Raw genomic sequence first — 57671 nt, forward strand, 5'->3', positions numbered from 1 at the left:
GTCTGGCGCCGACGCCAAGACGAAGGCCGTAATCAGTCAATCTGCCTGTTTCTTTTTGAAGATCCGGCTGATTGTTCAGCTCTTGTCTCATCAATTCGTGAAAGGTTGTGCTCGTTTTTTTATAACCGTTTGTATCGATATTCGCTAAGTTATGACCGATTGCATCCAATTGCTGCTGTAACTGATTCATCGTATTAGTCGCTGTAATCATTGAGCGGAGCATTTACAACACCTCTTTGTCAGCCGATGCGGCCGATTTCATTGACTGCTTTGTCCATACTTCTGTCATATGCTTGCAGCACCTTCTGATTTGCTTCAAAAGAACGATAGGCTGTCAGCATATCCGTATAAGCCCTTGCAACATCAACGTTGGAACGTTCAATATATCCTTGGCGCAGCACATATTGCACATTGCCGTTTCCAATTGCACTTGGCAGCTCTGTTCCGTCAGCCGTTCGAAACAAGCCGTTCCCTTCATTGACAAGATTGCGGACATCATCTTCAAACCGAATGTCGATCGTTTGACCTGTGTATTGTCCGTTTTCCAGAACTTCTCCTTCAGGCGTAATAGTAAAATCGTTTCCTTCAATAATAATCGGCGTTCCGGCTACAGACAGGACAGGGTTTCCTGCCATTGTCAGGCGGCCTTGCTCATCAATCGTAAAGTGGCCGTTTCTCGTATATTTCACTTCACCATTTCCCGTTTCAACAGCAAAAAAGAGAGTGCCTTTTAAATTCGTTTCTTCATGAATTGGAACTGCTTCTTCTACTAAAGCTACATCAGTCGGCAAATCAGTTGCACGGATATCCCCTTGGGTAAATAGTGGAATCAATTCTTGCATATAAACGCCTGTATTGACAGATCCAACTTCCGAAATATTTGTCACACCGTTTTTTGTTTCAATTCTTGACAAAAGCATTTCCGGAAAAGCCCGTATTGCAGCCCGGTCAGATTTATATCCCGGCGTGTTAGCGTTGGCTATATTGTTTGAAAGCATTTCCGCATGGCGCTGCTGTGTGAGCATTCCTGCTGCAGCTGTATAGAATCCTCGAAGCATGATTTTTCACCCCATCCAACAAATCCGACATGTTCTCCTAATTTTATATTATAAAGGACTTTTCGATGATTCTCATTACAATTTTTTTATTATCTTATAGGTAAAAGATCACAATTTTCTGATAGGTCTTTTATCTTCCGTCTCCTTTCCAAACTGTTCATAAAGATAAATATCATTTGGATGTTGGGAGCTGAATGGGTATGTAAAAGCAAGAATTGGTCTTTCAGATTTGAAAGTAAAAAAATCGGCGTAAAAACCGATTTCTAAAAAACTTATTGCTACGATTTTGTTATATAAACTTTCTTTTTGGCAGTTTGTCCATGTTTTCAAGCATGATTCCTGTTCCGACAGCAACGCAGTGCAGCGGATCATCCGCTATGGTAACCGGAACCTTCAGCTCTTCAGACAAGAGCAGATCAAGCCCATGCAGGAGTGCTCCGCCGCCTGTTAAAATAACACCGCGGTCAATGATGTCTGCAGACAGCTCAGGAGGTGTGCGCTCCAACACATTTTTAGCTGCTTGAATAATGGCTTCGACAGGTTCTTTTAATGCTTGCTCGATTTCTTTCGACCTAATAGTGATCGTCCGAGGCAGTCCTGTGACCATATCACGACCCCGAATATCGATTTCTTCGTCGCGTGCACCTGGAAATACTGTTGCCGCTTTCACTTTAATATCTTCTGCAGTTCGTTCACCGATCAGAAGCTTATACTCCCGTTTAATATAATTTAAAATTTCAAGATCAAATTTGTCTCCAGCCACTTTCAAGGACGAGGCGGTAACGATATCACCCATGGATAGTACAGCTATGTCCGTCGTCCCGCCGCCAATATCCACCACCATGTTTCCACTCGGCTGGAAAATCTCCATCCCAGCGCCAATTGCAGCTACTTTTGGTTCTTCCTCTAAAAAGACTTGCTTGCCGCCGCATTTTTCAGCTGCCTCTCGGATCGCTTTCCGCTCCACTGAAGTAATGTTTGTCGGGCAGCAAATTAAAATCCGCGGCTTTGATATAATGCCTTTGACATTTAACTTATTCAAAAAATGTTTGAGCATTGTTTCTGTAATATCAAAATCTGCGATGACACCATCCTTCAGCGGGCGTATGGCAACAATATTGCCAGGTGTACGGCCAACCATACGTCTCGCTTCCTCGCCAACCGCTAACACCTTTCCGTTGTTGCGGTCAAGTGCCACAACAGAAGGCTCATTTAACACAATGCCTCTGCCCTTTACATGAATCAGCACATTTGCTGTTCCTAGGTCGATTCCTACATCTTTTGAAAACATATTACTATGATCCTCCCTTGCCAATCATCATCTCTCCAACTAATATCCTAATTTCTTATTGTATCATATAATTGCATAAAAAGTATGATTTTGTAAAAAAAGACAAGATTTTCGGAGAGTTTTGTCGGTTGGCGTCGAGAATCATCATCGTTTTATCGGTTCTTTTTGCTGTTCTTCTTTTTTATATTTTAATTTTGTTGCTTCTCCGCCACGAAGATGGCGAATCGATTTATGATAATCTAGTATTTTCTTTACTTCGTTTGCTAAATCAGGATTTATCTCCGGCAGCCTTTCCGTTAAATCTTTATGGACGGTACTCTTGGAAACGCCAAACTCTTTCGCGATTACACGAACAGTTTTTTTCGTCTCCACGATATACTTTCCAATCTTGATTGTGCGTTCTTTGATGTAATCGTGCACACCACTCGACCTCCCTAATGTGGATGTGAGAAGTGTGAAATGAGATTCGCATGCACAGTGTATACAGCTATATACATGATGTAGAATCTAAAGTTGCCATTTTTGCTGTATTGATCATCTATCTCCACGATCCCTCACCTCAAACACTCTCTTGTTAGGTTTGTAACATTTTATTAGCTTGGGTGAAGATATATTCTTGAAAAGTCAAGAAGGACAAGGGATTTATGAAAATTTATTTTCCACTTAAAGTCGAGGGCATGTTTCGACACTTTTCATTGATTAGTTTTTCGACGATATGCGCCAATCATTTTCCGGGAAATATGTATAATTCCAGTGAAAAAAAGAAAACATCTGCTCCTTTTTGGAACAGATGTCGAGAAATGGAGAATGGTTTGATTGTTATGACAAAACAGAAAAACATTTTTGATGAGCTCTTCGGCAATGTGGACAAGTTCTCTCTTGCTTTTTTATGTTCCTAAAATATTTGACTTGTTCAGGCTTTTATTAGCGCAGATTACTGAAATTGTTCAGACCTTATAGGGTCGTATTTAATAAAATTTCGTTCAATGATCATACATGTTCACTTTCCAAACTTTCGTTTATTCATCATATATGCCAGCTCCGACTGATATTTGGCGCATGATGCGCATCTGCTCAAAATAAAGCTTTTGAGCCTCTTGAACGGAAACCGGCTGAAAGCGAATCTTTGCCCCTGGCACCGCTTGAGCAACGTACATCAAATCCACTGTAATGACTGTTCCGATTCTCGTATATCCGCCCGTTGTTTGCCGATCAGCCATTAAAATGATCGGCTGTCCGTCAGCAGGTATTTGAATTCCGCCAAGGGGAGCAGCTTCCGACAAAATGTCGGCAGGCTTTCTATGAGAAATTTTCGGCCCTTTCAGCCGATAGCCCATTCTGTCCGATTGCGGTGTGACTTCATATACAGAAGAAAAGAAAGTATCGATTCCTTCTTTTGTAAACGCCTCTTCATGTGGACCCGGGACAATGCGAATGGTCATGTGCTTTTCGTATTTCGGGATAAGGGAAGGGGATAACATTCGGCCAATCGTGCTTGTTTTTACAGCATCTGAACCCATGATTACATCCCCTTTTTGAAGGGCTCTTCCATTTAATCCTCCTATTCCCGCTTTTAAGTACGTTGATTTGCTCCCCATGACCTTAGGGACGTTAATTCCGCCTGCGATTGCGATATAGGCTCTCGCTCCGCTTTTTAAACCGGTAAAAGAAAGTTGATCTCCCTTTTTCAGCAGCACGCTTTTCCATAACGGAGCGTCTTTCCCATTGATTTTTGCCGCTAGATCGCCTCCGCATATCGCAATCACAATATCACGGACGGCCCTTAAGGAAGGACCTGCGATTGTTGCTTCCAGCACCGCTTCATCTTTTCGGTTGCCGACTAAAAGATTTGCGATTTGCATGGAAAACGAATCCATAGCGCCGGCAACAACAACTCCGTATTGCTGATAGCCCGTTCTTCCTAAATCTTGAACAGTCGTTAACAAACCAGGCTTTTCAACTAACAATATTTCTTTCATCTTTTTTCGCTCCCGGATTGACAATACGAATATTTTCTTCTTCCAGTCTGCTTTTTAAAACTTCAGCGAATGCTAATGCCTTCGGACCGTCGCCATGGATGCAGATTGTATCAGCTTGAATGGGGATGTCTTGCCCGTTGATTGCCGCTACTTTTCCCTCCTTCACCATACGGAGAACTCTTTCTACCGCTTCCTCTGGATCGTGTATGATTGCATTTTTTTCTGATCTTGAAGTTAATGTTCCGTCAGGCTGATACGTTCTGTCGGCAAAGACTTCATGCGCGACCGTAAGCCCGATCTTTTCCCCCGCACGGCAAAGGACGCCTCCTGAGAGTCCATATAGTATAAGCGACTCGTCAACATCTTTTACTGCTTGAGCAATCGCCTCCGCTAACGCCTTGTCTTTTTCAGCCATATTGTATAGAGCACCGTGGGGCTTCACATGGTTCAGCTTCATCCCTTTTGATGCCGCCACAGCCTGCAAAGCTCCAATTTGATAAACGACCATATTGTAGACTTCCTCAGGGGATACTTTCAATTCCCTTCGTCCGAATCCGGCTAAATCGTTCAACCCTGGATGAGCGCCTATCGCCACATCAAACTTTTTCGCAAGCTCTACCGTCCGCATCATGACATTATGGTCGCCGGCATGAAATCCACAAGCAATGTTGGCTGAAGAAATACAGCGAAGCAGTTCTTCATCATTGCCAATTTTAAAATGGCCGAAGCTTTCCCCTAAATCGCTGTTTAAGTCAACAGATATCATGTTTCTGCCGCCTCCTTTTTATATTTGACCACTTTATATGAACCCTTTTGCACCTGCTGTTCAATTTTTTCATATTCTCTTTCCGTAATGGGGACAAATCGGATGTAATCGCCGGCTTTTAGCAATGTTGGATCTTGTTTCTGCGGATCATACAATTTGACAGGCGTTCTCCCGATGATTTGCCAGCCTCCCGGTGTTTCCAAAGGATAAATCCCTGTTTGCTCCCCGGCAATTCCGATTGAACCGGCAGGAATTCTAGATCTGGGTGTCTTTTTCCTCGGCGCCGCAATTCTTTTGTCCATTCCGCCTAAATATGGAAAACCTGGAACAAACCCAATCATATAAATCAAATAATCGGAGGATGAATGAATCTTCACTACTTCTTCTTCCGACAATCCATTCGTTTCAGCAACAAACTGAATATCTGGCCCTGCCTCCTTGCCATATAATGTCGGAATTTCAATGACTATTGGATCCGGCACTGGCATGCTTTCTATCTTTTCTCCAATTTTTAAAAGCTTTTGAGAAAGTTCATCGTACGAAATAATATTTGGTCGATAAAAAACAGCAAGGGTGGTGTAAGCAGGAACCCATTCGACTATTCCTTCAATGCGGATTTGTTCCAGCCGATATACATATTGGCGGATTTGTTGATAAATTGCTTCGGAAATCTCCGTGCCGAATTGAATGATGATTCCTGTATCACCAAGCGGTTGAATCAAAAATTCCACCGTTTTCCACCCTCCTTTTGAAAAAGTGCTTTTACGCAGCAAAACACTTATTTTTGCAGCTTCTGTGTAAAGCTTGTCAATCCGGCCAAAACGACTGCTGCGGATGTTTTTTTCAGCACTGGTGGATTGCTGCTGTTAAGCAAGTTTTCCAGTCCACATAAACCGTTAATCGAAGCGTTCGTATCAAAAAGAAATCGACATAAAAAAGCCCCGATCACTCAATGGAAGCAAAAATTTATTTAATACTCTGGTACGCAATTAAAATATACATACTCGCAGATGGCAGATCTGATTGAATTCTTTCGCTGCACAAACTGCCAGAAAAACAGGATCGCCCATAATCATGCAACGAACAATTTTCCGCAGGAAAACTCAACATCAGTCTATAGATTCAAACAAATTTAAACAGTCGAACAATCATGTTGTGAACTACTCGTCATTGAAATGACGAGCTTCCTGTTCTACGCAACGAACTGTTGTCCGTTAAACGTATACACAGTCGGCGTGTCCAACACCACTACTGATTGAGATAAAGCCTTAATCTCTTTCAGATACTTTTTGCTGATATTGATAGCACCATTCACATCCGCATTGATGGTTGTATGACAGTCGTTACATACATATAACCCTCGATGAATCCGATTACTCGGCTTTGCGTTTTCTTCACAAGGGAACATTTGGCATACTGAACATGCTTGAGAGGTGTATTCTTCGGTTAATAAACGAACATCTATTCCTTGCTCCTGCGCTTTATACCGTATCATTTGAATGATTTTCGCATACGGAAAACCATGCAATTTTTGATTCGTTTTCTTGTTGAATTTCGCTTGTTCTCGTATACCTGTAATGTCACCAATCACAATCGTTTCGACTCCTTGTTGCAGAGCAATATCAATCACTTTTCTTGTCATACAATGCAACATGTGATGCACTTGTTTTCTTTTCTTTTGATAAAGTTGTAACACACGTCTGGAAGGTTTCGGGTATTGTATTCCTTTAGCACATTGTTGAGCGAAACCAATCGCTTGAAAATGGGCGATTTGTTTATGAAAGTAGCGTTCAACGGATAGCCATTGCCTTCCTGAAATGATGTGTGCTTTTCCTTGATAATCATAACAAGTCATCGCATTGGCAATCCCTAAGTCAATCGATAAAAATTTCGTGCTATTCTTTTGTTTCAATGGTACATCTTTGTATTCTTGAATCAGATAAATCGTATATTCTTTTCGACTGATGGGTTTCACTTCAATCAGTTTTATCTTTTCGATTTCGATATGTTTCGGAATCGGGATATAAAGATAACTTTCTTCCAATCCATACGTTTCTTTTAAAAAGGCTTTTTGAGCCTTTGGAATGGGTAAACGAATTTTGGTATTGTTCTCCACCAATTTGAAACTGTTATTTAGAAAACGGACATTAAAGTTTTGATGTTTGAATCGTGGTGGTTGTGGATTATCTATTCCATTGCTTTCCTTTAGTTTGAAAAAAGACACCCACGCTTCTTGCAAGACTTTTAAGACCTCTTGTGCTGATTGAGCAGGTAATTGTTTATACCAAAAATGTGTTTTTAATCGTTTTTTCTGTTCATACCAATTCGGGAACGGTACACCTTGTTCTTTCGACCAATTCCGTTTTTCATAGTTCCCCACATTCCATAACTTACGACTGGCATAACACAAGTGATATAAGATGATTTGATTGGTTCGATTCGCTTTATAGGTGAAATACGATACCTTTTTCATTTAGTCACCACCTTTCTTTTGGTTAGCAATATAGCGTTTTATGACATCCTCACTAATAGAGCCAACGGTTTCAATATAATAACTAGAGTTCCATAATACTCCTTTCCATAATTTTTGTTTGATTTCAGGAAATTGCAGAAAAATTTTTCTCCCTGAAATCCCTTTTAACATTTTGACAATATAAGAAGGTGCTATTTTTGGATGAGCTGATACAAATACATGAATATGATCTTGTTCACCCACCTCTACCATCTGCAACAGAAAACCTTTTTCTTCTGCAATCTCTTTAAAAATTTTCTTGAGATATAACTCAACCTCTTGTGTCAAAACCTTCTTTCGATATTTCACAGACCATACAATATGATAATTGACATTATAAACACAAGTTCTTGCGTGAATTAAATTTGTTTTCTTCATACATATAGTATATCAAAAATATACAAAAAAACCAATTATTTCAATCTTTAATAAACCACATATAGTCTTTATAAAATATAAAAAAAGCGATTCATCTCCCCTTTAAAAAAGGGAGGATTCTCGCTTGTCTATCCTAAAAAGACGCTTTTTTCTCAACTGGCGAATGAAAAAGAAACTAAAATACTATATTGCGAGCGGAGACACTGTTAATACGTTCAATCGGCTACACGTTTCCCCACTATCATGCATGCGGATGCTTACTGGTGGCGGATAGACGAGATTCAATCGGCTACACGTTTCCCCACTATCACTAAATCTCGCTCAACACCGTCCAGTACCGCCACACGGGGAAAGTGCCCCCAATCTCGGAATCCATTTTTGTAAAACAGCTTTAAGCTCGGGATGTTGTGCTTGAAAATAAAGCCAAGCAAATTTTTTATTTGGAGGCTTGGAGCCTTTTCTATAGCGGTCTTCAAGGCAAAATCGCCGATTTGTTTTCCCCGGTACTGTTCATCAATGTAAATGCTAATTTCCGCAGTTCCGTTATAAGCAGGCCTTCCATAAAAGGATTGAAAGCTGAGCCAGCCAGCTACGTTTCCATCCTGTTCGATCATCCACAACGGTCTCGTTTTTGGATTGTGCTCATGAAACCACTGTATGCGGTCTTCCACTGAAATAGGTTCAGTATCAGCTGTCACCATCCGGCTTGGGATCGTTGAATTGTAGATCGAGACGATTTTAGGCAAGTCATGTATCGTTGCATCTCGAAAAAGAATATTTTCCACGTGCTTCTTCCTTTCTCTTGCTTAGATTGATTCTATTATATATGGAATAAAGTGAATTTTCGATCGCTTCACATTATGTTTTGAAAAAATGCTTCGGCAAGCCTGCTTTCTCGCTTGCACCTTACCGTACGTTGTTTCTTGTACCGTTTATGAAAAATTTTTTGGTCTGTTCTTTATGAAAAATTCAGCAGCCTATGCTCATTTAATTTTTACCAGATATGATTTAGACAAAAAAAAACCTACTCGTTTGAGTAGGATTGTATTGGTTAAGGTTTAGTTGTAGAATTATCAGATTTTTCTTGTTCTGAATTTTCCTTTGACTGAGATTGTTCTTCATCAGGCTGAGTTTCATCTGATGGGGCTGTTTCGTCTGAAGTAGCTTCCTCTCCATCTTTATTTTCTTCTTTTTGTGCTGCCCCGTCAGAAGGCTCTTCAACAGATTTTTCAGTTAAACTTGTTAACGGCTCGTCCATGTAGTTTAATGGATTGTAGGCTTTACCGTCTTTGCGGATCTCAAAGTGAACATGGACGCCAGCGTCTTTATTGAATTGGTTTTTCCCAGCTTGTCCGATAATTTCTCCTTGTTTAACTTTGTCGCCGACCTGTACTTTCGTATCGGCAAGCGATTGGTAAATGGTTTTTACACCGTTTTCATGTTCAATTTCTACGACATATCCTAAAAGAGAATCTTTTTCAGCTTTTGCAACCGTTCCGCTTAAAGATGCAATGACTTCAAATGCTTTTCCATCATTTGATGCGATATCGATACCTTGGTTTGGATGGTATGTGTTATTATGGAAGACAAGTGCCGTTTCTTGTTCTTTTTCTGAAGCATTAAAGTCATAAAAGTTTGTTACTACCTTCACAGCATCAGGATCGATGGCCGGCATTTTGAAGTTTTCGACGGATTGATTTACTTCCACCGATTGATCTTCATTATAGGAAACGTCTGTACCATCGTCCGTTGATAAATCGTTTGCATCATTGTTGCGGATTGCTTGATACCATAAAACGGCTGTTAAAATAACGGCTGCACTGACTAAATAAATAGCAGGAAAAACCCATTTTTTTCTGAAAAACTGTTGGAACTTCGAGCCTTGAGAAGTACGTTTCTTTTCTTCCTCTCTCATTGTTCATCACCTCAGCAACCATTGTGAACAAGTTTGAGAGAATCTATACATCAAAATAAAATTTTTTCTTTTATTTTTTGCCATTTCTTTTTTTCTATGCATATTGTTGAAAAATATTTGAAGGAGTTTGGATCATGAAGAAGTTTGCGGTATATGTAATCAGTATTTTACCGATTATGTATATGGCGGTCATTTGGATCTTGTCGAGCTATCCAGCTGACACTTTCGTCAAAACGCCGTTTTCGTTCGACCATTTATTGAAAGAGTCGCTTCATCTCATTGAGTTCGGAATTCTTTATTGGCTTTTCATTTTCGCCTTCGCTGTCCATGAAAAGCTTACAGAAAAATTAAGTTTCGCCTCAGCGATGATCGCTGTTTTTTACGGGCTGTGTGATGAAATTCATCAATATTTCGTTCCCTCAAGATCTGCGACATTCATTGATCTTATTAAGGATACAATCGGTGTTTTCGCATCCTACTATATCGTCAAAATCTTTTATTTCCAAAAAGACGAATCGAAGCTAAAAACGTTTTTTTGCAAATTAGCAGCATTAAAAAGATCCCAGCGCTTTTAAGGCTGGGATCTAAAAAAGAATTTATCGAATCGATCAATATTTCATTTAGTTCGAAATGAAGTTGGCAGCTTACTGGCACTATCAGCGGTTCCCCTAAAGAAAATCGAGTAGGAGGGAGCGATTAACTCCCGTCCTCTCACACCACCGTACGTACGGTTCCGTATACGGCGGTTCAATTAAGATGATTGACGCAAGTCTTTATAACTTCCGTGAATAGCTGTTCTCTTTATGCCAGTGGTCACTCCACCCTCCAAGAGGTCTCCCACGGGATTCACCGCTTCCTTCCTCAAGTGAGGTACTACGTTTTCTGTGTTCATCATGACTCACTGAATGCCAAGGGCTATTCTCTCTTAATTGTTCGGTCCTTCTTAGTAGTTCTAAACCAACTAATACTATGACCTCTGCTGACTTCTGACGGTTCAGCTACTTATCACTAAGTAGGTTATGAAGCGCATTTCACCTATCCGCCAGACCTCCCCGGGTAAGTACATGCACTTTCACACCATCTATCCGCCTCATTTACTCGATATGACCTTCGACAGAAAGAGCTTTGTTTTGTTTCGCAAACTCACTCAATCATACCTAGCCTTATATGAGGTTCGTGTTCCTCGGACCGGTGTTTTGCCTCCAGCTTCCTTCAGATTCCGCGTCACCACGGACACCCTTGCTCTTGGCTAACCTCTACTTCTGTCTTCGGGGTTCGGGACTTACACCCTATAGTTCATGTACATGCCGGGCGCACCAAATGTGAGAAAACCGATTACCGATTTTCTTACAAAACGCACCGATTTTTTATTTTTTCGCCATATATTTTGATAAAAACGGGTTGGCTTGCGAAATTTCAATTCCCTGGTAGTAATGTGAGACAATCTCTTTATAATTTTTCCCTTCCTGCGCCATAAAATTGGCACCGTACTGACTCATGCCGACTCCGTGTCCGTATCCTTTTGTCGTAACAATAATTTGGTCGCCTTTCAATGTCCACGAAAAATCCGTTGACCTTAGACCTAGCTTTTCTCTTATTTCCCTTCCAGTAAACTTTTTCCCGTTAATTTCGACTAGAGCGACCCTGTGTCCTGGCGTCCTTTCGATAATTTTTCCAATTGAATTGCCTTTCCCTATTTTAATCCCTAATTTTTGTTCAAACTCTTGAACGGTAAATACCTCCCTAGCGAGAAATTTTTCCGATTTCTCATCCCAAGGGCTTTCCACGCTTTTTAAATAAGGAAGGGCGTTCGGCCAAATGGCCTCCGAATTTTCCGTATATCCATTGCTCGTTGAAAAAAAAGAAGCATCAATCGGCTTGTCGTCATACGTTAAAATTTGGCCTCTTGTTTCGGCAACAGCTTCTTTAATCTTTTTTATTTTCCAATCAAAATCTTTTTTCCAAATTCTCCTTAATTCTTCTTCATTTTTATAAACTTGATGGAGCTCAGTATCCGTGACTACCGCTCCTTCGGGAGAGCCGACATTTTGGCCCGTAAACAGCTCTTTCACGATGTACGTTCTAGCAGCTAAAGCTTGAGCCTTTAACGCTTCTTTTTCAAATTCTGCGGGCATCTCGGCGGCGACAACACCGACCACATATTCTTCAAGCGGAACTTCATCAATTTTTTTTTCTTGGGAACGATAAATTGGTACAGAAACTTTTGATTCCTTTTGTAGCACATCCGTTGTTTTCTTCTCGGCTAGTTCCTCGCCAAGCGTAGCTTTCGTCTTTTCGGCAAACGGGGCTACCAGCAAACTTGGCACCATCAAAATAATGAAAAATATTGCTGCAAAAAAAAGAAAGAACGGTTTCACTCGTTTCATATTACAGCCCCCATTTCTTTTATCGCTGACTTCAGTAAAGTTTATGGGGAAGGACAACCTTTTATGACTGAAATCGGAGATGCTGTTTGCAGGGGGAGTTTTATGTATAAAACGAAAAAATATGAAAAAAATAAGCGGGTAATACGAAAAAGAAGCTAGCATCTCCTAAAAGAGGCTAGCTTCTTTTGTGAAATTATACATTTAAATTCGTTGCAACGGCTTGTTGTTCAATTGCCGGGATGTCTGCTTCATCATTGACGCGTTCAATATCTGCGCCAAGCTCTTTTAACTTCTCATGAAAACGGACGTAGCCGCGATCTAAATGCTTCAGCTCCGTAACCCGTGTATACCCTTCTGCAGCAAGCCCAGCTAAAATTAATGCAGCTGCCGCTCTTAAATCGGTTGCCGTTACTTCTGCACCTTGAAGCTTTACAGGACCATTGATAATACAAGAGCGGCCTTCGATTTTAATATCTCCGTTCATACGACGAAATTCTTCTACATGCATAAAGCGGTTTTCAAATACCGTTTCGGTAATTACGCTAGTTCCGTTTGCCTGAAGCAGCAGGGCCATCATCTGAGACTGCATGTCAGTAGGAAAACCTGGATGAGGCATTGTTTTAATATCCACTGCCTTCAATGTTTCCGGACCAATGACACGAATGCCTTCTTCTTCCTCGATAATGGTTACGCCCATTTCTTCCATTTTCGCAATTAATGATGTCAAATGCTCCGGAACTGCTCCTTTTACAAGGACATTCCCTTTCGTAATGGCAGCAGCAACCATAAATGTTCCTGCTTCAATACGATCTGGAATAATTAAATGCTTTGCACCGTGCAAGGAATCTACACCTTCAATTCTGATAGTACCAGTGCCTGCGCCGCGGACATTTCCGCCCATTTTGTTTATAAAATTCGCAAGGTCGACAATTTCAGGCTCCTTTGCACAGTTTTCGATTACAGTTGTTCCTTCTGCAAGTGCGGCTGCCATCATAATGTTTTCTGTTGCGCCGACACTTGGGAAATCCAAATAAATTTTGGCTCCGCGAAGTCTGCCATTCACTTCTGCGTCAATAAAGCCGTTGCCGACTTTTATCGTTGCACCCATCGCTTCGAAGCCTTTCAAGTGCTGATCAATCGGACGGGATCCGATGGCACATCCTCCCGGCAAAGCAACACGTGCACGGCCTTTGCGGGCAAGAAGAGGTCCCATAACAAGCACAGATGCACGCATTTTTCTAACATATTCAAATGACGCTTCCGTTAAAAGCTCTCCGCATGCATCGACAACTACTTGATTACCATCAAAACGAACCTCTGCTCCGAGATAGCGGAGAACTTCGTTTATCGTGTAAACATCGGAGAGCTTAGGAACATCACAAATTTCACTCTTTCCTTCACTAGCTAATAAAGATGCAGCGATGACAGGTAAAACGGCATTTTTGGCTCCTTCGATCTTTACTGTACCGTTTAACTTTCGACCGCCGCGGACGATGATTTTTTCCAAGGTATTCCCCTCCGCGTCCCATTTTCTCTATATTAATATTCAGTTGTAATAATAGGTGTTCCTACTGTTACAGTAGTTCTTTCGCCCATTCCTGCACTTCTGAGCGAAATTTGAATGTTCATCTTTCCATTTTTCGTTTTAATAGAATGATCCCAATCGTTTGTAAAACCGGATATGGAAACGAAGCGTTGCTCGTTTAAGCTTTCCACCGGTTTTGCATGAAACCTTTTTAAAAGGTTATTTGCCTCAAAAAACAAAACACCTTTCATCTTATCATCTGTATAGCCTTTGACACAAGTGAAAAATGTAGGATTTCCTGGAATTTTGTCGAAAATGTGACGGTTAAAATAGCGCTCCAGCTTCATCCATGCACGGCCATTCCAACGTTTCCCTGTTGCTTCATATATAACTTGAATTTTCGGGCTTGCTTTTGCATGAGGTTTAATAATTTGCAATGTTTCAGTGATCTGCTTATCGCTGTTGTAATAAGTGCCGGTCCACTTTTCAAAATTACCGCTTTCCAAGTAAGACCAATTAAATTGACGAAACTGTGTGTAGATTCGTTTCACTTTTTTGCTTTTTTGAGAAAAAGAAAATTTTGCAAAAATTGACCATTCTGCCACATCTATGTTTTGTTGATGAAATTGCTCCACGATTTCCTCTACGTGAATATCGTGTCTTTCAGCATTCGTTCGTTCTGTGCGCCAAGCTGACAAAAGAAAACCGAATAAAAATATGAAAATAAAGACAAAATATAAATTTTTCACCGCCATCACCCTTTCCTTATTAAAAGTGTTGCCGGAAAGGGTTTTGGCATACGTGGAAAAAGTCGTCAAGATTAGACAACAGCCTTTATGTATTCATTGTCCCTCGACATGTTTAAAAAAGATATTGCAGCTGCTGTGACCAAAAAAAATAGTTCAAGAAAAAATTGCTCACAGATGACGCAATGGCGATGGTCAATAAAATGAGCAAAAGCCTTGTCTCGACAACTCTTCCTTTACGAATAATTTTTTCAATTTGAAGAGCCTGTAAAGCCCGCCAAGTTAGAAAAATAAATACTAAATTTACTATGATGCTAATGAGCGCCTGCTGGCCTAGCCCCGCCACATTACTCCTCCTTCCGAAATCTTCCTTTCTTGTTTCACAAACCCACTTTATTATATAAAAATCTTTCCTATTCATGCACACTTTTTATTTGATTTTGTGAAAAACAATGGTTAGGCAGTTTTTTCATGTTGTTATTTCTTATAAATGAAGCATTCATTGATGTGGAATGTAGATAGGAGGTCAATTCGTTATTTTTGGATTTGCAGTTTTAGAGTTGAATGATGCGATTACATGTTGTCCATTTTTTGCTGTCAATAAAAGTAAGTTGCCGATTTTTTGCATCCAGGCTAGAGCCAACATTGCAAAATAGCCATGATCATGATTTCTTAGTTTTTTCAAAAAAGACGGCCCGAACTTAAGCGCCGGGACGTCTTAAATGAGAAATTAAAAGTTCTTTTTCGCCACGTTAATACGATTGATGGCACGTTGCAGCGCCAGCTCAGCACGTTTAAAATCTATGTCTTCCTGCCCTTGACCTTTGCGCTGCAAGCGTTCCTCAGCACGTTTCTTTGCAGCTTCCGCGCGGGCAACATCGATATCTTCAGCTCTTTCAGCTGCTTGTGCCAAGATCGTGACTTTATCAGGGCGAACTTCCAAAAAACCTCCGCTGACAGCCACGAGTTCTGTATTATTTCCTTTTTTCAGCCGAACTGCGCCAATTGCAAGCGGCGCAACCATTGGAATATGACCAGGCAAAATTCCAAGCTCGCCGCTTTGAGCTTTGGCGCTGACCAATTCTATATCCGCATCATAAACTGGGCCATCGGGAGTGACGACACTGACTTGTACGGTCTTCATATTCAGTTCCTCCTAGGGTCCCAAAATATTATACTTCAACGCCCATTTGCTTCGCTCTTTCAAGGACATCTTCAATTGTGCCCACTAAGCGGAACGCATCTTCAGGAATGTGGTCGTACTTACCTTCAAGAATTTCTTTAAATCCACGTACAGTTTCTTTTACAGGCACATATGAACCAGGCTGTCCTGTAAACTGCTCAGCAACGTGGAAGTTTTGTGATAAGAAGAATTGGATTCTTCTAGCACGATGTACAACAAGCTTATCTTCATCTGAAAGCTCGTCCATACCAAGGATTGCAATAATATCTTGCAACTCTCTATATCTTTGCAATGTTGCCTGAACTTGGCGGGCAACGTTGTAATGCTCTTCACCGACGATTTCCGGAGCCAATGCACGTGACGTTGAAGCAAGTGGATCCACCGCTGGATAAATACCCATCTCTGACAGCTTACGGTCAAGGTTTGTTGTCGCATCTAAGTGTGCGAATGTTGTAGCCGGAGCAGGGTCTGTATAGTCGTCAGCAGGCACGTAAATCGCCTGAATCGATGTAACAGAACCTACGTTTGTTGATGTAATCCGCTCCTGCAATTGTCCCATTTCTGTCGCAAGCGTCGGTTGGTATCCAACAGCAGAAGGCATGCGTCCAAGCAACGCAGATACTTCGGAACCAGCTTGTGTAAAGCGGAAGATGTTGTCGATGAAGAAGAGAACGTCTTGCCCTTGTTCATCACGGAAATATTCAGCCATTGTCAAACCTGTTAATGCAACGCGCATACGCGCTCCAGGCGGCTCGTTCATTTGTCCGAACACCATTGCTGTTTTGCTGATAACGCCGGAGTCTTTCATTTCAAAGTATAGGTCGTTTCCTTCACGAGTACGCTCCCCAACTCCAGCAAATACGGAAATACCGCCGTGCTCTTGTGCAATGTTATTGATCAGCTCTTGGATTAAAACCGTTTTTCCAACTCCTGCACCGCCGAACAAGCCGATTTTTCCACCTTTAATATATGGAGCAAGCAAGTCAACAACTTTGATTCCTGTTTCCAAAATTTCAACTTGTGTTGACAGCTGTTCAAATTTCGGAGCAGGCTTATGAATTGGATCCCGGCGCGCTTCCGCTGGAATCGGGTCTCCAAGGTCAATATGTTCCCCTAACACATTGAATACCCGTCCTAATGTGACATCTCCAACTGGCACGGAGATTGGAGCGCCTAAGTCTTCGACTTCCATTCCGCGCGTTACGCCGTCCGTTGAAGCCATAGCGATTGTCCGAACGGTGTCATCCCCTAAATGAAGCGCTACTTCCAACGTTAAATCAATGTCTACCTCGTTTTCATTGCGCGCTTTATGTGAAATTTTTAGGGCGTTATAAATTTCCGGCAAATGTCCGCTTTCAAACTTTACGTCCACTACCGGACCCATTACTTGAACTACGCGTCCTTTCATGTTCCTGTTTCCCTCCTAACGTACTGTTTCAGTGATCTATTCAAGCGCTGATGCCCCGCCAACAATTTCTGTAATTTCTTGCGTAATCGCTGCCTGACGAGCTCTGTTGTAGGAAAGAGTCAGCGTATTGATCAGTTCTTTTGCGTTGTCTGTTGCATTCTTCATTGCCGTCATTCTCGCAGCATGTTCGCTTGCTTTGCTGTCAAGCAAGGCGCCGTAAATTAAACTTTCAGCATATTGCGGCAAAAGCACTGCCAAAATGTCTTCCTGAGACGGTTCGAATTCATAAGACGTCATTTTTTTATTCGCAGCGATGTCCGAAAGCGGCAGCAGCTTTTTCTCCGTTACTTCCTGCTGGATGGCGCTGACATAATGGTTGTAGAACATATAAATTTCATCTACTTTTCCATCCTCGAACAGCTTGACTGTATTGGAAGCAATTTCTTTAATATCCGAAAAGCTTATATCATCGCCTAATCCGACAATTTCTTCAACGACAGGCATACCGCGTTTTTTGAAAAAATCGCGGCCGACCTTTCCGATGGCAATCACGGCGTATTCATCCGTCGAACGATGTCGTTCTTGAATCGTTTGATAAACGGCGCGCAGCACGTTGCTGTTAAACGCACCGGCAAGCCCGCGATCTGATGTAATGACAACGTATCCTGTCTTTTTGACCGGACGCTTTTCAAGCATCGGGTGGCTTACGTCCGTACTCCCAAGGGCGATGTTTGCCACAACTTCTTGAATTTTCTCCATGTAAGGCACAAATGACTTGGCGCTGGTTTCCGCCCGATTCAGCTTCGAAGCTGAAACCATCTCCATCGCCTTTGTAATTTGGCTTGTCTTCTTCGTCGAATTGATGCGTGTTTTAATATCGCGCAACGATGCCAAAGGTTCTCACCACCTTTTTGAAAAATAGCCGATCATGTTTTGAAAACGGCTGTGAAAAGAATCCCCGTATTTTCACAGCCTTATCGTTCTTTATTCAGAAACTGCAAAAGTTTTTTTGAATCCTTTGATGGCTTTTTCCATTTTCTCGTCTTCAGGCAGATTTCCTGTCGAACGGATTTCTTCAAGAAGCTCTTTTTCATTTTGATCTAAATAAGCATAAAATTCTTCTTCAAAGCGGCGAATATCCTCAACAGGAATATCATCTAAAAATCCTTTTGTTAAGGTGTAAAGGATCATGACTTGTTTTTCAACTGGGATCGGCTTGTTGATGCCTTGCTTCAATACTTCAACTGTACGCATACCGCGGTTTAACTTCGCCTGAGTTGCTTTATCTAGATCTGAACCGAATTGAGCGAATGCTTCAAGCTCTCTGTATGCCGCAAGGTCTAACCGAAGCGTACCCGAAACTTTTTTCATCGCTTTGATTTGCGCTGCACCGCCGACGCGGGAAACGGACAATCCGGCGTTTACCGCAGGGCGCACACCTGAGAAGAATAGGTCAGATTGCAAGAAAATTTGTCCGTCTGTAATGGAAATTACGTTCGTAGGAATGTAAGCTGAGATGTCGCCAGCCTGCGTTTCAACAAATGGTAATGCCGTCAAAGATCCGCCGCCTTTTGCATCGCTAAGTTTTGCTGCGCGTTCCAATAGACGGGAGTGCAAGTAAAAGACATCCCCAGGGAACGCTTCACGTCCAGGTGGACGGCGTAGTAATAGAGAAAGCTCACGGTAAGCGGCAGCTTGCTTTGAAAGATCATCATATACGATAAGGACGTGTTTTCCTTGGTACATAAAATATTCGCCCATAGATACACCGGCATATGGGGCCAAATAAAGCAATGGAGCCGGTTGAGACGCAGATGCCGTTACAACGATCGTATAATCTAATGCACCGTGTTTACGGAGTGTTTCAACAACATTTCGAACTGTTGATTCTTTTTGTCCGATCGCAACATAGATACAAATCATGTTTTCTTCTTTTTGGTTAATGATTGTGTCGATCGCAATTTGTGTTTTACCTGTTTGACGGTCACCGATGATGAGCTCGCGTTGTCCGCGGCCAATTGGGATAAGAGCGTCGATCGCTTTAATACCCGTTTGCAGCGGTTCATGAACAGATTTCCGGTCCATGACGCCTGGGGCAGGGCTTTCAATCGGACGTGTTTTTGTTGTTTCAATCGGGCCTAACCCGTCCACTGGTTGTCCAAGCGGATTTACAACGCGGCCGATCAGCTCTTCTCCAACAGGAACTTCCATAATCCGTCCTGTTCTTCTCACTTCATCGCCTTCACGAATGTCTTTAAAAGGGCCTAAAATAACAATACCGACGTTATTTTCTTCAAGGTTTTGGGCTAATCCCATAACGCCGTTTGAAAATTCGACAAGCTCACCGGCCATGACATTGTCGAGGCCATGAGCACGTGCGATCCCGTCACCTACTTGAATAACTGTGCCGACATCGCTAACTTCTATTTCAGACTGATAGTTTTCAATTTGCTTTTTTATCAGTGCACTAATTTCTTCAGCTTTGATGCTCATGAGTTTCACCCCTATCTACGAACTTTTCGCTAAATTCCGCCCGATGCGTTCGAGCTTACTCTTGATGCTACCGTCAAAAATACGATTGCCGATTTGAAGTTTCAGTCCGCCAATTAAGTTCTGATCAATGACGTTTGTGATTTTAAGCGATTTTTTTCCGACCTTTTGCGCAAATACTTCTGAAAGAGCCTGCTTTTCTTCATCCTTCAACGGACGGACGGAGTAAACCGTTGCTTCTGCTGTTTGCTGTTCTTCATTTGCAAGCTCCACAAAGTTATCTACAAGTTCAGGAACTAAGCGGATGCGATGGCGATCGATAAGCAGAAGAAGAGTATTGATAATTTCAGCACTCAATGAAGAAAACGCTTCATTGACCAATGATTTTTTATTTTCGAGCAACACCTTCGGATGCTCTAAAATTTGCAGCAATTTTTGATTTTCAATAAACACCTGCTTTACAATCCGCAATTCTTCTTCAAACTGCTTCACTTGATTTTTTTCCTTTGCAATTTGAAAAAGAGCTGACGCATAGCGCTTTGCCACTCCGCCAATCATAACTGTTCTCCTACCTCTTTAATATAATCATTGATCAGCTTCTCTTGCTCAGCTTCATTCAATTCTTTTTCAATCACTTTAGAAGCAATAAGAACGGATAATGATGCCACTTGATTACGCAATTCAGCAACGGCTTGCTCTTTTTCGTGTTCGATTTCTTTCTTGGCTGCTTCTTTCAGTCTTTCTGCCTCCGCACGAGCCGCTTGGATGATATCTTCTTTTTGCTGTTCGCCGAGTTTTTTCGCATTTTCAACAAGCTCCTGTGCTTCGATGCGGGCTTGCTTTAATAGCTCACGCTGCTCTTCGGCAAGCTTTTTGGCTTCCGCATGCTTTTCTTCCGCAGCGTTTATTTCATTTGCAATAAATTCTTCCCTCTGTTTCATAATGCCCATAAGCGGACCAAAAGCATATTTTTTGAGCAATGCTAACAAAACTAAAAATACAACGAGCTGAACGAGCATATCTCCTGCTGCGAAGCCTCCAGCTCCGAGGGCAAATTCAACTGTTAACACGGCTTCGTTTCACTCCCTTCAAAACTTCCGTTTTCCAACTACCGGCTATATTGGGACTCTGTTACCATTCACAACATAAAGGAATGGCGAAGATGCTTAAATAACTTCGCCATTTCCTCTTTTTCACTTGCTGTCCTTTCGATTCGGACTTCACGCAAATTGATTGCATGCACTTCTAAAAAGCCTTTTTCAACACCAATCTAGGCAAGGCTCTTTTGAAATTTTCAAATTACGCACCAAAAGCCATAAATGCAATAACAACCGCGATAATCGGAATCGCCTCAACCAACGCAACCCCGATAAACATAGTAGTTTGAAGCATACCGCGCGCCTCAGGTTGACGAGCAATACCTTCTACTGTACGAGATACGATAAGTCCGTTACCAATACCAGCACCAAGTGCCGCTAAACCAATTGCAATTGCAGCTGCTAATAAATTCATGAATAAAGTCCTCCTTTATTTGTTTAAAAATAATTTTTTACACAAAAATTATGATGAAGTCATTTATTTTTAATGGTCATGGCTAACTTTATGCGCCATATAAACCATTGTTAACATTGTAAAGATAAAAGCTTGGATTGCACCTACAAAAATACTGAATGCCTGCCACGCCATCATCGGAATAATTGCCCCGATGAAGCCGAATGCTCCGCTAGTTGCCAAGCTGACAAGCAGACCTAGCAAAATTTCCCCAGCATAGATGTTACCGTAAAGACGAAGACCAAGCGTCAACGTGTTTGCAAACTCTTCAATAATTTTAAGCGGGAACAAAAACGGCAGTGGCTTGAAAAAGTCGCTTCCATAGGCGGAAAAGCCTTTTAATTTAATCCCGTAATAATGCGATAAACCGACGACTAAAATGGCCAGTGTCAGCGTTATGGTAGGATCAGCCGTAGGCGATTTCCACCAAAGCTTATGGTCAACAACGATAGCGAATGGTAGACCAAGCATATTGGAAACAAAAATGTACATGATGAGCGTCATTCCTAAAGTAAGGAATCGGCCGCCTGTCTGCCAGTCCATCGTGCTGTTAATAATGTTTTTCACAAAATCCATGACCCATTCCAAAAAGTTTTGCATACCCGTTGGCTTCATTGCCAAAGAGCGGGTCGACAATACGGCGATGATAAATACAATTGCGCTAGATACAAGAATCATTAAAATATTGGACAAATTAAATTCAAGCCCTAATAATTTTACTATCGGCGCTTCGTGACCCAACAAAATTCACCTCTCTTCCCAAGCTTGTCCGCAAATGTATAGAATAGAATCTATCATAATGACAATATAGATTGTCATTAAACCAATAACCACGCTAATTAAATGGAAATGTTCAGGGAATTTAAGTGCGATTAATACCGCCAATCCTGCGGCTGCCATCCTTGAAACCGTTCCAAGCGAACGTGCTGTACGGCCTTCTTCAATTGCTTGCTGTATTTGCTTTGATTTACGCACTAGTATCCATAAATTATAGAGGCTAAAGCTTGTACCAAGGGCAAGACCGAGGAAAATATCTTGATAAGGAGTAAACCCCCACGCTAACACATAGATGGCAAGCAAAAACAGCAAATATTTTTTGCTGCGCACAAACAATTTTTCTATACGATCCATAGTTACCGTTCATTCTCCTGAAAAAAATGTTGGACTAATCTCAGCATCGCAATTATTCCCGCAGCCAGTCCAATTAGAAGACCAATGATCAAAAAAACGGGTTCTGTATGCAACTGTCGATCAAGCCATCTTCCTGCAAAAATGCCAACGAGCACTGATCCTGCCAAATAGGAAAGAATGGCGGTCATTAAAGCGTATGCTCGGAGCGGATGGTGCTCTTTTTGCCGCATTGGGTATGTCCTCACAATATAAAATTACCTTATTTTTTATTATATCAAAAGGCTGTTGAAAACCTTATCATCCCACCCCGTTTAGCATACAATAGGCACCATTCAATGTCAATCTGTTTCACTTCAAAAGTTGAGCTATTTGTTAAGAATATCACAATTTGTTCACAAATATTTTTGCTGTTTCTATTGACTTTTTAATATTTTTTTATCTAAAATGATTGTCGTTTCATAGCTGCTTTCTTCCCCGTCTTTTTTTGCAAAAATGAGCGCTTTGTAAACGCCGTTTGGAATGTCCTTAAATTGCCCGGAAATATCTCTTTTCAACAAACCTCCCGGGATATTTCTTTGCCAGTCTAAAAACCCTTTGAATGTTAAAGTATCCGGATCATACAAGGCAATCCCGAATTCATCCGCCCCTTGCGGCAAATAAAGTTCATAATGGTACATATTCCCTTGATCGGCAAGACCAAATTCAAATCCCATGATTTTTGGATAACTCTGTTCGCCAACAACGAATAAATATGGAAGGCGGATTGTCTGGCTGCCGCCCGTCACAAGAAGAGTCCCGTCATACAATCCTTCCCTCAATGATTTCGGTGCAACATCAATCGAGACGGATACTTCTCTTTTCCCGTTAGCAGGAACCTTCACGGAAAGAGGGAGCTGCCATTGAACCCCTTTTTGATAATGCGGTTTCGAAAAAACAAACGTTTTTTCTTGATCGGAGAGATTTTCAAGAGTTAACGTGATCTCTTTCTTTTTCCTGCCGATATTTTTGTGAAATTGACCGAATGATAGAGATGCCGGATAAATGAGAGCTCTTGTCTGAACAGCTGATAAAATATCGATTCTTCCCGCCCCCTGCTCAAACACCTTGTACAGCCTTCCATTTTGATTATAAAGCGGTTTAGCAGTATTCATCATAGCTGCTTTTATTTGTTCCGGTAACCAATCTGGATGCTTTTGTTTGATCAGTGCCGCTGCGCCTGCTATATGCGGAGCAGCCATGCTTGTTCCTTGAAGAGCCATATACCCTTTAGGTATTGTGCTGTCAATGCCTACACCAGGCGCGACAAGATCGGGCTTCACTTCCCATGTGACTGTTACCGGTCCTTTTGATGAAAAGGGTGCGAGGCGATCTTGTTCTGTCCGAATGATTGTTTTTATGAACGATTTTTCGTTCAATAGTTTGCGCAGCCATTCGCCATCTTCCTTTGAGATGGACACAACAGGAAGGTCAATTTTTTCTTCTAAATTGCCGGTAAATCTCCCTTTCATATTGTTGTAAATAATCAACGCTTGGGCTCCGGCTGATTTTGCATTTTTCGCTTTTTCGGCAAACGTGATTTCCCCGCGCTTCACCAAGGCTATTTTTCCTTTAACAGAAGGTTTAAAGTCTTTTTTTTCACCTAAACCTGCATATTCTATCCGTCCTCTAATTGTTGTCCAAGGGGCAGAATTGAACAAAGATTCAGCTGGTATTTTCTTTTGAAATCCTGAAAGGGTTAAATACTTTACGTCAAGCGGCGGTGTCGATGCGCCGACGGAAATTGCTTTGCTTGCAGTGCCAGGCGAACCGACGGTCCAAATGTTAGGACCAGAGTTTCCGCTTGATACAACTGCAGTTATCCCCTCTTCAACGGCTCGGTTTAACGCCAGGCTTGTCGGATAATCCGGGCCGTTCACATCATTGCCAAGAGAAAGATTTACGATATCTACCTGATCCTCAATCGATTTTTCAATCGCTGCAATAACTTGGTCTGTCGTCCCGTACCCATGAGGGCCAAGCGCTCTATAGGCAATGATGGAGGCTTCCGGAGCAACCCCTTTCAATTTTCCATTTGCCGCTATAATTCCTGCTACGTGAGTGCCGTGAATTGTCCTCGAATTGTCTTTCGCGACTGTTTCCATTGGGTCTTTGTCTTGATCTACAAAATCAAATCCGCCTTGATAATTTTTTTGTAAATCTCGGTGGTTGTAGTCGATCCCCGTATCTATAACAGCTACTTTCACTCCTTTTCCTGTCAATCTTTCATCCTTCGCGTCAAAATAGCCGCGTGCATCGATGCCGCCTATAAAAGGAACACTTTCTTCAACCGTTGCTTGAAAAGTCGTTACAGGCTCTGCATGTTCAATGTAAGGCTCTTTTACTAGCTGATCTAGATCTCTTTTTTTCCCTTTTACTGAAAATCCGGTAAACGTTTTTTTATATTCCCAGCAAATGTTTATTTCCGGATATTTTTTTTGAATCAACTCTTTTATTTTTGAAAGGTTCTGATCTGACAAAACAATGATCATTGTGACTTGTTCATCAGCATTCTCTTCAGGGATTTGTGGATGTTCGGGGAAGGTCTTTGCAAAAGCAGTTATATCAAAAACGTGGAAAATGAAGAAAAAAAGCAAACAAATTCGCACTGAAGGGTTTCCCATTTCTATCACCTCAGCACTTATTGTTCGCTATGAACATCAGTTTATTGCATGAAAAAAGTCGTTTTAAGGGAAAAGTGAGAAATTGATGGAGCGGGAATATGCTGCTCCTTATATTAATGAATTTTTCATACTATGTTAAAAAGAAAGAGAGGGCACTTCACTTCGCCCTCTCCTGTTATTTTGTACCAAATAAACGGTCTCCTGCATCTCCTAAACCTGGTACGATATAGCCATGGTCGTTTAATTTCTCATCAAGAGCGGCAATGTAAATATCGACATCTGGATGAGCTTCTTCCATTGCTTTTACCCCTTCAGGAGCAGCTACTAGACACATGAAACGGATATTTTTTGCACCGCGTTTTTTTAGACACTCTATTGCTTCAACTGCTGAACCGCCGGTAGCCAGCATTGGGTCAACAACGATGAAATCCCGCTCTTCCACATCAGAAGGAAGTTTTACATAGTATTCTACAGGCTTTAATGTTTTCGGATCCCGATATAACCCGATATGGCCGACTTTTGCGGCAGGAATCAGTTTCAAAATGCCGTCAACCATTCCTAGCCCCGCACGCAAAATGGGAATAACCCCAAGTTTTTTTCCTGACAAGATTTTTGTTTTCGCTACTCCTACCGGGGTTTCTACTTCCACTTCCTCCAGCGGAAGATCTCGTGTTATCTCAAACGCCATTAATGTAGCAATCTCATCCACAAGCTCTCGAAATTCTTTTGTTCCGGTTTTTTTATCGCGAATATAGGATAGCTTATGCTGAATTAACGGGTGATCAAATACAAACACTTTGCCCAAGTTTCACATCTCCTTTTCTTTTGCCTCAATAGATTTTACAGAAAAAATTTTTGAGTTTCAACATTTTCATCAACCTTTTTCGCCAACATTCCAAACGATGAAATCCATTTTAAATAGTTTTAAGAGGCAGAAAATTAAAATAAAAAAAGAGCGTCCGAAGCATGTGGCTTCGAACACTCAATATTTCCTTAATAATTTGGGTAGAGCGGGAATTTTTCTGTTAAAGCTTGCACCCGTTTTCTCGCTTCTTCCAATTTAGCTTCGTCTTGATGGAATTTCAATGCAAATGCAATAATCGATCCGATTTCATCCATTTCTTCCAAACCAAAACCGCGGCTTGTGACAGCTGCCGTTCCAATACGGATTCCGCTTGTAACAAAAGGCGATTCAGGATCGTATGGAATCGCGTTTTTATTCACAGTAATGCCGATTTCGTCCAAAACATGTTCAGCAACTTTTCCGGTTAATTGCAAGTTGCGGACATCAACTAAAATCAAATGGTTATCTGTTCCTCCAGATACTAAAGTCAGTCCTTCTTCTTTTAATTTTTTTGCCAGCCGCTTCGCATTGTTGATAATGTTTTGCGCATATGTTTTAAATTCTTCTTGTAAAACTTCTCCCAATGCTACCGCTTTTGCCGCAATAACATGCATTAACGGACCGCCTTGAATGCCCGGGAAAATGATTTTATCAATTTGTTTTGCAAATTCTTCTTTGCATAAAATCATTCCGCCTCTTGGACCGCGAAGTGTTTTATGCGTCGTAGTTGTTACAAAATGGGAGTACGGCACAGGATTTTGATGAAGACCTGCAGCAACAAGGCCGGCAATATGAGCCATGTCGACCATTAAGTAAGCTCCCACTTCATCAGCGATTTCCCGAAACTTTTTAAAATCAATTTCACGAGGATAAGCGCTGGCACCAGCAACAATGATTTTCGGTTTATGCTCAAGAGCTTTAGCTCGAACATCATCATAATCAATAAGATGAGTGTTAGGATCAACACCGTATTCAACAAAATTAAATTGCATTCCGCTGAAGTTTACCGGACTTCCATGCGTTAAATGGCCGCCGTGAGACAAATTCATTCCGAGAACAGTGTCCCCATGATTTAAGACAGCATAGTAAACAGCCATATTGGCTTGAGAACCGGAATGCGGCTGAACGTTTGCGTGCTCAGCTCCAAAAATTTTTTTCGCCCGTTCGCGAGCTAAATCTTCCGCAACGTCAACATATTCGCATCCTCCATAGTAGCGACGTCCCGGATAACCTTCTGCATATTTATTTGTTAATACAGAACCTTGGGCCTCCATTACCGCTTCACTGACAAAATTTTCTGACGCAATCAGTTCGATTTTCGTACGCTGGCGCTTTAATTCGTTCTGCATCGCTTCATATACTTCAGGATCCTGTTGTTGAATATATTTCATGAAATGTTCCCCCTCTAGTCTTTCATCGATTGAACGGCACAGGCGAGCGACAAAATCGTCATGCCGATCTACTTATTAATCAGAATAACCGTATTGATCATCCTTTGGCAACCCTTTTCTTTTATGTAAGCGCATTCTTCCCAAACTTTTTTTTGGCATGAATAGTTTTTAATTCGGAATTTCTTAAAACCTCGATTCTGCCTGTATTCTTAAACTATCAGTTCGTAAAATGAATCATGTCTTGTACAACTCGACCAACGGAGCTTCTATACCTAGCTCAATGCACAGGGTCGTCAAGCAGGAAATGATCGGCAACCTGTATTTTCACTAACAAAATCGCATCAAAGTTTGATACGACTTTTGCTTACAATTTCTAAAGATGGAGGGGCCCCTATACTTCAAAGAAATGATGTGCATGATTTTTTCGTTCCGCTCCACTTCTTTTATAAAAAAATAGCAGCACAAACCATGACGTAAGTTCGCACTGCTAATCTTCGAATGTTTATTTTGTATAAACTGCCCGCGCACCGCCGATAAGCTTCGGCCGGCTAAAAGCTAAGTTTACATGGGCTTGTCCGACTTGCTTGACCGAGCTTCTAACAGGAACAGCGACATGCTTTAAATGCATGCCAATAAGTGTATCTCCGATATCAATGCCTGCATCTGCCTTAATAAATTCAACAACAACCGGATCCCTCATATGCTCATAAGCAAACGCTGCCATGGAACCGCCTGCTTTCGGGATTGGGATGACAGAAACGATTTCGTAATTGCGCTTTTCTGCTGTTTCCCGTTCAACGACAAGAGCGCGATTCAAATGCTCACAGCATTGAAAAGCGAGCTCTACACCTGTTTCTTTTTGAAATTCCGATAATGCAGAAAATATCATTTCGGCAACATCCGTATTTCCGGCAGTGCCGATTTTTTCTCCGATTACTTCGCTCGTTGAGCACCCTATGACAATCAGCTGCCCTTTTTGAATTGGTGCTTTTTCTTTAAAATCGGCCAACACTGTTAAAAGCTGTTCCCGGTATTTTTGCAATTCCGGCATTCGATCATCACCTTATAAATGGGTTTCTTCATATTTTGAAATTTTTTCTATTCTATTCGCATGCCTGCCTCCCACATATTCTGTTGTCAGCCACGTTTTCACAATTTCGCGGGCAAGTCCCGGCCCGATGACACGTTCACCCATTGCAAGCATGTTGCTGTCGTTATGCTCCCGGGTTGCTTTTGCGCTAAACACATCATGTACAAGGGCGCAGCGAATACCCTTTACTTTATTGGCCGCTATTGACATTCCGATCCCTGTTCCACAAATTAAAATTCCGCGGTCAAATTCGCCTTTCGCAACTCGTTCAGCTGCCGGCAATGCGTAATCAGGATAATCAACTGATGTCTCACAGTCGCAGCCGATATCTTCGTATTCGATATTCATCTCGTCAAGCAATTTTTTGATTTCTTCACGTATGTTGACCCCTCCGTGATCTGAGGCAATTATGACTTTCACTAGATGCTCCTCCTTTTTATTTTTCATAAGTAAATCGATCGATTACTTTCTTTAACTGCTGAGCGCTTGCTTCAAGCTCTCTCGTTAATTGATTAATGTTAGAAATATTATCAGCTTGTTCTTGTACAGATGAGGCCACTTCCTGTGCACCAGCAGATGTTTCTTCGGCAATCGCTGCCACTTCTTCAGATTGCGCTCCTGTTTGTTGAATGCTTTTTTGCTGTTCGTCCATCAGCTCGCTGATCACCTTAACCGCTTCGGCAACATGCAAAATCGATTTCGACATCTCCACAAGAATTTTCTCTGTTTCTTTCCCTCTTTGCGCTTCTTGTCGAGCTGTTTTCACTTGATCTCCAATCTGTTCAACAACATTGCTTACTTCTTTTTGAATGTTAGAGATCAGCTCGGAAATTCCTTGAACAGCTTTGGCGCTTTGGTCAGCAAGCTTTCGAACTTCTTCCGCAACGACAGCAAACCCTCTGCCGTGTTCACCTGCTCTTGCCGCTTCAATTGACGCGTTCAGCGCCAGCAGGTTTGTTTGATCGGCAATATCGCCGACAAGGGATACAATAGTCTCCACCTTTTTGGCATTTTCTTCAAGACGCTGTACCGCCAAAATAGATTGCTCGTTTTTTTCGGCCAACGATTGAATCCCTTTAATTAAAGATTGAAATATCTTTTTGCTTTGGTCAAGTGATTGAACCATTTCATTCGCCATTTTTTCGGATACTTTTGCTTTTTCTTTTACCTGACTAGCAAGCTCTACCGTATCTTCCACCGCTTCTGCTGTTTCCTGAATAGCAGCCGCCGATTGGTCGGCTCCTGTTGAAATTTCCTTAATCGTATATGAAATGCTTTCAGCTTGTCTTGTTGCCTGTTCTGTTGCAGCATGTATTTGTTTCACCTGCTCATTTGTTTGCTCAAAATTTATTTCAATGTTTTTCACCATATGTCTTAAATTGGAAAGCATTTCATTAAAGGCTCTGCTTAAGGACCGAATTTCATCATCTGATTTGATGTCAGGAACATTTACGGAAATATCGCCATCGGCCGCTATAAGAGCAGCCTTTTCAAGCCGCTTTAGCGGAGAAATAAGAAATCCAGCTGCAATAGCTGTTAAAATCCCTGACCATATGATTCCAAGAGTCAGCGTCAAAATGGTAAAAGATGTTCGGTCAATATATTGTTTCACATACTCGTATACAACATAAATGAAAAATCCGCTTGTTGAATATGTAATAAGAGCAACAATCGTAATAAAGATGACGATTTTTAAACGGATGCTGAATTTGTATCGATTCTTGTTTTTCACAGAGTCCACCTGCCTGCTAATTTGTTTCTAATTTTGAAATAAGCTTTTGAAGCAATTGCTCCAGCTCTTCCCTTGTTTTTCTGTACTTTTCCACGGAACTGCCAAACGGATCGGTAATATCACGTATCTCCTCATCTTTTCCAACAACGAACTCGCTTACCGTAAATGTTTTTTCGGCTGCTTTAGGAAAAAATTGGCATAATATGTTTTTATGATCTTTAGTCATCGTAAATACATATGTTGCCCAATCGATATGTTCTTCCGTAAGTTTTGAAGCACTGTGCTCAACATGTATTCCCTTTTCCTCCAGCACTTTTTTTGCATTTTCTGAAATTTTCTGCCCATCCAATGCAAACACGCCTGCTGAACGAACGTTAAATCGGCCGTTTTTTTGCAAATGCTTAAAAATAGCCTCCGCCATCGGGCTTCGACATGTATTTCCGGTGCAAACGAATAAAATGTTTGTCACAAGGTTTTCTCCCTTCTATCTCTCCCTTTTGATGTTACCTTCATTATAATCAAAAAGTTCGAAAGAATGGAAACCATGAGGAATTTTTTTTATTTTTATTATCGACAAAAAGTCACAATTTTTTTGCATAATAGGCATATTTAACCAAAAAAATTAACAAAAAAAAGCACGTCCAATGACTGTGCTCAAATGACTGGTTTAGACAATACAGCTTTCTACATTGAAAATAATAATTTCAAGCCAAATACAAGCAAAATGCTGCCGCCAAAAGCTTCACTATATGTGCCGAACCAATCTTGAACCCGTTTGCCGATCAATAACCCGCTCCAAGTGAGCACCATGCTCATAAAACCAAACATTACGACGGTTAACAAAACCTCCGCTCCGTAGATACCTAGACTTAATCCTACCGAAAAACTGTCTAAACTGACGCTCAGCGCAAAAAGGAACAGGCCGATGCCGACCGGTGCAATGAAAGGCGATTCATCGCGTTTAAAAGACGAATAAATCATTTGAATTCCTAAAAGAGTGAGCAGACATCCTCCAATATACATGGCAACTAAACCAAACTTTTCCGATAGTACTTTCCCCAAGACAATTCCGATAAGCGGCATGATCATATGAAAAATCCCAATGTATATACCGATGTCAAAAATTTGCTTCCATCGCAAACGAACTAAGCCCATCCCAAGGCTCACTGAAAAGGCATCCATCCCTAATGCAAATGCCATTAAAAATAAAGTTACTATTTCTGCAGCCATATAGATAACCTCCCCCGGACACGCATATTGAACGATATGCACGTCAGAGGGACATTATGACAAAGAATGGCGCCCGGTTCATTGATCTCTGTTTATTTAACTGCGCGATCTGTTTCTGCCTATGCGTGCGATGGCAGATGAGCCTTTACCATTTTTATATTTGCTTTTGATCTGTCAATTCCGCCTGTTAAACAAAGGATCAGAAAGTCTGGACTCAAAAAAACCGGCCTGAGCGCCGATTTTTGTTCAAGGCATTAAAAGTTTACCGTTCTTTTATGATCCGGTGGGATGCAGCTTTTAACAAGCGATTCATAATAGCTTGTCCAACTCCTTCCGCAGGAAACGCTTCGCTGAATAATACATCCAGCTGTTCTTCATTAAACTTTCTGAGCGAATCATACAGTGCGCTGGCAACTGTTCGCAAATCGCTTCTTTTTCCGCAGACAACAATTTTATCCGCACTGTAAAAACGACTATTTTCTTCAGTTGTCAACACCCCGACTTTTTTTTCTTTTTCTTTCTCTTTTTGTATTAATTGTTCAATAAATTCTTTGCTTCCATCGACAATCGTTAAAGGAGCATCAGGTGCATAATGTGTATATTTCATGCCCGGCGCTTTCGGCATTTCCTCCTGATTCAGCAGCGCAGCATCTATGCGCACCGAACCGATGACTTCTTCTAATTGCTGCTTTGTAACACTACCTGGACGCAGGATCACTGGAATATCCTCGGTGCAGTCAAGTACTGTTGATTCTACGCCAAGTCCAGTAGGGCCTGCATCGACAATTCCCGGGATTCGCCCTTCGAGATCATCCATGACATGTTTAGCAGAAGTGGGACTTGGCTTTCCGGAAAGATTGGCACTCGGAGCTGCAATCGGCAGATTTGCTGCTTCGATTAATGCTAATGCTGCAGGGTGATCCGGCATGCGCACTGCTACTGTTGATAATCCTGCTGTGGCAAGATTCGACAGACCTTCTTTTTTTGGCAAAACAAGGGTGAGCGGGCCTGGCCAAAAACGGTCAATTAATGGATCAATCCAATCGGGATAGCTATCCACAATCTCTGTTAACTGTTCTTTTTTAGCAATGTGGATAATTAACGGATTATCGCTCGGTCTTCCTTTCGCGCTATAAATTTTTGCTACTGCTTCATCGCTTTTCGCGTTTGCTCCTAGTCCATAGACTGTTTCTGTTGGAAAGGCAACCAATTCATTTTTTTTCAATAGTTCGGCTGCCTGAACAATTTGTGGAGAATTTTTTGTAACATGCTCTAAATTATCCACAATCCAATGCTTCGTTTTCATTTCGTTTACTCCTTTGCTAATACATGAACGAGTGTTATGAATCTTTCTAAGCAATAGTGAAACTGTTCAATTATTTTTCATCGAGTAGGAGGGAGCGATTAACTCCCGTCCTCTCACACCACCGTACGTACGGTTCCGTATACGGCGGTTCAATTAAGATAATTGACGCAAGTCTTTATAACTTCCGTGAATAGCTGTTCTCTTTATGCCAGTGGTCACTCCACCCTCCAAGAGATCTCCCACGGGATTCACCGCTTCCTCCCTCAAGTGAGGTACTACGTTTTCTGTGTTCATCATGACTCACTGAATGCCAAGGGCTATTCTCTCTTAATTGTTCGGTCCTTCTTAGTTGTTCTAGACCAACTAATACTATGACCTCTGCTGACTTCTGACTGTTCAGCTATCTATCACTAGATAGGTTACCAAGGTTACTTGGCGTGCCAGCCAGACCTCCCCGGGTAAGAGTGTAATCTTTCCTTCCATCCATCTGCTTCATTTACTCTGTATCACCTTCGGCAGAAAGGGCTTTGTTTTGTCTTGCAAACTCACCCAGTGATACCTAGCCTCATATGAAGTTCGTGTTCCGAGAGACCCAAAGTTTGCCGCTCGCTTCCTTCAGATTCCGCGTCACCACGGACACCCTTGCGTTAAGCTAACTGCTACTTCTGCCTTCGCAGCTCGGGACTTTCACCCTATAGATTACACCCATGCCGGGCGCACAAGAACAAGCTTTATCCACAAATTGTGGATAAAGCTGTTGATTGCAGTGGATAAATATTGTGGATATTGTGTATAATTTATACGTATCCTTAGCGTTATTTTACCATAAACTCTACATTTGGAACGGATACCAACTGATTCATCAGATTTGACGCAAGCATGTGGGAAGGCAATTCATCCGCTTGAATTCTCTTGAATCCCAATATTTCTAATAACTCTGCTACAGAATTTTTGTTGACTGCAAAATAAATATTTTTCAAACGAAACTGTTCCATTAATAAGTCTGCCGATTTTAATAGGGAAATGATATGTCCTTGATTCAAATTGCTGGACACAACGCAAGAGCGGAGGAGACCATCCTGATTAATGACTTCCATTCCTAGACATCCCGCTATTTCACCATGATCAGTCTCCATAATAATAAAATGGCTGTTGTCGAAGCCTTCCGTGGAAACGCCCGCTTGATCTGCAAATTGTTGAATGGTTTTTAAGTCTTCCCTTTCCGCAAACCGCAATGAATAATACACGCTTTCACCCCTTTTATTCGGACAAATCTAGTAATCAATGTATGAGGCAAAAGCTGAATTAGACCTATGAAAACAGATTTGTAAACCATTCTACTAAGAAAAATTTCACTTCTACTTCCTCATCATGTTCTTCAGGAGCGAATAAGTTTTTTGTTTTCTCTAATTTCTTTTCTTCTTTTACTTTATCCTTTTCTTCATCCTGTTGAATAGCTTCACCGCTTGAAAAGTCGACAAAGCAAAGCGGCGGAAACAACACGCACCACCAGTTGGCTCCTTTTCCTTCTCCAAGAGTGATCAATATGGCTTCATAGTTTCCAGCCGGATAAAGGAAATTTCCATAAAGCTTTGTCGGAAATTGAATTTTTTTAAACTCCACTGTAAAGGATTGGCTGCTGTTTTCCTGTTTTAAAACGCTTTGGACGATATCCTTAATTTCTGGTATTTTTGCTCGAATGATTTTACGCGCCTCTTCAATCGAAGTTAGATCCTGAACCCATTGATTAATTGCTTCATTGACCGCATTCCGAACATTCCGTTTTAAAGCTTGATCTTCCGGAGAATCGCTATTTGCTAAAATTCGCAGACGAATGGCTTCGTCAGGAATGATCACCGTCTCATTTTGTTTTGCGTCTGTCGGCATTTCATAAGCTGTTAATAGGCTGCCAAACAGCATTAAAAAAATATATATAACAGATAATTTCTTTTTCATCGTTTTTCCTCTCCCTTCAGTACGTCATTATCGACAGAAGAGAGAGATCTTAAACATAAAATTGGTTCAGATTTGAAGTTTGCTAGAAAAGGAGGGAATGGCTCGAAAAGCTTATTATAACGAAAGGACAGCAAATACTTTCCGTTCTTTTCCATTCATATCGTATTCAATTTGTACCTCTGCTTTTGGAAACCTATTCTCTAGCATGCTTTTCACATCTTTTCCTTGCCCGTGCCCGATTTCAAATGCGATTAATCCAGGGTAGCGGATCACATCTGGAAGCTGCTCCGCAATTTTTCGATAATACAAAAGGCCATCCGCTCCTCCTGAAAGCGCTAATGTCGGCTCCCAGTCCTTTACAACCGTTGACAGCTCCATGATTTCTTCATCCGGAATATACGGCGGATTGGACACAACAACATCCGCTTTTTGCTTTGCATTTATAATAGGGTTCAGCAAATCGCCTTGATAAAAATGCACATTAGCACAAAGCTTTTCGCTATTTTCTTTTGCCACTGCAAGCGCTTTTTCGGAAATATCGGTGGCAGACACGCGCATTTTTTTATTTTCAAGAGCCAATGTGACGGCAATAGCACCGCTCCCCGTGCCAATATCTACAACATCGATTTGCTCCCTTTCAGAAAATAAACGTTCAGAGTGGAGCAGCACGCCTTGAACTAGCTCTTCCGTTTCCGGTCTCGGAATCAATACATGCTCGTTCACCTTAAAAGGGCGGCCGTAAAATTGTTCGCAGCCGATAATATATTGCACAGGCATCCCTTGAGCATGTTTTTGCACGTCCTGCTGAAAGATTTCCCATACTTGTTTGTCAATATCCATTCTTAAATCGGCAAGCAAGCTCGCCCGACTTTTCTTCATATGATGCAAAAGCAGCAATTCTCCCGCATTCTCATCTCTTCCCGCTTGTTTTAAAAAAGAAGAAGCCCATTTGAGGGCTTCGAAAACTTTCGGCATGGTTTACTCCCCTTGGGATTGCAGTTTTTTCGCTTGATCTTCTAAAATGAGGGCATCGATAATTTCATCCAATTTTCCTTCTAGGATGAGATCAAGCTTTTGTAATGTGAGACCGATACGATGGTCTGTAACTCTGTTTTGCGGGAAGTTGTACGTACGAATGCGTTCCGATCGATCACCGGTTCCAACAGCAAGCTTTCGGTTTTGATCGTATTCCGCTTGCGCTTCTTGGCGGTATTTATCTAAAATGCGGGCACGCAAAACCTTCATGGCTTTCTCTTTATTTTTTATTTGCGATTTTTCATCCTGGCAGGATACGACAATTCCGGTTGGAATGTGTGTTAAACGTACAGCTGACATCGTAGTGTTAACGCTTTGTCCTCCAGGACCGCTTGATGCGAATGTATCAACACGGATATCTTTCTCGTTAATTTCTACTTCTACCTCTTCCGCTTCCGGCAAACAGGCGACTGTTGCAGTTGACGTATGAATTCTGCCTCCAGATTCCGTCTCCGGTACCCGCTGCACGCGATGGGCACCGTTTTCAAATTTTAATTTGGAATAGGCTCCTTTTCCTGTAATCATAAAAATGATCTCTTTATAGCCGCCAGTCCCGGTCGTGTTTGCTTCCATTACTTCTATTTTCCAGCCTTTATCTTCCGCATACCTAGTATACATGCGGTAAAGGTCTGCAGCAAAAAGCGCTGCTTCCTCTCCGCCTGCTGCACCGCGGATCTCCATGATAACGTTCTTTTCATCGTTTGGATCTTTTGGAAGCAATAAAATTTTTAATTGCTCAATCAGTTCGCTTTCCCGCGCTTCAAGCTCTGCCAGTTCCTCTTTTACCATTGCCCGCATTTCTGGATCAAGCTTTTCTTCAAGCATGCTTTTTGCATCTTCTAGCTGCTCTCTTACCTTTTTATATTCACGGTAAACTTCAACCGTTTCTTGAAGATCAGATTGTTCTTTCGAATATTCGCGCAGCTTTTTCGGATCGTTGACAACCTCCGGATCCATTAAAAGCTCATTCAATTTTTCATATCGGTCTTCAACCGCTTGCAAACGTTCTAACACGGAATTTCACCTCTATTTTTAATCATAGCCCACTCATAGGGAAACTCCTATGTGGTGCACCGTTTGTAACTTTGTGAACTACTCGTCATTGAAATGACGAGCTTCCTGTTCTACGCAACGAACTGTTGTCCGTTAAACGTATACACAGTCGGCGTGTCCAACACCACTACTGATTGAGATAAAGCCTTAATCTCTTTCAGATACTTTTTGCTGATATTGATAGCACCATTCACATCCGCATTGATGGTTGTATGACAGTCGTTACATACATATAACCCTCGATGAATCCGATTACTCGGCTTTGCGTTTTCTTCACAAGGGAACATTTGGCATACTGAACATGCTTGAGAGGTGTATTCTTCGGTTAATAAACGAACATCTATTCCTTGCTCCTGCGCTTTATACCGTATCATTTGAATGATTTTCGCATACGGAAAACCATGCAATTTTTGATTCGTTTTCTTGTTGAATTTCGCTTGTTCTCGTATACCTGTAATGTCACCAATCACAATCGTTTCGACTCCTTGTTGCAGAGCAATATCAATCACTTTTCTTGTCATACAATGCAACATGTGATGCACTTGTTTTCTTTTCTTTTGATAAAGTTGTAACACACGTCTGGAAGGTTTCGGGTATTGTATTCCTTTAGCACATTGTTGAGCGAAACCAATCGCTTGAAAATGGGCGATTTGTTTATGAAAGTAGCGTTCAACGGATAGCCATTGCCTTCCTGAAATGATGTGTGCTTTTCCTTGATAATCATAACAAGTCATCGCATTGGCAATCCCTAAGTCAATCGATAAAAATTTCGTGCTATTCTTTTGTTTCAATGGTACATCTTTGTATTCTTGAATCAGATAAATCGTATATTCTTTTCGACTGATGGGTTTCACTTCAATCAGTTTTATCTTTTCGATTTCGATATGTTTCGGAATCGGGATATAAAGATAACTTTCTTCCAATCCATACGTTTCTTTTAAAAAGGCTTTTTGAGCCTTTGGAATGGGTAAACGAATTTTGGTATTGTTCTCCACCAATTTGAAACTGTTATTTAGAAAACGGACATTAAAGTTTTGATGTTTGAATCGTGGTGGTTGTGGATTATCTATTCCATTGCTTTCCTTTAGTTTGAAAAAAGACACCCACGCTTCTTGCAAGACTTTTAAGACCTCTTGTGCTGATTGAGCAGGTAATTGTTTATACCAAAAATGTGTTTTTAATCGTTTTTTCTGTTCATACCAATTCGGGAACGGTACACCTTGTTCTTTCGACCAATTCCGTTTTTCATAGTTCCCCACATTCCATAACTTACGACTGGCATAACACAAGTGATATAAGATGATTTGATTGGTTCGATTCGCTTTATAGGTGAAATACGATACCTTTTTCATTTAGTCACCACCTTTCTTTTGGTTAGCAATATAGCGTTTTATGACATCCTCACTAATAGAGCCAACGGTTTCAATATAATAACTAGAGTTCCATAATACTCCTTTCCATAATTTTTGTTTGATTTCAGGAAATTGCAGAAAAATTTTTCTCCCTGAAATCCCTTTTAACATTTTGACAATATAAGAAGGTGCTATTTTTGGATGAGCTGATACAAATACATGAATATGATCTTGTTCACCCACCTCTACCATCTGCAACAGAAAACCTTTTTCTTCTGCAATCTCTTTAAAAATTTTCTTGAGATATAACTCAACCTCTTGTGTCAAAACCTTCTTTCGATATTTCACAGACCATACAATATGATAATTGACATTATAAACACAAGTTCTTGCGTGAATTAAATTTGTTTTCTTCATACATATAGTATATCAAAAATATACAAAAAAACCAATTATTTCAATCTTTAATAAACCACATATAGTCTTTATAAAATATAAAAAAAGCGATTCATCTCCCCTTTAAAAAGGGGAGGATTCTCGCTTGTCTATCCTAAATTATAGTATAGGAAACTGTACCAGTCAAAAACAACCGTTTTTAACAATTGGGAAGCAAAAAAGCTTTTTTCGATATGCGATGCTGCAAAGTCGATTTTACAGGTTCGGACGGCTTTTATAATCACATCAAGGTTTTGTTAAAAAGCGATTAATCAATCCAATATGCCGCCATCATTTGTACCAAACTAGCAACCTTTTAAAATTTTTCGTTTTTGATCTAGAGTGCAGGACAAAATCAAGTCGGCTGACAGACAAAACCAGATGTATGCGGACGAATGATTCTGCCATGAAATAGAATCAGCGGCCGAATGGAACAGAATATATTTTTTGAAGCTCTCGCAGTTTCAAACGTTCGGATAATTGCCGGCTCCTCTGTCGATATTCTAGAACTTTTGCCGGATGACCGCTTGTTTTGTCAAACAGGAAGGGTTCTCCTATAAAAAGCTGAATATGTATATTATGATCGTTTGAAAGGGGAGGTTCGATGAATACAACCGATGCTGCCAAAAAAATCGGTGTTTCTCCGAAAACAGTTCAGCGCTGGATCAAACAGCTTAATCTTCCAATGGAACGGAACGAACTTGGACATTATATGTTTTCTGACGAGGATATCGCCTTGCTCAAAGAAGTTCACAATCAAATAAAACAAGGAGTTCCAATGCAACAAGTAATAGTAAAAGCGAAAAGAAAAGAATCGGCTAAAAATGCTGGTGGAACGGTTTCGAACGAATTGTTGAAAAAAATAGCGGATCTGGAGCAAATGATCTATTCAAAAGCTGACGATGTCGTGTCATATCAGCTTTTAGTGCAAAGAAAGGAAATTGAAGAGCTGACAGGAAGGATCGAGACGCTCGAAAGAAAAATAAAAGAGCTTGAAAGCAAAAAAAGTATGCCTGAACTTCAAATGTCTTCGATTGATAAACCCCGAAAAAAGAAGGCAGTATATAAAACGCTGCTTAGCTCCATTTTCGGTTTATAAACCCATCTTCATGACACACACTCGATACACGAAATCAATTTTCGATTTATAAGTTCTTTATAAAACTCGCTCAATCGGTGAACGAGTTTTATTTTTTATTGATTAACTGAACATGCAAGTTGTATCGGGGCAGTGCGCGCTGCAACTTGTCATACAGCTCCTTTTGCCGGTTTTCGCGTTGTTGTTCCGTCAATTTTTGTGATGTATAAATAACCGCCCAAGCATCGTCCCCATTTGTCCAAAAAGAATCGAGCTCTAAACCTTTTTCAGTTTCCAGTGTACGGACGATTTGTTCTTTTGCCTCCCTGATCGTCAAGGGGCTGTTCGCAATATTTATGTTTGGATTTTGTGTTTGTTGGTCGACCACATCTCCTGTATTTTCAGGCTTAACGTCCCTCGTCATCAGGTTGGATCCATTATGATCGAGATTTAATGAGCGATTATCTGATATTTTATCCGCCGTTCCACACCCTGACAGTAAATATATTGCCGCCAAAATGAATGGTATCAATATTCGCATAAAAAGCACCTCCTGTTCTTAAGGTGCCCAAAAGGATCAGCTCTTTTAAATGAAAATATTTCCTTATCGTAAGATTCTCTTCATCACACCTTGCCGACAACGTTTCTTCCCATCTAATGCAAATAAGCAATGATTCATAACGGCGGATTCGCGTGGCACTTTCGGCAGACAGGATAGTACTTGTCATTTCCTCCGATTTGGATTTGCTCGCCCGAATATACCGGTTTGCCGTTGTCGTCAATCCGTAAATTCATTGTTGCTTTCCTTTCGCAGAACCAGCAAATCGTTTTCATTTCCTCAATTTTATCCGCAAAAAGCAGCAAATATTTGCTTCCTTCGAAAAGCTCATTTTGAAAATCGTTTTTCAATCCAAACGCCATTGCGGGAATATTCAATTTGTCAACAATATCCGCAAGCTCAAGTACATGCTTTTTCTTTAAAAATTGTGCCTCATCCACTAGCACACAGTACGGCTTAGGCTGATACTCCTTCACAATTTGGAAAATATTCGTATCATCGTAGATCGGTATCGCTTTTCGTCTGAAGCCAATTCTGCTTGATACATATCCAACTTCATCACGAGTATCAATGGCAGACGTGAAAATCAGCACCGATTTGTTTTGTTCCTCATAGTTATGAGCAACCTTTAAAATTTCGATGGATTTGCCGCTGTTCATCGCCCCGTATTTAAAAAACAATTGCGCCATATTTAAAAATCTCTCCCCGTTTTATAAAAACATGTCAAATAAGTGAAAAAACAGGCAGAATGAAAAGACTGCCTGTTTTACATAATTATTTAAGACCGTATTTTTTGTTAAATTTGTCTACACGTCCGGCTGCAGTTGCAAATTTTTGGCGGCCTGTATAGAACGGATGGCATTCAGAACAAATTTCAACGCGCACCTCATCTTTAACAGAACCGCTTTCAAATTCGTTTCCGCATGCACATTTTACGAGTACTCTTTTATAATTTGGATGAATTCCCGGTTTCATAGTTTTCAACTCCTTTACGCCCTGAATCATTTCGAAACAGAGTTTATCTATTCGGAAACGTGCAATTATTTCACGCTTCAACATTCTTAAACACACATGAAAAAATTATAACAAGGGTTTACAAGAAATGCAACATAGTTAGAAACTTTTTATGCCAGTTGTTTTCCATTCTTCTTTTAGCATTTCAAAAAATTCCTCATTTGATTTCGTTTGGCGCATTTTCTTTAAGAAGCGTTCAGCAAAATCCATCTGATCCGACATAGATTTTCGAATCGCCCATAACATTTCTAAATGCTCTTTCGGAATTAACAATTCTTCTTTTCGTGTACCGGAACGGCGAATATCAATGGCAGGGAATATTCTCCTTTCCGCTAATGAACGATCAAGATGAAGCTCCATATTTCCCGTTCCTTTAAATTCTTCGTAAATGACATCATCCATTCGCGATCCCGTATCTACAAGCGCAGTTGCCAATATCGTCAAGCTGCCGCCTTCCTCAATGTTCCGCGCCGCCCCAAAAAACCGCTTCGGACGGTGAAATGCGGCAGGGTCAATCCCTCCTGACAGCGTCCGGCCGCTTGGCGGAATTACTAAGTTATACGCGCGGGCCAGCCGGGTTATGCTGTCCATTAAAATAATGACATCCCGTTTATGCTCCACAAGACGCATCGCTCGTTCAAGAACGAGTTCAGCGACTTTAATATGATTCTCCGGCACCTCATCGAAAGTTGAGCTTACGACATCCCCTTTTACAGAACGTTCAATATCGGTTACCTCTTCAGGACGTTCATCAATAAGCAGCACAATCAGTTCAGCCTCAGGATGGTTCGTCGTAATGGCATTGGCAATTTCTTTTAAAAGCATTGTTTTTCCTGCCTTAGGGGGTGCCACAATTAAACCGCGCTGCCCAAAGCCGACTGGTGTAATTAAATCCATAATTCTTGTTGATAAATTTTTAGGTTCGGTTTCCAATTTCATTTGTCTATTTGGATAAAGAGGAGTAAGGCCCGGGAAATGGACGCGTTCTTTCGCAGATTCGGGGTCGTCGCCATTTACCGCTTCAACGTGCAGCAATCCGTAATATCGTTCATTTTCTTTTGGCGGGCGGACTTTTCCAGATACTTTATCGCCGTTTCTTAAATCAAAACGGCGGATTTGCGAGGCTGAAATATAAATATCCTCTGCGCTGGGAGAATAGTTAATTGGACGCAGAAAACCAAATCCTTCAGAAGGAATGATTTCTAAGACGCCTTCCATAAATAGCAAATCTTCTTTCTCCGCATTTGCTTTTAATATTGCAAAAATTAACTCCTTTTTCGTTAATTTGCTGTAATATGAAATTTTAAATTGCCGTGCTAGTTCATACAACTCTTTTAATTTCATATTTTCAAGAGTTGAAATGGAAATCTCGCTCATACTTACACCACGCTTTTCTTACCATATTCAAAATGTTTCACGTTTCGTTCTTCCATCCATTAAAATTATGTTGTTTGAAAATGTAAGGACAAATGGATTGAGAAGGAGGCAGGAAGGTAGGAAGCTTAAAAGCAGAAATCTTTTTATAACAACCTCTTTATTTTTACCTTATTTTTTTACTTTTCGCAATACATTTCAAGCTAAAAAACAGCGGAAAGTATTTTGAAGGGTATATTTTTAAAAAGCAGAGGAGATCTATTCGTCTCCTCTCACTAAGATCGAATAACTAAATTCGGTTTTTTATTCAAAGAATGGCGGCCATCGATAAAGCGAACTGTTCCGGATTTCGCACGCATCACAACAGAATGAGTCGTTGCAATAGAGCTTTTGAATTGCACACCTTTTAATAGCTCGCCATCCGTTACACCTGTTGCAGCAAAAATCGCATCATCGCCTTTTACTAAGTCTTCCATTCGAAGAGTTTTGTTGACATCAATCCCCATTTTTTTACATCGTTCCAACTCCTGGTCATTTTGCGGCAGCAGCTTTCCTTGTATTTCTCCTCCTAAACATTTTAAAGCAACTGCTGCCAACACTCCTTCAGGAGCCCCTCCAGATCCGAACAAAATATCAACGCCCGTATGGTCAAAGGCGGTATTAATTGCCGCAGCGACATCGCCGTCATTGATCAGTTTAATGCGAACACCCGCTTCTCGAAGGGTTTGAATAATATGCTCATGTCTTTTTCGATTTAAAACAGTTGCTACAACATCTTCGATATCTTTATTTTTCGCCTTTGCAACAGCTTTTAAATTGTCGATAATCGGAGCATCAATATCTATGCACCCGACAGCTTCAGGCCCTACTGCAATTTTGTCCATATACATATCTGGCGCATGGAGCATGTTCCCATGGTCGGCTACCGCTATAACTGCAAGTGCATTCCAGCCGCCTGACGCCACAATATTGGTTCCTTCCAATGGATCTACTGCGACATCGACACGCGGGCCGTAGCCGTTGCCAAGCTTCTCCCCAATATACAGCATCGGAGCCTCGTCCATTTCTCCTTCTCCAATCACGACTGTTCCTTTCATCGGGATCGTATCTAGAACGGTTCGCATTGCTGAGGTCGCGGCATCATCCGCCTCATCTTTTTTGCCGCGGCCCATCCAACGTGCAGACGCAAGGGCAGCTGCTTCTGTCACACGTACAAGTTCCATTGATAAACTTCTTTCCATTTTGTGTTCCTCCCCCTTTGATGTCATTTCATGCAAAATTGGTGATTCTTATGAATTTTGCAATTGCTGAATTTCTTGGTCAGTTAATTTCTCCCTCCATATTTTGGCGCCAATCCCGGCAAGTTTTTCTTCTAAATGGCTGTATCCGCGATCAATATGGTCGATGCCGGTTACCTCTGTTATTCCATCGGCCATTAAACCCGCTGCTACAAGCGATGCCCCTGCCCGAAGATCGCTCGCTTTTACTTTTGCACCTTGAAGAGTTGACGGACCTGTTATGATCGCAGACCGACCCTCCACTTTGATTTGAGCACCCATCCTTCTTAATTCATCAATATGCTTGAATCTTGAAGAGTAAATGGTATCCGTCACCATGCTCGTTCCGTTCGCCTGTGTCAAAAGCGTTGTCATAGGCTGCTGCAAATCGGTTGGAAATCCCGGGTAAACGAGAGTTTTTATATCGACAGGCTTTAATTCTTTATTTCGACGGGCGATATAAACTTGATCATCGCTCGTTTCTACATGGACCCCCATTTCCCGAAGCTTCGCAATAAGGGATTCAAGATGAAGAGGTATGACATTGTCAACGATGAGCTCTTCCGCAATGCCGGCACCGATAATCATATACGTCCCTGCTTCAATTCGATCCGGAATAATCGAATGACGGCAGCCATGCAGCTTTTCAACCCCATCGATCCGGATGACGTCCGTTCCGGCTCCTTTTATCTTTGCCCCCATGCTGGATAATAAAGTTGCAACATCAATGATTTCAGGTTCTTTTGCAGCATTTTCAATAATTGTCCGCCCTTTTGCCAAGACCGCTGCAAGCATGATATTAATAGTGGCACCCACGCTGACTACATCGAGAAAAATTCGAGCTCCTCTAAGCTCATCCGCCCGCAAATAAATGGCACCATGCTCATTTGTTACAGAAGCACCTAAAGCTTCAAACCCTTTTATGTGCTGGTCGATTGGTCTCGGACCTAAATGACAGCCGCCGGGAAGCCCGATTACCGCTTTTTTAAACCGGCCAAGCATCGCTCCCATTAAATAATAAGAGGCTCTCAGCTTTTTCACTTTTCCGTTTGGAAGCGGCATTGAAAGCATGCTTGTCGGATCGACTGTAATATCGTTTTGGTGAAACGAAACTTTGCCCCCTATTTCCTCCAATAAATCGCCCAAAATATGTACATCAGATATATCCGGAAGCCCTTCAATCGTAACGGATGAGCTTGCTAAAATTGTTGCTGGAATCAATGCTACTGCGCTATTTTTGGCGCCGCTTACCTTCACCGTACCTTTCAACTTCTGCCCGCCTGCAACTTTTAACTTTTCCATAGCAGTCTCCCTTCTTGTGACCTAACAGTTTGCTAAAGAAAACGGGATCCAGATTTTCTTTAACAAACTGTCATGATGAAAAGCCCTCTTTACACATTGATTACCATTTGTTGAAAAATACATACGAAAAGGCGGCAATTTTATTGTACACAAATAGATAGGGCATGACAAAACGTTCATCAGAAAAACGAGCAGATTCTACTCCTTCAGGCGTTACAGCAAGTCAAAAGACCGGATTCTGCGGCAAAAGATTTTTCAAACGGGGGAAATCCCCCGTTTTATCATTTATCGATTGTTCCAGTCTGCTAAAAATTTCTCAATACCTTGATCAGTCAGCGGATGTTTGAACAGCTGCATCAACACTTTATAAGGAATCGTGGCAATATGAGCTCCGCGCAATGCTGCCTCAGTTACATGCTGCGGATGACGGATGGAAGCAGCAATAATTTTCGTATCAATCCCATGAATATCAAATATTTGAGAGATTTCTGAAATGAGATTCAATCCATTATGACCGATGTCATCTAACCGACCTAAAAAAGGAGAAACATATGTAGCACCTGCTCTTGCAGCTAGGAGCGCTTGATTGGCGTTAAAAATAAGCGTCACGTTTGTATAAATTCCCAATTCTGAGAATTTTTTGACCGCTTTTAGGCCATCAGGCGTCATAGGAACTTTTATCGTAATATTTGGTGCAATTTTAGCTAATTCTTGACCTTCCTCAATCATTTCTTCCGCTTTAGTTGAGATGACTTCCGCGCTGACAGATCCGGAAACAATGGATGTAATTTCTTTCAATCTTTCTTCAAACGTTACGCCTTTTTCTTTTGCAACTAAGCTAGGATTGGTTGTTACTCCTGACAAAACGCCTAGTGATTGAGCTTCCTTAATTTCTTCGATATTTGCTGTATCAATAAAAAATAACATGCCTGGTACCTCCCTTATGTGATCGCTTTCTCAAAAACAAGAAACGAAACCGCCATACTTCATAAAAGAAAGGCGGCCGTAAATTGCAAAAAGAAATATGAAACCTTATCTATTTATTCTGCTTTTCCGGATGAACCGAATTCGCGCATTTTGCCTTTAACTGTTTCTTTAATGGCTTCCCGGGCAGGACCTAAATATTTGCGCGGATCATACATATCCGGATTTTCTGCCAAAACTTCGCGTACGCGTTTAGCAGATGCTATTTGGTTTTCTGTATTAACGTTAATTTTCGCAGTTCCTAAAGAAATTGCTCTTTGAATATCCTTTGTCGGAATTCCTGTTCCCCCGTGCAGTACTAATGGAACGCCAGTCCGGTTGCTGATTTCCTCCATTTCTTTAAAGCCTAGGTTCGGCTCTCCTTTATACGGACCGTGAACAGATCCCAATGCAGGAGCTAGGCAATCAATACCTGTCCGTTTTACAAGCTCTTCACATTCATTTGGATCAGCGTAAATAATTCCTTCTCCTACTACGTCATCTTCCTGTCCGCCGACAACACCTAATTCCGCTTCAACAGAAACACCATGTAGATGAGCAAGCTCCACTACTTTGGAAGTTAAAGCGACATTCTCTTCAAAAGGATGATGAGAGGCATCGATCATAACAGAAGTAAAGCCGGCATGAATAGCTTTTGCACATGATTCAAAGCTTGAGCCGTGATCTAAATGGATGGCAACTGGAACGGTAATTTTATAATCTTCCATCAAACCTTTTACCATGTTCACAACCGTTTTAAAACCGCCCATATAGCGACCAGCGCCTTCAGAAACGCCTAAAATAACCGGTGATTTTTCTTCTTCTGCTGCTTGCAGAATTGCTTGTGTGAACTCGAGATTGTTTAAATTAAACTGTCCTACAGCATAGCCGTTTTCTTTTGCACGATTTAACATTTCAGTCATTGAAACTAAGGGCATCGAAAAATCCTCCTTAAATTAAGTAGCCTATGTTGCGATTAGCGAAAAGCTCAAATCTAGCATGACCTGAGCAAGAAAAATGTATGTATGATGCCAATCATCTTTTCTTACTAAATAGAATACCAACTTATGAGGATTTCGGCAACTTTATCCCGATAAATTCATGGATTATACACTTTATTTCGCTCGGGAAGGCAAATATTTTCTCACTGTATCCCGCAGCTCGTCAATGTCAAACGGCTTGGCGAAGTGTGTTAATGCCCCTAAATCTTTCGCTTCCTGAATCATATCCAATTCTCCATACGCGGTCATGATAATGACTCGTATATCAGGGTTAACCTTTTTTAGCCTTTTTAAAATTTCTATCCCGTCCATCCCTGGAATTTTCATGTCTAATAAAACGAGATCAGGGGAATGGTTTTCGGCTATTTCTAATGCCTGAAAACCGTTAGCAGCTTGAAAAGTTTGATAACCCTCTTTATTGAACACTTCATTCAGCAAAATCCGAATTCCGTATTGATCGTCGACAATTAAAATTTTCCCATCCATTTTTACACCTCTTAACTTAAACAAATGCAATACTTTTTAAAATTTTATTTAGTTATGTATTCTCGATTAAATTACAATTTCCTGCCAACCGATTCACAAATTATTCATATTTTGATTCTTCGCCGCTTTTTCTTATTATATAAGCAGAGAACTTTGTATAAAGGTGGCTGATGATTGAATGTTAAAAATTTTTACGACACAATTAACAGGGTTTTTCCAAAGAATTCAAGAGAAAGAAAACAGCCAAATAGAAGATGCCGCACGTCTTCTGGCGCAAGCTGCAATCGGAGAAGGCGCCATTTATGTAAAAGGATGGGGAATTCTTGAAGGAGTTTATGCCCAAGTTGAAAAAGGAGAATCCTTTCCGGCATGCAAGCCTTTGCCTGATGTGGATAACGTAACCGCAGCAGACCGTGTTCTCCTTTTCACCCCGTTTTCGACTGATCTTGATGCGATTGATACTGCGCAGCAATTGGCCGAAAAAGGGATTCCAACCGTTGGGGTTTCCGCAGCTGTTAACGGCGAAAAAAGCTTACAGCAATTTGTCGATATACATGTAGATTCCAAATTAACAAAACCCATTATTCCCACTGAACATAATGAACGAATCGGCTTCCCTGTGCTCATGACTTCATTATATGTTTACTACTGCTTATTTTTGACTGTGAAAGAAATATTGGAGGAACATGAAGAATAAACTTTACATGCAAGAAATGCGAAGAAATTGGCAAATCGCCAATTTCTTTTTTTATGAATTAGCATAGAAACCCATTGATTTCAAATTTAGTCCTCTCTTATACAGACTTTAGACCTTTATCAAATACATTTTGTAGTGCAGAGAGGCTGATGATCTGTTTCATGATTTACAATGCGTTTTTATGAAAAATCGCGTATAAGTCTTTTTTTCGATACTCTAATAAAATTTTATGTAAAATGCGACGCCGTTTATAGGGATGGTTTTTAAATTTAGAACAGCGTCGATTTCCCGATCGATTCTTTCTTCAAAATGAAAAACAAAGCCGCTGCTTTTGGAAAACAGTGAAAGAGGCGATTTTTTGCTATTGTCGAAATAAAAAAATTTGTATTACGAGCAAAAAAAAAGGCTGTCTAACCAATCGTTCAGACAACCTTTTCTTTCATTTCTTATTGATTTTTCTTGTTTAGAGAAGCGTGAATGAACTCCCGGAAAAGAGGCTGCGGTCTAGTTGGCCGTGATGTAAACTCCGGATGGAATTGGGACGCAACAAACCAAGGGTGGTCTTGTAATTCAATGATTTCTACTAACCGTCCATCTGGACTTGTTCCGGAGAATACAAATCCGGCCTCTTCCATTTGCTGACGGAACTCATTGTTAAATTCGTACCGATGGCGATGACGTTCATAAATTACTTCATCGTTGTAGGCTTCATAAGCCTTTGTTCCTTCTTTCAATTTGCAAGGATATAAACCAAGACGGAGCGTTCCTCCTAAATCCTCTACTTCTTTTTGCTCCGGAAGCAAGTCAATAATCGGATATGGAGTGTTTGGATCAATTTCAGATGAATTCGCACCTTTTAATCCTAGAACGTTGCGGGCAAACTCGATCGAAGCTACCTGCATGCCAAGACAGATGCCAAGGAAAGGAATTTTTTGTTCGCGGGCGTATTGAGTCGCGATTATTTTCCCTTCCACTCCCCTGTCTCCAAATCCGCCAGGAACTAATATACCTTCAGCTCCCTGAAGCAAGTCTGCTACATTCTCCTTCGTAACATGCTCCGCATTGATCCAATCAATTTCCACATCGGCATCATAATAATATCCGGCATGCTTCAAAGCTTCCACAACGGAAATATAGGCGTCCTGAAGCTCGACATATTTGCCGACTAAGGCGATTTTAACTGTTTTTGATAAATTGCGGACTTTATTGACAAGCTCGATCCATTCCGTCATATCAGCTTGTCCGCATTGAAGATCCAAATAATCGCAAACAATTTGATCAAGGTTTTGTTCTTGCAATGCTAAAGGGACGCTGTAAAGAATATCGGCATCACGGCATTCAATGACAGCTTTCGGTTCAATGTCGCAGAACAAAGCAATTTTATCTTTCATCTCTTGGGAAATCGGCATTTCTGTGCGCACTACAATCACATTTGGCTGTATTCCCAATGAGCGCAATTCTTTCACACTATGCTGTGTCGGCTTTGTTTTCATTTCTCCTGCTGCTTTAATATATGGCACAAGAGTACAATGAATGTACATGACGTTTTTGCGGCCTGCTTCATTTTTCATTTGGCGGATTGCTTCCAAAAACGGCAATGATTCAATATCTCCGACGGTACCGCCGATTTCGGTAATAACGACATCAGCATTTGTTTCTCTGCCAGCGCGAAAAACGCGGTCTTTAATTTCATTCGTAATATGGGGGATGACTTGAACGGTTCCACCTAAATAATCGCCTCTCCGTTCTTTTTTAATGACGGCCGAATAAATTTTTCCTGTTGTGACATTGCTGTACTTATTTAAATTAATATCAATAAAGCGCTCGTAATGGCCTAAATCGAGGTCAGTCTCAGCGCCGTCATCCGTCACGAACACTTCGCCGTGCTGATACGGACTCATTGTTCCCGGATCAACATTGATATATGGATCGAATTTTTGAATCGTCACATTCAACCCGCGGTTTTTTAGAAGTCTGCCAAGAGATGCGGCAGTAATTCCTTTCCCTAAAGATGAAACAACGCCACCGGTTACAAAAATATACTTGGTCATGCAAAAATTCCCTCCAGTTGCAATCTATCCTTTTGTTAATTTGCACAAAATAAATCGTCAGAAGGCATCAACAAAAAAATATGAAAGCTCCCTTCCTTTTCGGAAAGGGAGCTTTCATATTGTAATTTGTTTTCCGTACTTTTAAAGCCCAATTAAAATATTAGCGAGGAAAACTATGAAAGTCAACCCTTAAATTTAGTACATTATTGTTCGTCCAATTCTTCCTCATCGAGATCGAAATCAGCATCCAACTTGTCATCTTCTACATCGTAATCATCGTCAATTAGTTCATCATCAAAGCTTTCATCATCTTCTTCGTCCTCAAAATCATCGTCTTCTTCATCAAGATCAAGCTCTTCTTCATCCACATAATCGTCAAGATCGTCATAGTCAAGATCGTCTTCAACCAAGTCTTCATAATCGTCAAGATCTTCTTCATCGTATGCAATCTTCGCTTTTTTCTTCTTCGTTTTAACCGTCGGCTGGGTTTCTTCTTCAATTTGATCGAGCGGATACCAGCTCTTAATGCCCCAGCTATTTTCCCCAATGCAAATAAATTTTCCATCTATATTTAAATCCGTATAAAACTGTGCAATGCGTTCGGTCGCTTCTTCCTCCGAAAGCCCTAATAAACTGCTAACTTCTTTCATTAATTCTTCAAACGGTATAGCTTGCTTTTTTTCGGAAAGAATAAGGTAAGCGATATCCACCATCGACATTTCTTTCAGCTGCTCCTGCGAGTATTGCGTTAAGCTCAAGGTCAGGCACTCCCTTTCTCGTCTTTCATCTATCTTTATTAAATGAAAGGGCAACGAAAATAGAATAAAGCATGATATAATTCCGAATGATGAATGCCGCCCTTTCAGTGATGTACCATATGATACGTTTGCATACCATTCATTATAAACAAATTTTACAACTTTATGCTACCGTATTGTGTCTTGATTTTAAATTTTTTCGTCAAATTCCATTGTCTATCTTTCTATTTTTTAAAATCTTAAGGCGCCCTTGTGGCGCCTTTTAAAATTGCTTTCTATCTAATCATATCTTTATGAAATGAGCTCTTGCTCCTTCGATTCGCCAAAAACAGCTTTTTCCAGCAGCTCCGCTACATCGTACGTTTTCACTTTATTTTCAACCTCTTTTGCTTTCGTTCCATCTGTCAGCATTGTTAGACAATATGGACATCCGGAGCTGATCACGCTTGGATTGACAGCTAATGCTTGTTCGGTGCGCGCAACATTGATGCGCACTCCCGTGTCTTCCTCCATCCACATAAGACCGCCGCCGGCTCCACAGCACATGCCCGTTTCCCGATTCCGTTCCATTTCAACAACTTTTACACCTGGAATGGATGCCAAAATTTCACGGGGTGGATCATAAATTTCGTTGTATCTTCCAAGATAACAAGAATCGTGGAAAGTAATCGTTTCATTCACTTCATATTTCGGAACGAGCTTCTTTTCTTTCAACAGTTTTGCTAAAAGTTCTGTATGATGGTATACTTCGGCTTCAAAACCGAAATCCGGATATTCATTTTTAAATATGTTGTAAGCATGCGGGTCGATTGTAACAATTTTCTTCACATTATATTTTTCAAATTCGGCTATGTTGCTTGCAGCAAGCTCTTGAAATAAAAACTCATTGCCGAGGCGCCTCGGTGTGTCACCTGAATTTTTCTCTTTATTTCCTAATATAGCAAATTTCACACCTGCTTCGTTCAAAAGTTTAGCAAACGATAAAGCGATTTTTTGGCTGCGATTATCAAATGATCCCATGGAACCGACCCAGAATAAATATTCAAACTCCTCGCCTTGCTTTTTCAATTCCTTCACCGTTGGCACGTAGACATCTTCTCGTGATTTGCGCCAATTTTCCTTATCTTTGCGGTTTAGGCCCCACGGATTTCCTTGCCGTTCAATGTTTTGCATCGCCCGCTGCGCATCCGGATTCATTTTTCCTTCTGTTAATACAAGGTAGCGGCGCAGGTCAATGATTTTATCGACATGTTCGTTCATTACTGGACATTGGTCTTCACAATTCCGGCACGTCGTACATGCCCATATTTCTTCCTCTGAAATGACCTCCCCGATGAGGCTTGGATTGTAGTCGAGAGCCGCCGCCGCTTCACCTGTTCCCTTTTGCAGCGACTGAAGAGCCAACTGATTTCCCATCGTATTTTGAAATGCAAAGGCAGGCACCCAAGGGGACTTGGAAGTGATGGCAGCCCCTTTATTTGTTAAATGATCCCGAAGCTTTATGATTAAATCCATCGGCGAAAGCATTTTTCCAGTACCAGTCGCCGGACACATATTTGTACACCGTCCGCATTCAACACAGGCGTACAAATCGAGAAGCTGCGTTTGCCGGAAATCTTCAATTTTTCCGACTCCATATGATGTTTGAGTTTCGTCTTCAAAATCAATTTTCTCCAACTTCCCTGGATTTGACAAACGACTTAAAAAAACATTGGCAGGTCCTGCAATTAAATGGGCATGTTTAGACTGAGGGACATACACTAAAAATGTGAGCAAAATGAGCAGGTGCACCCACCAAAAAACGTAAAAAATAACAGCGGCGCCTGTTTCACCGACAAAGCCCAGCAGGAAAGCAGCCGATGAGGCAACAGGTTCACTAAAGCTTCGTTCATATCCCCTCCAAATCATGTACATACCGTTTCCAAGCAGTACAGACAGCATTAATCCGCTGATAAAAATAAGGACAAGTCCGGATTTAAACCCTCGTTTTAAACGGACAAGCTTTTCAATGTATCGCCGGTAAAAAGCAGCAACTACCGCTACTAAAATAAGGAGGGTAACAATTTCTTGGAAAAAGGTGAAAATCGGGTATAACGGTCCGAAAGGCAAATGGCTCCCCGGAATCAGCCCTTTTAAAATGAAATCAATCGCACCGAATTGGACAAGAATAAAGCCGTAGAAAAAAATAACATGAACCCAGCCCATTTTCTTGTCTTTTAATAGTTTTTTCTGTCCGAACACATTGACCCAAATCCGTTCGAAACGTTCTTTTACCTTCCCGTCGAATTCTTCTTTTTTTCCAAGTTTGATATAAGCAATTCTAGTTTGAATTAAATAAATAAACAAATACACCGCGTAAACGGTTACAAGCAAAAACGCAAAAAAATTAATCCATAATAGTGTATTCATTATTCTCCCCCATTCATAAAATCCCCCTGTTGTATTTGACTGAAATTTCGGACGTTTCTTAATTATATTATATAATGAATGAACGTTCAGTCAATTCGCCAAATCGTTGAAAATCGGAACCATTTTTCCTTTGTTTCGTATATAATGACAGTTATTGATTTCTAAAATATTGAACAAATTCCAAAATTTATTTGTTCATTTTGCTAGAGGAGTGCCGGAAAAATGGATACGACTGACATTGTCGGGCTCATTAAACAACACCATCATCAAATAAAAAAAACTGTCAAAAGGACTGTGAAAAACGAATCTCTTGTTGATGATATCGTCCAAGAAGTTTGTATTAAAATATATATATATTTTCAAACGAATGATATGCCTACCAATATCAGCGCTTGGATTACGACTGTCTCAAAAAATACAGCCACCGACCATCTTCGAAAAATTCAACGAAACAATCATTTGCTAAACCATCTGCAGCAAGAAGCAATTTTTCACAACTGCTCAGAATGGAATCCCGAATCCGAGGCCTTATTAAAACAAATGATTGAATATGTGCAAAATGCATTAAACGAAATGGATCCTAATACAAAAAAGATTATTCTATTGCGGCAGCAGGGATTATCCTATACAGAAATTGCCCAGCAGATGAATTTGCCTAAAAATACGGTGAAAACAAAAATTTTCCGCGGCCGAAAACAGTTAATGACATTTCTGCAAAAGAACGGGGTTTTTCAAAATGATTTATGAGGATGTTAGTTTTCAATATAACTAAGCGACCAATAATCTCTGCAACGACTGCCGGGCGTTTGCTGAACAACTCAAACAGCGTTCACATCGCTGTGGAAAATTCTCTTGACCTAGCAATAGAGCCTGCAATTTACTTTTGGATCGCGTTTTTTGTTTTTCGCTTTTTTCATTGTCTGCTTTTCCATAGTCTCAGCTGGTTCAGCCTCATTTCAAAAAGCAGTATGATGGATCCTGTTTAATACAGCAAAAAATGAATAAGCTCTTCCCTATCATAAACAAAATACAAAAGGGGTTATAACTCAACAAACAGCACAGCTGTCGGAAAATAAATAGCATGTCTCCTTCAAATATATGCAAACAAAAAAGCAAAAAGCCCTTTTTCACACAATAACTTGTTGAAAAAAGGCTTTTTCTGCTCTCTTCGTTTTAACATCCTAGAAAAAGAGATGCGATTAGGTTAAAATCGGAAAGCGTTCCTATTTCCCTTTTACTCGAATCATTTCCCACATCTAAATTCGTTACATTTTTTCAGGAGCGGAAACGCCAATTAAGGTAAGGGCATTTTTCAGCGTGATTTGCGTTGCTTTCATAAGAGCAAGCCGCGCCTTAGATTTCATTTCATTGCTTGCATCAAGCACCTTTTCTGCATTGTAGAAGCTGTGTAGCACAGATGCCAGCTCAAAAATGTAATTCGTAATCCGATGCGGAATTCTTTTCTCTGCGGCTTCAGCGACAACGCCAGGGAATTCCCCAAGCTTTTTTAACAGCTCTATTTCTTTCTCAGATTGAATTTCATTCAAAAGATCGCTTTCGTTTGCATTGTAAGACAGCCCTTGCTCGTTTCCTTGGCGGAGAATGCTGCATACACGCGCATGAGCGTATTGTGCGTAATAGACAGGATTTTCATTTGATTCCGATACAGCCAAATCCAAGTCAAAATCCATATGCGAGTCGCTGCTTCTCATAGCAAAAAAGTAACGAACGGCATCCAAGCCGACTTCTTCGATCAATTCTCTCATCGTGACAGCCTTGCCAGTACGTTTTGACATTTTCACTTTTTCGCCGTTTTTAAAGAGGCTGACCATTTGCATAATTTCCACTTCAAGAACATTTTGATCATACCCCAGCGCCTGAATGGCTGCTTTCATTCTCGGTATATAGCCATGATGATCCGCGCCCCAAATGTTTATCAGCTTATCAAAGCCGCGATCCAATTTATCTTTATGATAAGCAATATCTGGTGTTAAATACGTATAAGACCCATCCTTCTTAATCAACACTCTATCTTTATCATCGCCAAATGCAGTAGAGCGGAACCATGTTGCCCCGTCCTGTTCATAAATGTGGCCGTTTTTCCGAAGCATGTCGAGCGCCTCATCAATTTTGCCGCTTTTGTATAGGGATGTCTCAGAATACCAAACATCGAAGGAAACGCGAAATTCTTCGAGGTCTTTTCTAATTTTCTCAAGCTCATATTTCAGACCGAGGTCACGGAAAAATTGCAGCCGTTCTTCTTCGCTTTTTTCAAGCAGACTGTCGCCATATTCATCAGCAATTTTTTTTCCGATTTCCATAATATCTTGTCCATAGTATCCGTCTTCAGGCATTTCCGCTTCTTTTCCAAGCGCTTCTAAATATCTTGCCTCTACGGACAGAGCTAAATTGTGAATCTGATTTCCAGCGTCATTAATATAATATTCCCGGGTTACATCATACCCCGCTTTTTCTAAAATGTTGCAAAGAGAGTCGCCGAATGCTGCTCCGCGCGCATGCCCTAAGTGAAGATCTCCCGTCGGGTTTGCAGAAACGAACTCCACTTGGATTTTTTTACCTTCCCCAACATTTGATTCGCCGTATTTGTCACCCGCTTGAATAATGGCTGGAATCAACTTAGTTAAATATTCATTATTCATGAAAAAATTAATAAAGCCCGGACCAGCAATATCAATTTTTTCAATGGATGCTTTCGCTCGATCAAAATGTTGAACAATTTCCTCTGCAATCGCCCGAGGCGCTTTTTTAGCTATGCGAGCAAGCTGCATGGCCATGTTTGTTGAGTAATCGCCGTGTGCTTTTTCTTTCGGCACCTCTAAAATAACTTCCGGAATTTGCTCCTCTTCTGCGATGTTTGCTTTCAATACAGCATTTTTTATTTCTTGTTTCAGCTGCTCCTTTACTTCATCTACAATGTTCATTCAATGCTCCTCCTTCTTAAATTGAATGCTTAAACTGTGTAAACGAGGGGTATCTCCATTTATTTCGAGCAAATATTCTATGCTAAGTGTACCATGTTTTTCTTCATCTGTATGCCAGATAAGCGATTTTGTCTCTGCTGCGAGCTTCAGCGTCCCGTACGGTGTTTCATAATTGGCATACGTTTTTTGTCCCTGCTTGAAGCGCTGTCTTAAGCGAATGCCTCCGGAACGTATGAGAGTCGTTTCCTTTTCGCTGATTTTGATTAACGTCTTAACGGTTTCATCATCTTGAATCTCATCATAAACCAAATAAAAAGTGTGCTGCTTTTTGAAAAATTCCCCGGTTGTATAAAATTCAATCCGCTCTTCTTCTGTTTGATTTTGAAAAATCTTGTTTTGAACATAAATTTGAACAGGTACGCGCATGTCTTTATATCATCCTTTTTAGGGATTTATTCTATATTTTAGTGGAAATCATTTGCTGTTAAAAGCTTTATATTGGCCTGCCTGCCGCTTGACGCTCGATCCAAGCTGTTCAGCTTTTGAATAATAAAAAGCCATAGCAGAAGCACTATGGCAGAAAAATGACTTTACTTTCTTTTTGCCACCCAGCCTAATAACATTTCGCGAATCAATTTGCTCGCTGTATTCGCTGTTTGTTCTGAATGGTCATATACAGGTGCGACTTCAACTAAATCAGCGCCGACAACTTTCACATCAGAACGGGCAATTTCATGAATAGAAGCAAGCAGCTCTTTTGATGTAATGCCACCAGCATCGACTGTTCCGGTTCCCGGCGCGTGAGCAGGATCCAGCACATCGATGTCAATCGTAACATATACAGGTCTTTGTGAAAGTTTCGGAAGAATCTTTTTGAGCGGCTCGAGCACTTCAAATTTGGCAATGTAAAGTCCAGCCTCTTTCGCCCATTCAAACTCCTCCTTCATCCCAGATCGGATGCCGAATGAAAAAATATTTTCCGGGCCAATCAAATCGCTTGCTTTCCGGATCGGAGTGGCATGAGACAGAGGCTCGCCTTCATAATGCTCGCGCAAATCTGTATGCGCATCGATATGAATGACCGCTAAATTTGGATATTTTTTATGCATCGCTTTAATGACAGGCCATGTTACAAGGTGCTCTCCTCCAATTCCGAGAGGAAATTTATCCGCTTTTAAAATTTTGTCCACAAACTCTTCAATCAACTCAATGCTCCGCTTTGCATTTCCAAACGGAAGAGGAATATCGCCTGCATCAAAATATTTTACGTCCCCAAGCTCACGATCTAAATAAGGACTGTATTCTTCCAATCCGATGGAAACCTCCCGAATGCGGGCCGGACCGAAACGGGAGCCT

59 protein-coding genes (2 of these 59 running past the window's edge) are annotated in these 57671 nt (G+C 41.0%); 4 read left to right on the forward strand and 55 right to left on the reverse strand.

The genetic code is table 11. The features are described 5' to 3' along the window. The 11 genes from NSS70_RS19345 to NSS70_RS19395 all read right to left on the reverse strand — a co-directional run. Positions 1–223 carry the start of a flagellar hook-basal body protein gene (locus NSS70_RS19345; protein WP_311066649.1) on the reverse strand. Its footprint begins 608 nt before the window's first position, so the window shows 223 of its 831 coding nt (coding positions 1–223); its start codon is at positions 221–223; its stop codon lies beyond the left edge, outside the window. Positions 224–239: 16 nt separating this feature from the next. Continuing rightward, positions 240–1058, reverse strand: coding sequence for a flagellar hook-basal body protein (locus NSS70_RS19350; protein WP_063388997.1), 819 nt, complete (start codon positions 1056–1058; stop codon positions 240–242). 289 nt (positions 1059–1347) lie between these two features. Beyond that, positions 1348–2349, reverse strand: a complete 1002-nt coding sequence (locus NSS70_RS19355) for a rod shape-determining protein (RefSeq protein WP_063388998.1) — start codon at positions 2347–2349, stop codon at positions 1348–1350. A gap of 144 nt (positions 2350–2493) precedes the next feature. Beyond that, entirely contained in the window at positions 2494–2769 is a 276-nt protein-coding gene (spoIIID, locus tag NSS70_RS19360) for a sporulation transcriptional regulator SpoIIID (protein ID WP_063388999.1), read from the reverse strand. Between the two features lie 599 nt (positions 2770–3368). Then, positions 3369–4328 (reverse strand): 5-oxoprolinase subunit C family protein, encoded by a 960-nt coding sequence (locus NSS70_RS19365; RefSeq protein WP_063389001.1) that lies wholly within the window; start codon positions 4326–4328, stop codon positions 3369–3371. After that, positions 4306–5094, reverse strand: a complete 789-nt coding sequence (locus tag NSS70_RS19370; protein WP_339197994.1) for a LamB/YcsF family protein — start codon at positions 5092–5094, stop codon at positions 4306–4308. Before NSS70_RS19370 ends, NSS70_RS19365 begins: the two co-directional genes overlap by 23 nt. Then, positions 5091–5825, reverse strand: a complete 735-nt coding sequence (gene pxpB / locus NSS70_RS19375) for a 5-oxoprolinase subunit PxpB (protein WP_339197996.1) — start codon at positions 5823–5825, stop codon at positions 5091–5093. Before pxpB ends, NSS70_RS19370 begins: the two co-directional genes overlap by 4 nt. Positions 5826–6286: 461 nt before the next feature. Further along, on the reverse strand, positions 6287–7567 hold the full coding sequence (locus NSS70_RS19380; protein ID WP_094246128.1) for an RNA-guided endonuclease InsQ/TnpB family protein: 1281 nt from the start codon (positions 7565–7567) through the stop codon (positions 6287–6289). After that, positions 7568–7984 (reverse strand): IS200/IS605 family transposase, encoded by a 417-nt coding sequence (gene tnpA, locus NSS70_RS19385; RefSeq protein ID WP_094246129.1) that lies wholly within the window; start codon positions 7982–7984, stop codon positions 7568–7570. A 281-nt stretch (positions 7985–8265) separates the two neighbouring features. Next, positions 8266–8769: a GNAT family N-acetyltransferase gene (locus NSS70_RS19390; RefSeq protein WP_063389004.1), complete on the reverse strand. Its 504-nt coding sequence runs from the start codon at positions 8767–8769 to the stop codon at positions 8266–8268. Between the two features lie 266 nt (positions 8770–9035). After that, the gene (locus NSS70_RS19395; protein WP_339197998.1) at positions 9036–9899 is read right to left on the reverse strand and encodes a M23 family metallopeptidase; all 864 of its coding nucleotides are present in this window, start codon (positions 9897–9899) and stop codon (positions 9036–9038) included. A 134-nt stretch (positions 9900–10033) separates the two neighbouring features. Here NSS70_RS19395 and NSS70_RS19400 point away from each other — a divergent pair, with 134 nt between their 5' ends. After that, the gene (locus tag NSS70_RS19400) at positions 10034–10474 is read left to right on the forward strand and encodes a VanZ family protein (RefSeq protein ID WP_339198000.1); all 441 of its coding nucleotides are present in this window, start codon (positions 10034–10036) and stop codon (positions 10472–10474) included. 792 nt (positions 10475–11266) lie between these two features. On the opposite strand, the gene spoIID is transcribed toward NSS70_RS19400, so the two are convergent. The 29 genes from spoIID to tnpA (NSS70_RS19545) form a co-directional block, all read right to left on the reverse strand. Then, positions 11267–12286: a stage II sporulation protein D gene (gene spoIID, locus NSS70_RS19405; protein WP_063389007.1), complete on the reverse strand. Its 1020-nt coding sequence runs from the start codon at positions 12284–12286 to the stop codon at positions 11267–11269. Positions 12287–12479: 193 nt separating this feature from the next. After that, a complete protein-coding gene (murA, locus tag NSS70_RS19410) occupies positions 12480–13793 on the reverse strand; it encodes a UDP-N-acetylglucosamine 1-carboxyvinyltransferase (RefSeq protein WP_311066654.1) in 1314 nt (437 codons plus the stop codon). 32 nt (positions 13794–13825) lie between these two features. Then, complete coding sequence (locus NSS70_RS19415) at positions 13826–14560, reverse strand: YwmB family TATA-box binding protein (protein ID WP_340882356.1); 735 nt, start codon at positions 14558–14560, stop codon at positions 13826–13828. A 112-nt stretch (positions 14561–14672) separates the two neighbouring features. Beyond that, on the reverse strand, positions 14673–14903 hold the full coding sequence (locus tag NSS70_RS19420) for a DUF1146 family protein (RefSeq protein WP_162877012.1): 231 nt from the start codon (positions 14901–14903) through the stop codon (positions 14673–14675). A gap of 384 nt (positions 14904–15287) precedes the next feature. Beyond that, on the reverse strand, positions 15288–15701 hold the full coding sequence (locus NSS70_RS19425; protein WP_063389011.1) for a F0F1 ATP synthase subunit epsilon: 414 nt from the start codon (positions 15699–15701) through the stop codon (positions 15288–15290). A 28-nt stretch (positions 15702–15729) separates the two neighbouring features. After that, positions 15730–17148 carry a F0F1 ATP synthase subunit beta gene (gene atpD / locus NSS70_RS19430; RefSeq protein ID WP_066251292.1) on the reverse strand — a complete coding sequence of 473 codons (1419 nt, stop codon included), beginning with the start codon at positions 17146–17148 and terminating at the stop codon, positions 15730–15732. A gap of 36 nt (positions 17149–17184) precedes the next feature. Next, the gene (atpG, locus tag NSS70_RS19435) at positions 17185–18042 is read right to left on the reverse strand and encodes an ATP synthase F1 subunit gamma (RefSeq protein WP_066251293.1); all 858 of its coding nucleotides are present in this window, start codon (positions 18040–18042) and stop codon (positions 17185–17187) included. Between the two features lie 90 nt (positions 18043–18132). Beyond that, positions 18133–19641: a F0F1 ATP synthase subunit alpha gene (gene atpA, locus NSS70_RS19440; protein ID WP_063389014.1), complete on the reverse strand. Its 1509-nt coding sequence runs from the start codon at positions 19639–19641 to the stop codon at positions 18133–18135. A gap of 15 nt (positions 19642–19656) precedes the next feature. Beyond that, entirely contained in the window at positions 19657–20196 is a 540-nt protein-coding gene (locus tag NSS70_RS19445) for a F0F1 ATP synthase subunit delta (RefSeq protein WP_117016857.1), read from the reverse strand. Next, positions 20193–20657 (reverse strand): F0F1 ATP synthase subunit B, encoded by a 465-nt coding sequence (atpF, locus tag NSS70_RS19450; protein ID WP_082830384.1) that lies wholly within the window; start codon positions 20655–20657, stop codon positions 20193–20195. Before atpF ends, NSS70_RS19445 begins: the two co-directional genes overlap by 4 nt. Before the next feature lie 280 nt (positions 20658–20937). Next, positions 20938–21150: a F0F1 ATP synthase subunit C gene (gene atpE / locus NSS70_RS19455; RefSeq protein WP_063389017.1), complete on the reverse strand. Its 213-nt coding sequence runs from the start codon at positions 21148–21150 to the stop codon at positions 20938–20940. Positions 21151–21219: 69 nt separating this feature from the next. Continuing rightward, positions 21220–21930: a F0F1 ATP synthase subunit A gene (atpB, locus tag NSS70_RS19460; RefSeq protein WP_063389018.1), complete on the reverse strand. Its 711-nt coding sequence runs from the start codon at positions 21928–21930 to the stop codon at positions 21220–21222. A gap of 6 nt (positions 21931–21936) precedes the next feature. Further along, on the reverse strand, positions 21937–22320 hold the full coding sequence (locus NSS70_RS19465) for an ATP synthase subunit I (RefSeq protein ID WP_063389019.1): 384 nt from the start codon (positions 22318–22320) through the stop codon (positions 21937–21939). Between the two features lie 2 nt (positions 22321–22322). Then, a complete protein-coding gene (locus NSS70_RS19470) occupies positions 22323–22550 on the reverse strand; it encodes an AtpZ/AtpI family protein (protein WP_340788980.1) in 228 nt (75 codons plus the stop codon). A gap of 183 nt (positions 22551–22733) precedes the next feature. Next, on the reverse strand, positions 22734–24980 hold the full coding sequence (locus NSS70_RS19475) for a S8 family serine peptidase (RefSeq protein WP_339198008.1): 2247 nt from the start codon (positions 24978–24980) through the stop codon (positions 22734–22736). 175 nt (positions 24981–25155) lie between these two features. Continuing rightward, positions 25156–25785, reverse strand: coding sequence for a uracil phosphoribosyltransferase (upp, locus tag NSS70_RS19480; protein ID WP_063389021.1), 630 nt, complete (start codon positions 25783–25785; stop codon positions 25156–25158). Between the two features lie 188 nt (positions 25786–25973). Next, the gene (gene glyA / locus NSS70_RS19485; protein ID WP_340882359.1) at positions 25974–27215 is read right to left on the reverse strand and encodes a serine hydroxymethyltransferase; all 1242 of its coding nucleotides are present in this window, start codon (positions 27213–27215) and stop codon (positions 25974–25976) included. A gap of 502 nt (positions 27216–27717) precedes the next feature. Further along, positions 27718–28266: a TIGR01440 family protein gene (locus tag NSS70_RS19490; protein WP_340882360.1), complete on the reverse strand. Its 549-nt coding sequence runs from the start codon at positions 28264–28266 to the stop codon at positions 27718–27720. Between the two features lie 12 nt (positions 28267–28278). Next, positions 28279–28725, reverse strand: a complete 447-nt coding sequence (gene rpiB / locus NSS70_RS19495) for a ribose 5-phosphate isomerase B (RefSeq protein WP_327856149.1) — start codon at positions 28723–28725, stop codon at positions 28279–28281. A gap of 16 nt (positions 28726–28741) precedes the next feature. Then, positions 28742–30037 (reverse strand): methyl-accepting chemotaxis protein, encoded by a 1296-nt coding sequence (locus NSS70_RS19500; protein WP_066251307.1) that lies wholly within the window; start codon positions 30035–30037, stop codon positions 28742–28744. A 16-nt stretch (positions 30038–30053) separates the two neighbouring features. Further along, positions 30054–30506, reverse strand: a complete 453-nt coding sequence (locus NSS70_RS19505; protein WP_082829607.1) for a low molecular weight protein arginine phosphatase — start codon at positions 30504–30506, stop codon at positions 30054–30056. A gap of 215 nt (positions 30507–30721) precedes the next feature. Continuing rightward, positions 30722–31267 carry a manganese efflux pump MntP gene (locus tag NSS70_RS19510; protein ID WP_063389026.1) on the reverse strand — a complete coding sequence of 182 codons (546 nt, stop codon included), beginning with the start codon at positions 31265–31267 and terminating at the stop codon, positions 30722–30724. A gap of 262 nt (positions 31268–31529) precedes the next feature. Next, on the reverse strand, positions 31530–32573 hold the full coding sequence (locus NSS70_RS19515; RefSeq protein WP_094244718.1) for an L-threonylcarbamoyladenylate synthase: 1044 nt from the start codon (positions 32571–32573) through the stop codon (positions 31530–31532). 815 nt (positions 32574–33388) lie between these two features. After that, on the reverse strand, positions 33389–33820 hold the full coding sequence (locus NSS70_RS19520; RefSeq protein ID WP_063389028.1) for a GNAT family N-acetyltransferase: 432 nt from the start codon (positions 33818–33820) through the stop codon (positions 33389–33391). A gap of 64 nt (positions 33821–33884) precedes the next feature. Further along, on the reverse strand, positions 33885–34529 hold the full coding sequence (gene spoIIR / locus NSS70_RS19525) for a stage II sporulation protein R (protein WP_063389029.1): 645 nt from the start codon (positions 34527–34529) through the stop codon (positions 33885–33887). Between the two features lie 114 nt (positions 34530–34643). Next, positions 34644–35504 (reverse strand): peptide chain release factor N(5)-glutamine methyltransferase, encoded by an 861-nt coding sequence (gene prmC / locus NSS70_RS19530; protein WP_340882362.1) that lies wholly within the window; start codon positions 35502–35504, stop codon positions 34644–34646. Positions 35505–35507: 3 nt separating this feature from the next. Beyond that, positions 35508–36578, reverse strand: a complete 1071-nt coding sequence (prfA, locus tag NSS70_RS19535) for a peptide chain release factor 1 (RefSeq protein ID WP_063389031.1) — start codon at positions 36576–36578, stop codon at positions 35508–35510. Positions 36579–36688: 110 nt separating this feature from the next. Beyond that, positions 36689–37969 (reverse strand): RNA-guided endonuclease InsQ/TnpB family protein, encoded by a 1281-nt coding sequence (locus tag NSS70_RS19540; protein ID WP_094246128.1) that lies wholly within the window; start codon positions 37967–37969, stop codon positions 36689–36691. Further along, positions 37970–38386 (reverse strand): IS200/IS605 family transposase, encoded by a 417-nt coding sequence (tnpA, locus tag NSS70_RS19545; protein ID WP_094246129.1) that lies wholly within the window; start codon positions 38384–38386, stop codon positions 37970–37972. It lies immediately after the preceding gene. A 622-nt stretch (positions 38387–39008) separates the two neighbouring features. Here tnpA (NSS70_RS19545) and NSS70_RS19550 point away from each other — a divergent pair. Continuing rightward, on the forward strand, positions 39009–39503 hold the full coding sequence (locus NSS70_RS19550; protein WP_066251323.1) for a MerR family transcriptional regulator: 495 nt from the start codon (positions 39009–39011) through the stop codon (positions 39501–39503). 88 nt (positions 39504–39591) lie between these two features. Here NSS70_RS19550 and NSS70_RS19555 read toward each other — a convergent pair whose 3' ends face one another. The 9 genes from NSS70_RS19555 to NSS70_RS19595 form a co-directional block, all read right to left on the reverse strand. Continuing rightward, on the reverse strand, positions 39592–40023 hold the full coding sequence (locus NSS70_RS19555) for a hypothetical protein (protein WP_066251326.1): 432 nt from the start codon (positions 40021–40023) through the stop codon (positions 39592–39594). A gap of 134 nt (positions 40024–40157) precedes the next feature. After that, positions 40158–40730 carry a thymidine kinase gene (locus NSS70_RS19560; protein ID WP_063389034.1) on the reverse strand — a complete coding sequence of 191 codons (573 nt, stop codon included), beginning with the start codon at positions 40728–40730 and terminating at the stop codon, positions 40158–40160. 85 nt (positions 40731–40815) lie between these two features. Next, positions 40816–41016, reverse strand: a complete 201-nt coding sequence (rpmE, locus tag NSS70_RS19565) for a 50S ribosomal protein L31 (protein ID WP_063389035.1) — start codon at positions 41014–41016, stop codon at positions 40816–40818. A 138-nt stretch (positions 41017–41154) separates the two neighbouring features. Then, the gene (gene rho, locus NSS70_RS19570) at positions 41155–42432 is read right to left on the reverse strand and encodes a transcription termination factor Rho (protein WP_063389036.1); all 1278 of its coding nucleotides are present in this window, start codon (positions 42430–42432) and stop codon (positions 41155–41157) included. Positions 42433–42704: 272 nt separating this feature from the next. Next, positions 42705–43670 (reverse strand): class II fructose-bisphosphatase, encoded by a 966-nt coding sequence (gene glpX / locus NSS70_RS19575; RefSeq protein ID WP_063389037.1) that lies wholly within the window; start codon positions 43668–43670, stop codon positions 42705–42707. 48 nt (positions 43671–43718) lie between these two features. Then, positions 43719–45008, reverse strand: a complete 1290-nt coding sequence (locus NSS70_RS19580; protein WP_063389038.1) for a UDP-N-acetylglucosamine 1-carboxyvinyltransferase — start codon at positions 45006–45008, stop codon at positions 43719–43721. A gap of 285 nt (positions 45009–45293) precedes the next feature. Beyond that, on the reverse strand, positions 45294–45935 hold the full coding sequence (gene fsa, locus NSS70_RS19585; RefSeq protein WP_327848496.1) for a fructose-6-phosphate aldolase: 642 nt from the start codon (positions 45933–45935) through the stop codon (positions 45294–45296). A gap of 113 nt (positions 45936–46048) precedes the next feature. Continuing rightward, the gene (locus NSS70_RS19590; protein WP_063389040.1) at positions 46049–46909 is read right to left on the reverse strand and encodes a class II fructose-bisphosphate aldolase; all 861 of its coding nucleotides are present in this window, start codon (positions 46907–46909) and stop codon (positions 46049–46051) included. Positions 46910–47086: 177 nt separating this feature from the next. Further along, on the reverse strand, positions 47087–47458 hold the full coding sequence (locus NSS70_RS19595; protein WP_063389041.1) for a response regulator: 372 nt from the start codon (positions 47456–47458) through the stop codon (positions 47087–47089). Positions 47459–47636: 178 nt separating this feature from the next. Between NSS70_RS19595 and NSS70_RS19600 the strand changes: the two genes are divergently transcribed. Beyond that, positions 47637–48155 (forward strand): DUF2529 domain-containing protein, encoded by a 519-nt coding sequence (locus NSS70_RS19600; protein WP_339210656.1) that lies wholly within the window; start codon positions 47637–47639, stop codon positions 48153–48155. Positions 48156–48601: 446 nt separating this feature from the next. On the opposite strand, the gene NSS70_RS19605 is transcribed toward NSS70_RS19600, so the two are convergent. From NSS70_RS19605 to NSS70_RS19615, 3 genes are all read right to left on the reverse strand, one after another. Next, complete coding sequence (locus NSS70_RS19605) at positions 48602–50206, reverse strand: CTP synthase (protein WP_063389043.1); 1605 nt, start codon at positions 50204–50206, stop codon at positions 48602–48604. A gap of 203 nt (positions 50207–50409) precedes the next feature. Then, on the reverse strand, positions 50410–50964 hold the full coding sequence (gene rpoE / locus NSS70_RS19610; RefSeq protein WP_339198023.1) for a DNA-directed RNA polymerase subunit delta: 555 nt from the start codon (positions 50962–50964) through the stop codon (positions 50410–50412). A 291-nt stretch (positions 50965–51255) separates the two neighbouring features. Then, positions 51256–53373 (reverse strand): (Fe-S)-binding protein, encoded by a 2118-nt coding sequence (locus tag NSS70_RS19615; RefSeq protein WP_117016864.1) that lies wholly within the window; start codon positions 53371–53373, stop codon positions 51256–51258. A gap of 222 nt (positions 53374–53595) precedes the next feature. Here NSS70_RS19615 and NSS70_RS19620 point away from each other — a divergent pair, with 222 nt between their 5' ends. Next, positions 53596–54120, forward strand: coding sequence for an RNA polymerase sigma factor (locus tag NSS70_RS19620; protein ID WP_063389046.1), 525 nt, complete (start codon positions 53596–53598; stop codon positions 54118–54120). 518 nt (positions 54121–54638) lie between these two features. On the opposite strand, the gene argS is transcribed toward NSS70_RS19620, so the two are convergent. From argS to speB, 3 genes are all read right to left on the reverse strand, one after another. Next, positions 54639–56315, reverse strand: coding sequence for an arginine--tRNA ligase (argS, locus tag NSS70_RS19625; protein WP_340882366.1), 1677 nt, complete (start codon positions 56313–56315; stop codon positions 54639–54641). After that, positions 56316–56741 carry a DUF1934 domain-containing protein gene (locus NSS70_RS19630; protein WP_063389048.1) on the reverse strand — a complete coding sequence of 142 codons (426 nt, stop codon included), beginning with the start codon at positions 56739–56741 and terminating at the stop codon, positions 56316–56318. 164 nt (positions 56742–56905) lie between these two features. Then, positions 56906–57671, reverse strand: the 3' portion of a protein-coding gene (gene speB / locus NSS70_RS19635) for an agmatinase (RefSeq protein WP_063389049.1). The gene runs 116 nt beyond the window's last position; the window shows 766 of its 882 coding nt (coding positions 117–882); its start codon lies beyond the right edge, outside the window; its stop codon occupies positions 56906–56908.

It is taken from the genome of Aeribacillus sp. FSL K6-2848 (assembly GCF_038004325.1).
Lineage (GTDB): Bacteria > Bacillota > Bacilli > Bacillales > Aeribacillaceae > Aeribacillus > Aeribacillus composti.

Coding starts and splice junctions, on each gene's coding strand:
- NSS70_RS19350 (WP_063388997.1), bottom strand. CDS start 1,058: ATGCTTCGAGGATTCTATACAGCTGCAGCAGGAATGCTCACACAGCAG.
- NSS70_RS19355 (WP_063388998.1), bottom strand. CDS start 2,349: ATGTTTTCAAAAGATGTAGGAATCGACCTAGGAACAGCAAATGTGCTG.
- NSS70_RS19365 (WP_063389001.1), bottom strand. CDS start 4,328: ATGAAAGAAATATTGTTAGTTGAAAAGCCTGGTTTGTTAACGACTGTT.
- NSS70_RS19370 (WP_339197994.1), bottom strand. CDS start 5,094: ATGATATCTGTTGACTTAAACAGCGATTTAGGGGAAAGCTTCGGCCAT.
- NSS70_RS19380 (WP_094246128.1), bottom strand. CDS start 7,567: ATGAAAAAGGTATCGTATTTCACCTATAAAGCGAATCGAACCAATCAA.
- tnpA (WP_094246129.1), bottom strand. CDS start 7,984: ATGAAGAAAACAAATTTAATTCACGCAAGAACTTGTGTTTATAATGTC.
- NSS70_RS19395 (WP_339197998.1), bottom strand. CDS start 9,899: ATGAGAGAGGAAGAAAAGAAACGTACTTCTCAAGGCTCGAAGTTCCAA.
- NSS70_RS19400 (WP_339198000.1), top strand. CDS start 10,034: ATGAAGAAGTTTGCGGTATATGTAATCAGTATTTTACCGATTATGTAT.
- spoIID (WP_063389007.1), bottom strand. CDS start 12,286: ATGAAACGAGTGAAACCGTTCTTTCTTTTTTTTGCAGCAATATTTTTC.
- NSS70_RS19425 (WP_063389011.1), bottom strand. CDS start 15,701: ATGAAGACCGTACAAGTCAGTGTCGTCACTCCCGATGGCCCAGTTTAT.
- atpD (WP_066251292.1), bottom strand. CDS start 17,148: ATGAAAGGACGCGTAGTTCAAGTAATGGGTCCGGTAGTGGACGTAAAG.
- atpA (WP_063389014.1), bottom strand. CDS start 19,641: ATGAGCATCAAAGCTGAAGAAATTAGTGCACTGATAAAAAAGCAAATT.
- NSS70_RS19445 (WP_117016857.1), bottom strand. CDS start 20,196: ATGATTGGCGGAGTGGCAAAGCGCTATGCGTCAGCTCTTTTTCAAATT.
- atpF (WP_082830384.1), bottom strand. CDS start 20,657: ATGCTCGTTCAGCTCGTTGTATTTTTAGTTTTGTTAGCATTGCTCAAA.
- atpE (WP_063389017.1), bottom strand. CDS start 21,150: ATGAATTTATTAGCAGCTGCAATTGCAATTGGTTTAGCGGCACTTGGT.
- NSS70_RS19465 (WP_063389019.1), bottom strand. CDS start 22,320: ATGGATCGTATAGAAAAATTGTTTGTGCGCAGCAAAAAATATTTGCTG.
- NSS70_RS19470 (WP_340788980.1), bottom strand. CDS start 22,550: ATGCGGCAAAAAGAGCACCATCCGCTCCGAGCATACGCTTTAATGACC.
- NSS70_RS19475 (WP_339198008.1), bottom strand. CDS start 24,980: ATGGGAAACCCTTCAGTGCGAATTTGTTTGCTTTTTTTCTTCATTTTC.
- glyA (WP_340882359.1), bottom strand. CDS start 27,215: ATGAAATATATTCAACAACAGGATCCTGAAGTATATGAAGCGATGCAG.
- NSS70_RS19490 (WP_340882360.1), bottom strand. CDS start 28,266: ATGCCGGAATTGCAAAAATACCGGGAACAGCTTTTAACAGTGTTGGCC.
- NSS70_RS19510 (WP_063389026.1), bottom strand. CDS start 31,267: ATGGCTGCAGAAATAGTAACTTTATTTTTAATGGCATTTGCATTAGGG.
- NSS70_RS19515 (WP_094244718.1), bottom strand. CDS start 32,573: ATGAAAACGAAGCATTGGATTGTGGATAATTTAGAGCATGTTACAAAA.
- spoIIR (WP_063389029.1), bottom strand. CDS start 34,529: ATGAAAAAGAAATTATCTGTTATATATATTTTTTTAATGCTGTTTGGC.
- prmC (WP_340882362.1), bottom strand. CDS start 35,504: ATGCCGAAAGTTTTCGAAGCCCTCAAATGGGCTTCTTCTTTTTTAAAA.
- NSS70_RS19540 (WP_094246128.1), bottom strand. CDS start 37,969: ATGAAAAAGGTATCGTATTTCACCTATAAAGCGAATCGAACCAATCAA.
- tnpA (WP_094246129.1), bottom strand. CDS start 38,386: ATGAAGAAAACAAATTTAATTCACGCAAGAACTTGTGTTTATAATGTC.
- NSS70_RS19550 (WP_066251323.1), top strand. CDS start 39,009: ATGAATACAACCGATGCTGCCAAAAAAATCGGTGTTTCTCCGAAAACA.
- NSS70_RS19555 (WP_066251326.1), bottom strand. CDS start 40,023: ATGCGAATATTGATACCATTCATTTTGGCGGCAATATATTTACTGTCA.
- NSS70_RS19560 (WP_063389034.1), bottom strand. CDS start 40,730: ATGGCGCAATTGTTTTTTAAATACGGGGCGATGAACAGCGGCAAATCC.
- rpmE (WP_063389035.1), bottom strand. CDS start 41,016: ATGAAACCGGGAATTCATCCAAATTATAAAAGAGTACTCGTAAAATGT.
- rho (WP_063389036.1), bottom strand. CDS start 42,432: ATGAGCGAGATTTCCATTTCAACTCTTGAAAATATGAAATTAAAAGAG.
- glpX (WP_063389037.1), bottom strand. CDS start 43,670: ATGGAAAGAAGTTTATCAATGGAACTTGTACGTGTGACAGAAGCAGCT.
- NSS70_RS19580 (WP_063389038.1), bottom strand. CDS start 45,008: ATGGAAAAGTTAAAAGTTGCAGGCGGGCAGAAGTTGAAAGGTACGGTG.
- fsa (WP_327848496.1), bottom strand. CDS start 45,935: ATGTTATTTTTTATTGATACAGCAAATATCGAAGAAATTAAGGAAGCT.
- NSS70_RS19590 (WP_063389040.1), bottom strand. CDS start 46,909: ATGCCCTTAGTTTCAATGACTGAAATGTTAAATCGTGCAAAAGAAAAC.
- NSS70_RS19595 (WP_063389041.1), bottom strand. CDS start 47,458: ATGGATGGGAAAATTTTAATTGTCGACGATCAATACGGAATTCGGATT.
- NSS70_RS19600 (WP_339210656.1), top strand. CDS start 47,637: ATGTTAAAAATTTTTACGACACAATTAACAGGGTTTTTCCAAAGAATT.
- NSS70_RS19605 (WP_063389043.1), bottom strand. CDS start 50,206: ATGACCAAGTATATTTTTGTAACCGGTGGCGTTGTTTCATCTTTAGGG.
- NSS70_RS19615 (WP_117016864.1), bottom strand. CDS start 53,373: ATGAATACACTATTATGGATTAATTTTTTTGCGTTTTTGCTTGTAACC.
- NSS70_RS19620 (WP_063389046.1), top strand. CDS start 53,596: ATGGATACGACTGACATTGTCGGGCTCATTAAACAACACCATCATCAA.
- argS (WP_340882366.1), bottom strand. CDS start 56,315: ATGAACATTGTAGATGAAGTAAAGGAGCAGCTGAAACAAGAAATAAAA.
- NSS70_RS19630 (WP_063389048.1), bottom strand. CDS start 56,741: ATGCGCGTACCTGTTCAAATTTATGTTCAAAACAAGATTTTTCAAAAT.